Annotated in this window: 51 protein-coding genes (2 of these 51 cut by a window edge); 33 read left to right on the top strand and 18 right to left on the bottom strand. The window is 66.9% G+C overall.

Going from position 1 to position 57,048, the window contains the following annotated elements:
- The 6 genes in view from QUS11_06340 to QUS11_06315 are tightly spaced (at most 30 nt apart) and all read left to right on the top strand, a layout consistent with a single transcriptional unit that may run on beyond the window.
- On the top strand, positions 1-481 hold the 3' portion of the coding sequence (locus QUS11_06340; protein MDM7992917.1) for an MlaD family protein. The gene continues 389 nt to the left of window position 1, outside the view; 481 of the gene's 870 nt are visible here — the last part of the coding sequence; its start codon lies beyond the left edge, outside the window; its stop codon occupies positions 479-481.
- A complete protein-coding gene (locus tag QUS11_06335) occupies positions 472-1,080 on the top strand; it encodes an ABC-type transport auxiliary lipoprotein family protein (protein ID MDM7992916.1) in 609 nt (202 codons plus the stop codon). Before QUS11_06340 ends, QUS11_06335 begins: the two co-directional genes overlap by 10 nt.
- A complete protein-coding gene (locus QUS11_06330) occupies positions 1,077-1,937 on the top strand; it encodes a hypothetical protein (GenBank protein ID MDM7992915.1) in 861 nt (286 codons plus the stop codon). Before QUS11_06335 ends, QUS11_06330 begins: the two co-directional genes overlap by 4 nt.
- Before the next feature lie 11 nt (positions 1,938-1,948).
- Entirely contained in the window at positions 1,949-3,799 is a 1,851-nt protein-coding gene (gene htpG, locus QUS11_06325) for a molecular chaperone HtpG (GenBank protein MDM7992914.1), read from the top strand.
- 30 nt (positions 3,800-3,829) lie between these two features.
- Positions 3,830-5,314, top strand: a complete 1,485-nt coding sequence (locus tag QUS11_06320; protein MDM7992913.1) for a TldD/PmbA family protein — start codon at positions 3,830-3,832, stop codon at positions 5,312-5,314.
- A 2-nt stretch (positions 5,315-5,316) separates the two neighbouring features.
- Positions 5,317-6,690 (top strand): metallopeptidase TldD-related protein, encoded by a 1,374-nt coding sequence (locus tag QUS11_06315; protein MDM7992912.1) that lies wholly within the window; start codon positions 5,317-5,319, stop codon positions 6,688-6,690.
- An 80-nt stretch (positions 6,691-6,770) separates the two neighbouring features.
- On the opposite strand, the gene QUS11_06310 is transcribed toward QUS11_06315, so the two are convergent.
- The 3 genes from QUS11_06310 to QUS11_06300 are packed head-to-tail and all read right to left on the bottom strand — an operon-like array spanning position 6,771 to position 10,509.
- A complete protein-coding gene (locus QUS11_06310; protein ID MDM7992911.1) occupies positions 6,771-8,003 on the bottom strand; it encodes an ABC transporter permease in 1,233 nt (410 codons plus the stop codon).
- Positions 7,996-9,252, bottom strand: coding sequence for an ABC transporter permease (locus QUS11_06305; GenBank protein ID MDM7992910.1), 1,257 nt, complete (start codon positions 9,250-9,252; stop codon positions 7,996-7,998). Before QUS11_06305 ends, QUS11_06310 begins: the two co-directional genes overlap by 8 nt.
- 24 nt (positions 9,253-9,276) lie before the next feature.
- Entirely contained in the window at positions 9,277-10,509 is a 1,233-nt protein-coding gene (locus tag QUS11_06300; GenBank protein MDM7992909.1) for an efflux RND transporter periplasmic adaptor subunit, read from the bottom strand.
- A gap of 216 nt (positions 10,510-10,725) precedes the next feature.
- On the opposite strand from QUS11_06300, the gene QUS11_06295 reads away from it, so the two are divergent.
- The gene (locus QUS11_06295; GenBank protein ID MDM7992908.1) at positions 10,726-11,451 is read left to right on the top strand and encodes a DUF2141 domain-containing protein; all 726 of its coding nucleotides are present in this window, start codon (positions 10,726-10,728) and stop codon (positions 11,449-11,451) included.
- On the opposite strand, the gene QUS11_06290 is transcribed toward QUS11_06295, so the two are convergent.
- Positions 11,343-11,960, bottom strand: a complete 618-nt coding sequence (locus tag QUS11_06290; GenBank protein MDM7992907.1) for a hypothetical protein — start codon at positions 11,958-11,960, stop codon at positions 11,343-11,345. The genes QUS11_06295 and QUS11_06290 overlap by 109 nt on opposite strands.
- A gap of 56 nt (positions 11,961-12,016) precedes the next feature.
- The gene (locus tag QUS11_06285; GenBank protein ID MDM7992906.1) at positions 12,017-13,444 is read right to left on the bottom strand and encodes a B12-binding domain-containing radical SAM protein; all 1,428 of its coding nucleotides are present in this window, start codon (positions 13,442-13,444) and stop codon (positions 12,017-12,019) included.
- Between the two features lie 105 nt (positions 13,445-13,549).
- On the opposite strand from QUS11_06285, the gene QUS11_06280 reads away from it, so the two are divergent.
- Positions 13,550-14,671 carry a geranylgeranyl reductase family protein gene (locus QUS11_06280; protein MDM7992905.1) on the top strand — a complete coding sequence of 374 codons (1,122 nt, stop codon included), beginning with the start codon at positions 13,550-13,552 and terminating at the stop codon, positions 14,669-14,671.
- Here the strand turns inward: QUS11_06280 and QUS11_06275 are convergent.
- Together QUS11_06275 and ftcD are read right to left on the bottom strand one after the other, a co-directional pair.
- Positions 14,661-16,580: a transketolase gene (locus QUS11_06275; GenBank protein MDM7992904.1), complete on the bottom strand. Its 1,920-nt coding sequence runs from the start codon at positions 16,578-16,580 to the stop codon at positions 14,661-14,663. The genes QUS11_06280 and QUS11_06275 overlap by 11 nt on opposite strands.
- Positions 16,577-18,286 carry a glutamate formimidoyltransferase gene (gene ftcD, locus QUS11_06270; protein ID MDM7992903.1) on the bottom strand — a complete coding sequence of 570 codons (1,710 nt, stop codon included), beginning with the start codon at positions 18,284-18,286 and terminating at the stop codon, positions 16,577-16,579. The genes QUS11_06275 and ftcD overlap by 4 nt, the downstream gene beginning before the upstream one ends.
- A 101-nt stretch (positions 18,287-18,387) precedes the next feature.
- On the opposite strand from ftcD, the gene QUS11_06265 reads away from it, so the two are divergent.
- Together QUS11_06265 and QUS11_06260 are read left to right on the top strand one after the other, a co-directional pair.
- Complete coding sequence (locus QUS11_06265; GenBank protein ID MDM7992902.1) at positions 18,388-19,533, top strand: beta-N-acetylglucosaminidase domain-containing protein; 1,146 nt, start codon at positions 18,388-18,390, stop codon at positions 19,531-19,533.
- Positions 19,534-19,535: 2 nt separating this feature from the next.
- Positions 19,536-20,840 (top strand): FAD-dependent thymidylate synthase, encoded by a 1,305-nt coding sequence (locus tag QUS11_06260; GenBank protein ID MDM7992901.1) that lies wholly within the window; start codon positions 19,536-19,538, stop codon positions 20,838-20,840.
- Here QUS11_06260 and QUS11_06255 read toward each other — a convergent pair.
- The gene (locus QUS11_06255; GenBank protein ID MDM7992900.1) at positions 20,837-23,623 is read right to left on the bottom strand and encodes a hypothetical protein; all 2,787 of its coding nucleotides are present in this window, start codon (positions 23,621-23,623) and stop codon (positions 20,837-20,839) included. The two genes, QUS11_06260 and QUS11_06255, sit on opposite strands and share 4 nt — an antisense overlap.
- 214 nt (positions 23,624-23,837) lie before the next feature.
- Between QUS11_06255 and QUS11_06250 the strand changes: the two genes are divergently transcribed.
- From QUS11_06250 to hutH, 11 genes are all read left to right on the top strand, one after another.
- Positions 23,838-24,767, top strand: a complete 930-nt coding sequence (locus QUS11_06250; GenBank protein ID MDM7992899.1) for a hypothetical protein — start codon at positions 23,838-23,840, stop codon at positions 24,765-24,767.
- 16 nt (positions 24,768-24,783) lie between these two features.
- Positions 24,784-29,202, top strand: coding sequence for a tetratricopeptide repeat protein (locus QUS11_06245; GenBank protein MDM7992898.1), 4,419 nt, complete (start codon positions 24,784-24,786; stop codon positions 29,200-29,202).
- Entirely contained in the window at positions 29,181-29,648 is a 468-nt protein-coding gene (locus QUS11_06240; GenBank protein MDM7992897.1) for a hypothetical protein, read from the top strand. The genes QUS11_06245 and QUS11_06240 overlap by 22 nt, the downstream gene beginning before the upstream one ends.
- A gap of 54 nt (positions 29,649-29,702) precedes the next feature.
- Positions 29,703-30,560: a MotA/TolQ/ExbB proton channel family protein gene (locus tag QUS11_06235; protein MDM7992896.1), complete on the top strand. Its 858-nt coding sequence runs from the start codon at positions 29,703-29,705 to the stop codon at positions 30,558-30,560.
- Positions 30,560-31,123 carry a hypothetical protein gene (locus tag QUS11_06230; protein MDM7992895.1) on the top strand — a complete coding sequence of 188 codons (564 nt, stop codon included), beginning with the start codon at positions 30,560-30,562 and terminating at the stop codon, positions 31,121-31,123. Before QUS11_06235 ends, QUS11_06230 begins: the two co-directional genes overlap by 1 nt.
- A gap of 7 nt (positions 31,124-31,130) precedes the next feature.
- Entirely contained in the window at positions 31,131-31,673 is a 543-nt protein-coding gene (locus QUS11_06225; protein MDM7992894.1) for a biopolymer transporter ExbD, read from the top strand.
- Positions 31,666-33,543: a hypothetical protein gene (locus QUS11_06220; protein ID MDM7992893.1), complete on the top strand. Its 1,878-nt coding sequence runs from the start codon at positions 31,666-31,668 to the stop codon at positions 33,541-33,543. The genes QUS11_06225 and QUS11_06220 overlap by 8 nt, the downstream gene beginning before the upstream one ends.
- Positions 33,544-33,556: 13 nt before the next feature.
- On the top strand, positions 33,557-33,910 hold the full coding sequence (locus QUS11_06215; GenBank protein ID MDM7992892.1) for a TonB family protein: 354 nt from the start codon (positions 33,557-33,559) through the stop codon (positions 33,908-33,910).
- Between the two features lie 269 nt (positions 33,911-34,179).
- Positions 34,180-34,482 carry a co-chaperone GroES gene (locus QUS11_06210; protein ID MDM7992891.1) on the top strand — a complete coding sequence of 101 codons (303 nt, stop codon included), beginning with the start codon at positions 34,180-34,182 and terminating at the stop codon, positions 34,480-34,482.
- A gap of 11 nt (positions 34,483-34,493) precedes the next feature.
- The gene (gene groL / locus QUS11_06205; GenBank protein ID MDM7992890.1) at positions 34,494-36,119 is read left to right on the top strand and encodes a chaperonin GroEL; all 1,626 of its coding nucleotides are present in this window, start codon (positions 34,494-34,496) and stop codon (positions 36,117-36,119) included.
- A 245-nt stretch (positions 36,120-36,364) separates the two neighbouring features.
- Positions 36,365-37,909, top strand: a complete 1,545-nt coding sequence (hutH, locus tag QUS11_06200; protein MDM7992889.1) for a histidine ammonia-lyase — start codon at positions 36,365-36,367, stop codon at positions 37,907-37,909.
- 134 nt (positions 37,910-38,043) lie between these two features.
- Here the strand turns inward: hutH and QUS11_06195 are convergent, their stop codons facing one another.
- Positions 38,044-38,442 carry a hypothetical protein gene (locus QUS11_06195; protein ID MDM7992888.1) on the bottom strand — a complete coding sequence of 133 codons (399 nt, stop codon included), beginning with the start codon at positions 38,440-38,442 and terminating at the stop codon, positions 38,044-38,046.
- A gap of 76 nt (positions 38,443-38,518) precedes the next feature.
- On the opposite strand from QUS11_06195, the gene QUS11_06190 reads away from it, so the two are divergent.
- Genes QUS11_06190 through QUS11_06170 form a run of 5 tightly spaced genes read left to right on the top strand, consistent with a single transcriptional unit; the run spans position 38,519 to position 41,740 of the window.
- Positions 38,519-38,968 carry a hypothetical protein gene (locus QUS11_06190; GenBank protein MDM7992887.1) on the top strand — a complete coding sequence of 150 codons (450 nt, stop codon included), beginning with the start codon at positions 38,519-38,521 and terminating at the stop codon, positions 38,966-38,968.
- Positions 38,965-39,852 carry a pyridoxal 5'-phosphate synthase lyase subunit PdxS gene (gene pdxS, locus QUS11_06185; GenBank protein ID MDM7992886.1) on the top strand — a complete coding sequence of 296 codons (888 nt, stop codon included), beginning with the start codon at positions 38,965-38,967 and terminating at the stop codon, positions 39,850-39,852. Before QUS11_06190 ends, pdxS begins: the two co-directional genes overlap by 4 nt.
- Position 39,853: 1 nt before the next feature.
- Positions 39,854-40,435, top strand: a complete 582-nt coding sequence (gene pdxT, locus QUS11_06180) for a pyridoxal 5'-phosphate synthase glutaminase subunit PdxT (protein MDM7992885.1) — start codon at positions 39,854-39,856, stop codon at positions 40,433-40,435.
- Positions 40,428-41,351: an ARMT1-like domain-containing protein gene (locus QUS11_06175; protein MDM7992884.1), complete on the top strand. Its 924-nt coding sequence runs from the start codon at positions 40,428-40,430 to the stop codon at positions 41,349-41,351. Before pdxT ends, QUS11_06175 begins: the two co-directional genes overlap by 8 nt.
- Positions 41,312-41,740, top strand: a complete 429-nt coding sequence (locus QUS11_06170; protein MDM7992883.1) for a zinc ribbon domain-containing protein — start codon at positions 41,312-41,314, stop codon at positions 41,738-41,740. Before QUS11_06175 ends, QUS11_06170 begins: the two co-directional genes overlap by 40 nt.
- A 38-nt stretch (positions 41,741-41,778) precedes the next feature.
- Here QUS11_06170 and QUS11_06165 read toward each other — a convergent pair whose 3' ends face one another.
- Genes QUS11_06165 through QUS11_06150 form a run of 4 tightly spaced genes read right to left on the bottom strand, consistent with a single transcriptional unit; the run spans position 41,779 to position 44,498 of the window.
- Positions 41,779-41,904, bottom strand: coding sequence for a hypothetical protein (locus QUS11_06165; protein ID MDM7992882.1), 126 nt, complete (start codon positions 41,902-41,904; stop codon positions 41,779-41,781).
- A gap of 44 nt (positions 41,905-41,948) precedes the next feature.
- Positions 41,949-43,091 carry a DegT/DnrJ/EryC1/StrS family aminotransferase gene (locus QUS11_06160; GenBank protein ID MDM7992881.1) on the bottom strand — a complete coding sequence of 381 codons (1,143 nt, stop codon included), beginning with the start codon at positions 43,089-43,091 and terminating at the stop codon, positions 41,949-41,951.
- Between the two features lie 14 nt (positions 43,092-43,105).
- The gene (locus QUS11_06155) at positions 43,106-43,579 is read right to left on the bottom strand and encodes a hypothetical protein (protein MDM7992880.1); all 474 of its coding nucleotides are present in this window, start codon (positions 43,577-43,579) and stop codon (positions 43,106-43,108) included.
- A gap of 19 nt (positions 43,580-43,598) precedes the next feature.
- Positions 43,599-44,498 carry a hypothetical protein gene (locus tag QUS11_06150; GenBank protein MDM7992879.1) on the bottom strand — a complete coding sequence of 300 codons (900 nt, stop codon included), beginning with the start codon at positions 44,496-44,498 and terminating at the stop codon, positions 43,599-43,601.
- 70 nt (positions 44,499-44,568) lie between these two features.
- Between QUS11_06150 and QUS11_06145 the strand changes: the two genes are divergently transcribed.
- Genes QUS11_06145 through QUS11_06135 form a run of 3 tightly spaced genes read left to right on the top strand, consistent with a single transcriptional unit; the run spans position 44,569 to position 47,146 of the window.
- The gene (locus QUS11_06145; protein ID MDM7992878.1) at positions 44,569-45,348 is read left to right on the top strand and encodes a glycosyltransferase family 2 protein; all 780 of its coding nucleotides are present in this window, start codon (positions 44,569-44,571) and stop codon (positions 45,346-45,348) included.
- A gap of 9 nt (positions 45,349-45,357) precedes the next feature.
- Complete coding sequence (locus tag QUS11_06140; GenBank protein MDM7992877.1) at positions 45,358-46,224, top strand: hypothetical protein; 867 nt, start codon at positions 45,358-45,360, stop codon at positions 46,222-46,224.
- A gap of 7 nt (positions 46,225-46,231) precedes the next feature.
- On the top strand, positions 46,232-47,146 hold the full coding sequence (locus tag QUS11_06135) for a hypothetical protein (protein MDM7992876.1): 915 nt from the start codon (positions 46,232-46,234) through the stop codon (positions 47,144-47,146).
- Here the strand turns inward: QUS11_06135 and QUS11_06130 are convergent.
- A complete protein-coding gene (locus tag QUS11_06130) occupies positions 47,135-49,645 on the bottom strand; it encodes a CRTAC1 family protein (protein MDM7992875.1) in 2,511 nt (836 codons plus the stop codon). The two genes, QUS11_06135 and QUS11_06130, sit on opposite strands and share 12 nt — an antisense overlap.
- Positions 49,646-49,714: 69 nt before the next feature.
- Between QUS11_06130 and QUS11_06125 the strand changes: the two genes are divergently transcribed.
- Genes QUS11_06125 through QUS11_06115 form a run of 3 tightly spaced genes read left to right on the top strand, consistent with a single transcriptional unit; the run spans position 49,715 to position 52,888 of the window.
- Entirely contained in the window at positions 49,715-50,152 is a 438-nt protein-coding gene (locus tag QUS11_06125) for a SoxR reducing system RseC family protein (protein ID MDM7992874.1), read from the top strand.
- Positions 50,153-50,186: 34 nt separating this feature from the next.
- Positions 50,187-51,629 (top strand): TldD/PmbA family protein, encoded by a 1,443-nt coding sequence (locus QUS11_06120; GenBank protein ID MDM7992873.1) that lies wholly within the window; start codon positions 50,187-50,189, stop codon positions 51,627-51,629.
- Positions 51,626-52,888, top strand: coding sequence for a metallopeptidase TldD-related protein (locus QUS11_06115; GenBank protein ID MDM7992872.1), 1,263 nt, complete (start codon positions 51,626-51,628; stop codon positions 52,886-52,888). The genes QUS11_06120 and QUS11_06115 overlap by 4 nt, the downstream gene beginning before the upstream one ends.
- A 34-nt stretch (positions 52,889-52,922) precedes the next feature.
- Here QUS11_06115 and QUS11_06110 read toward each other — a convergent pair whose 3' ends face one another.
- Genes QUS11_06110 through QUS11_06095 form a run of 4 tightly spaced genes read right to left on the bottom strand, consistent with a single transcriptional unit; the run spans position 52,923 to position 55,706 of the window.
- Positions 52,923-53,702 (bottom strand): hypothetical protein, encoded by a 780-nt coding sequence (locus QUS11_06110; GenBank protein MDM7992871.1) that lies wholly within the window; start codon positions 53,700-53,702, stop codon positions 52,923-52,925.
- Entirely contained in the window at positions 53,699-54,400 is a 702-nt protein-coding gene (locus QUS11_06105) for a thioredoxin family protein (protein MDM7992870.1), read from the bottom strand. Before QUS11_06105 ends, QUS11_06110 begins: the two co-directional genes overlap by 4 nt.
- Positions 54,401-54,402: 2 nt before the next feature.
- Positions 54,403-55,371 carry an FAD-dependent oxidoreductase gene (locus QUS11_06100; GenBank protein MDM7992869.1) on the bottom strand — a complete coding sequence of 323 codons (969 nt, stop codon included), beginning with the start codon at positions 55,369-55,371 and terminating at the stop codon, positions 54,403-54,405.
- A 5-nt stretch (positions 55,372-55,376) separates the two neighbouring features.
- Entirely contained in the window at positions 55,377-55,706 is a 330-nt protein-coding gene (locus QUS11_06095; GenBank protein MDM7992868.1) for a thioredoxin domain-containing protein, read from the bottom strand.
- Positions 55,707-55,858: 152 nt separating this feature from the next.
- Here QUS11_06095 and QUS11_06090 point away from each other — a divergent pair, with 152 nt between their 5' ends.
- Positions 55,859-57,048, top strand: partial view of a hypothetical protein gene (locus QUS11_06090; protein ID MDM7992867.1) — the 5' portion only. It continues 451 nt past the right edge of the window; 1,190 of the gene's 1,641 nt are visible here — the first part of the coding sequence; it begins with the start codon at positions 55,859-55,861; the stop codon falls past the right edge of the window.

Genomic DNA, 57,048 nt, shown 5'->3' with positions numbered 1-57,048 from the left:
ATACAGGACCATCCCCGTGGTGAAGTCCTCGATGGAGACGCTCGAGCTCGCCCTTTCCAGGGTCATGGAGATCATGTCCGAGGTCGACGCCAAGCAGATCTCCGACCTCACCATCGAGCTGTGGTCCAACGCCAATGCCCTTCTCGAGAACGACAGCCTCGACCTTCTGATGGCCCGGCTGAGCATCGCGGTCGCCAGGATCGACACGCTGGCGATGGTTTACACCGATCTCGGGAGGGATCTGGACAGGATCGTGGAGGCCTCCGGGGACGACGTCGCCACTCTGACTGGTGACGTGCACTCCATGGCCGTGGAGCTGACCGCCCTCATGGCCGCGATCACCCCGATGCTCGACGGGCTGGACGAGGTCCTCTCCGAGAGCAACCAGCTCACCGGGCAGTTGAGGCAGCTCGTGGAGAGGATGCGGGACGACCCCGGAGACCTGCTCCTGTCCGAACCGGGAGGTGACACGTGGCCCTGAGGAGGATCCTGGCCGCCGCGGCCCTGCTGCCGCTCTGTTCGTGCATCACCATAAAACTCGCCGGCGGCTCGTCGGATCACACCGTCTACCGGCTCTCGTGCCCAGTGCCCGCCGAGGCCCCCTCGACCGGCTGCGACATACGGGTGAGGGATTTCTCGTGCGCGTCGGAGTACGACCGCACCGGGATGGTCCTGGTCGACAGCAGCGGCGTCGTGACGAGGACCTCCGGGAACCGCTGGGCATCCTCGCCGTCGGTCGCCCTTTCGGACCTGATCACAAGGGATCTGGTGGCCGAGGGATCCTTCACCGCGGTCCTCCGCAGGAGCGTGATGGATGGCACCGGCGTGATACTCGAGGGCGGCGTGAGGGAGTTCGGGGCGCGGCAGTCGGGCGGTGTCTGGCTCGCGGTCATCGACACCGACCTGACCCTCTTCGACGCGGTGAGCGGAAGTGTCATCGACCAGATACGGATCGAGCTGTCCTCGCCCATGTCCTCCACCGGTTTCCCCGAACTGGCCCGGGCCATGTCTGCACTGGCCGCGCAGTGGTCGGCCGAGGCCAGGGGATTCGTGCATTCGGCGATCGGTGGAGCGCGATGAAGACAGGCAGGCCTTCCCCCGTCGGGAGCTTCGTGCTCGTGGTGCTGGACAGCTGCAGGTGGGACACCTTCGCCGAGGCAGCTCCGGAGTCGATGATGAGCCTCGGCCCTCTGGAGAAGCGCTACAGCTACGCATCCTGGACCGCGCCGTCGCACTACAACATGCTGATGGGCCTCCTGCCCCACACGAACCCTCGGGGGGTCTTCGCCTCCGACTACTACAGGAAGGACTTCTTCAAGTACCGGGAGAGGCTCGGAGGGCGAGACCTGTCCTTCGCGAACCTCGTTCCCGGGCTCTACCTGCCCCCGTTCCTGCACGACACGCTGGGATACGCCACCACGGCGCTCGTGTCCCTCCCCGTCCTCAACAGCTTCACGCCCCTGAACAGGGGATTCGACAGGTTCGTGCTGATGGAGAGGCACAACGACATGGAGGCGATGCTCGACCTGATCCACTTCCCTCCCGGGAAGCCCTGCTTCTACATGCTCAACGTAGGGGAGACGCACTACCCGTACGCCCTGCCCGGGGAGCCCGAGGACATGTGGCCCAGGATCAGCGGCGTACACGGCGTCTTCAAGCACCTCGACGACCACATCGCTGGAGGGGAGCTGGACGGTGGCGAACCCGGGCGCTTCTTCGACGCACCCACGATGGAGATCCTCCGGAAGCGGCAGGTCGAAGCCGTGAGGCATGTCGACAGGGTCTTCTCCAGGCTCAGGGCGATGCTCCCTGAAGGCACCTGGGTGACGGTCACATCCGACCATGGAGAGCTCTTCGGCGAGGACGGCCTCTTCGGGCACGGGCCCGTGTGCCACGAGAAGGTGTTCGAGGTACCCTTCGTCGAAGGCAGGATCTGACGGAGGGTCCCATGCCCGCTGGAAGCCACAGGTTCAGGACCGAGACCCGCAGGCTGCTCGACATCGTCGTGAACAGCCTCTATTCGCATCCCGACGTGTTCCTGCGCGAACTCGTTTCCAACGCCTCCGACGCCCTGGACCGCCTCAGGTTCGAGGCGCTCACCGATCCCGGCCTGGCTGCCGGGGGATCGGAACCGGAGATACTCGTCAGGCCCGATGCCGCGTCGGGCACCCTCACGGTGTCGGACAACGGTATCGGGATGACGGCCGACGAGCTGTCGCGCAACCTGGGAACCATCGCCGGGTCCGGTACGGGCCGGTTCCTCGAAGGCGCCGATCCGGCGAGCGCCCCGGAACTCATCGGCAGGTTCGGCGTGGGCTTCTACTCCGCCTTCATGGTGGCCGGGAGGGTGGAAGTCGTCTCCAGGAGAGCCGGATCGGACGAGCCTGCCGCCAGGTGGGAGTCCGACGGCAGGGAATCGTTCACAGTCGAGGAGGCGGAACGCACGGGCAGCGGAACCGATGTGATCCTCCACCTGAAGGATGGGATGGAGGAGTATCTCGACCCGGATCGGCTGGGCGGGATCGTGAGGGCCTACTCCGACTACCTCCCCCATCCCGTCAGGCTTGCGATGCCGGACGGTCCGGGAGGGGGGGCGCTCAATTCGGGAACCCCGCTCTGGCTGACACCCGAGAAGGACGTCCGGGACGGCGGCTACGAGGATTTCTACAGGCATCTCTCCGGCAGTCCCGACGAGCCGTTCAGCCACCTGTCATGCCATGCCGAGGGGGCCGTCGAGTTCCATGCCCTGCTCTTCATTCCGTCGAAACGCCCCTTCGAGGCCCTCATGCCCGACTGGCATCCCGGGATAGACCTCTATTCCCGCAGGATCAGGATTCTCCAGGCCTGTCCCGACCTGCTCCCGAACTGGCTCAGGTTCGTCGGGGGAGTGGTGGAGTCGCCCGACCTGCCCCTCAACATCTCCCGCGAGATGCTCCAGCAGAGCCAGGCATCGAGGACCATCGGAAGGGCGCTGACCCGGAAGGTGCTGGACTGGCTGGCCCGCCTCTCGGGCGGCGACGGCGACGGATACGCCTCCTTCTTCACCGAATTCGGCGACTTCCTGAAGGAGGGCCTTCTCTCCGACGCGGAGAATCGCGACGAGATCGCGACGCTCCTCATGACCTGGACCGCCTCCGATCCCGACAGGCCGGTTCTCGTGAAGGACCTGCCCTCGGACGGCCCGGGCGGCGGGAGCCTCTACTACGTAACCGGCCCCGACCGGAAGTCTCTCGCGGCATCCCCGCACCTCGAAGCCGCGAGGCGGGCGGGGGCGGAAGTGCTGCTTCTCGACGGCCCCCTGGACGGGCTCATCGCCCCTGTCCTCTCCTCGGTGCTCGGACGCAGGCTGATCGCGCTCGACCGCGAGGAGGCCGACGCCGATCTCTCCGACGAGGAGAAGAGGAAGCGCGACGAGGCGTCCGCCAGGCTGTCGGGGCTCCTGGAGTTCATGAAGGACTCGCTCGGAGGGATCGTCGGCGATGTGCGCGTCTCGACCAGGCTCGACAGGAGCCCGTGCGTGGTCGTGCCCGGCAGGAACGACCCCGGCGACGCCTTCAGGGGAATGATGAAGGCCATGAGGCGCGAGATCGACGAGGTGCCCGGCATCCTGGAGATAAACCCCGATCACGGGCTCACACGATACATGATGGAGCTCTTCGAGACGTCGAGATCCGACGGGCGGCTCGCGAGGTGCGTCAGGCTGGTCCACCAGACCGGGCTGATCCTCGCGGGGTCCCCGCCCACTGATCCCGCCTCGTTCGCGGAGGATGTCTCCGCGGCTGTCCTCGAAGGGCACTGACGGTCCGGACCGATCAAGAAGGGAGCGGCCATGGAGCTGCTTGAGCGGATGAAGGCCGGGATCTCCGGGAACATCGCGAGGATGGCCGCCGCCGGGGCGGAGTATTCCGACGCCAGATTCTTCGCCGACGACAGGTCGGAGACCCTGGTGCTCTACGACGGCAACCTCGAGGGCAACGACACGACCTTCCAGACCGGGACGGGCGTGAGGGTCCTGTGGGGAGGGGCGTGGGGGTTCTCGGCTTCGAGCGACCCCGAAATGCTGGATGCCTGCTTCGACCAGGCCCTGGCGAACGCGAGGACGGCCGCGCGCCTCGTGAGCGTCCCCCTCCGGATGGGCAGGGTGTCCGCGGTCAGGGGTTCCTACAGGTCGCCCGTGGCGACCGACCCGTTCGGGGTCCCGCTGGACGAGAAACTGGCATTCCTCGTGGACATCGACGCCAGGCTCGGGGAGGACTGGATCGCCCGCCGCATGGTGTCGGCCGGGTTCACGAAAAGGCACGTGCTGTTCCTCAACAGCGACGGCTCGGAGATCACGAAGCACACCGCCAACGTGTTCGCGAACATGGTCATAATGGCCCTGGACGTGGAAGGGCGCATGCAGAGGCGCTCCATGACGCTGTTCACGACCGGGCGCGGCACGCGGGGCTGGGAGATGCTCAGGGACCCCGGGCTGTTCGGCGGGCATGCCGACAGGATCAAGTCGGAGCTCTCTGCCCTGCTGGGGGCCGACAGCCTCGAGTTCGGGAAGCGCTCCGTGATACTCCTGCCGGGGCAGGGGCACCTGCAGGTGCACGAGACCATCGGCCATCCCCTGGAGCTGGACAGGATCCTGGGGTACGAACTCTCGTTCGCCGGGGGCTCCTTCGTGACGCTCGACTCCATAGGAACGCTCAGGTACGGCAGCGAGAAGCTCTCGGTCAGCTCCTTCGGGGGCATCGAGAACTCGCCGGGCACCTTCGGGTACGACGACGACGGCACGCCCGAGAAGGACTACCTCCTCATAGACAGGGGGCTCCTCGTCAACGTGCTGTCCTCGCGCGCGATGGTCAACGAGGCCAACGACAGGGCCGGGCGGCGGATCCTCGACGGGAGCGGGGGGGCCGCAAGGGCGACGGCCTTCTACAGGGCTCCCATCGACAGGATGACCAACGTGAACATCCTGCCGGGAACCGACGGCACGCTGGAGGACATCATCGCCTCCACGCGCGACGGGATCGTGCTCGACAATCCCACATCCTGGTCCATCGGCTCCAACCGGGAGCACTTCCACTTCGGGTGCGAGATCGCGTGGGAGGTCAAGGACGGCAGGCGGACCCGGATACTCCGCAACCCCACCTACCAGGGCCACACCCTGGAGTTCTACAATTCGCTCTCGGCAGTCGGCGACGAGTCGACCTGGGTGGTCTGCCAGGTCGACAACTGCGGGAAGGGCGAGCCCAACCAGGTGATGCAGCTCGGGCACGGCGTGCCGGTGGTCAGGTTCGACGGTGTCGTCACCGGCGAGAGGAGCTAGCCATGATTTCGCAGAACACAAGGGAACTCCTCCTCGAGGTGCGCGACCGCGCGGCGGCGGCCGGCATCAGGGCCTCGCTGGTCCTCCACCGTGAGAAGAGCCATCTCATGAGGATCGGGAACAACAGCGTATCTCTCAACACGAGCGAGACGCTGACCCGGCTCGACGTCAGGGTGCTCGACGGCAGGCGCGAGGGGACACACACCAGCCTGGGACACATCGCCGGCAGGGCATTCGTGGACGAGGCCCTTTCCATCGCCGTCGAGAAGGCCAGGGTGGCCGTCCCCAAGGACTACGAGCCCATCCTCGAATGCGTCGAGGAATCCGTGGACGAGGCTCCCCAGGACGACGCCGGCCTCGCGGACATCGATCCGGCCGTGAAGGCCGGGGTCTACGCCGAGATAATCGAAACGCTGGGGAAGGGCTACAACTTCTCCGGTTCGTGGTCCAGCGGGCGCACCGAGATCTATCTCGTGTCCACCGCAGGTCCGAACGAGGCCTGCCACAGCGGCACCGACCAGGCCTTCACCGTGGTCCTCAAGCATCCCGGGGCGAAGTGGGAGCTGCAGAACGAGCAGTCGGGATGGATGGCCGGGTCGGTGACGGCCGCGACCGCCACGGCGGCGCTCGGTTCGCTGCTCCCGCTCTACGAGAGGCAGCCCGGAGCAAGGAACGAGCCGGGCGACTACACCCTGCTGCTGGGACCGGCCGCGATCGCCGAGCTGATGCTTTACGCGCTCTACACCGGCGCCCAGGGCCGCATGTACGAGGAGGAGATGGGCTGGACCACCGGGATGAAGATCGGTGACCAGGTCTTCTCCGAAAGGATATCGGTCGTCGACGACCCGGGCAGCGATCTCACGTTCCGGTTCGGGTTCGACATGTCGGGCATGAGGCGCAGGCCCTTCCCCGTGATAGACCGCGGACGCCTGGCGGGGCTGATGTACGACCTCGGGACGGCTGCGAAGTACGGCCGGGCCCAGACCGGGCATTCGCTGGAATCGACGAGCATATCGATCGCCACCGGCGACGGGCCGGCGGATCCCATGAGGGCCGTTGCCGGAATGGGCAGGGTGCTCGTGATCCCCGCGCTCCACTACATGAACCTGCCCAACATGAGCAAGGGCATAGTCACGGGGAGTTCGAGGTTCTGCGCCACGACCGCCGTGGACGGCGTCGTGACCGCTCCGATCTTCTCCACGAGGCTCACGGACTCGTTCCGGAACATCTTCGGGAACGTGGCCGCGATCTCGCCCTACGCTGTGTCGGTGAACCTCTCGAGCACCTACGGCAGGCGGGCGCCCGTCGCCATGTCTGTGCCCTCCTACATGGTGGTCGAGAAGGTGCGGATGACGGACTGCGCCGACAGCTTCTGACGGGATCCCCGAAGCGCCGGCGGGAATCAGCGGTGGAGTGCCCCTCCCGCAGCCCGATGGGGCACGGGAGGGGCTTCGCGTCATGCGTCGCTGTTGAGGGCGACGGCAGGATCCAGACCAGCCGCCCGCCTCGCCGGGATCACTCCCGCTGCCAGGCTCGCGAGCATGCTCGCGGCTACGGCCGTCAACGCGCTCCATGCCTGCAGTCCAGCCTTCACCGGAGTCAGCGCGGACAACGCCGCCGCAGCCGTGGCTCCGGCGACCACGCCGACCAGTCCTCCGGCTAGGCCGAGCAGGGCCGACTCCGACAGGAACTGGACGAGCACCTGGCCGCGGGTGGCCCCGAGAGCCATGCGCAGGCCTATCTCGCGGGTCCTCTCCGTGACGCTCACGAGCATGATGTTGGCGATCCCGACGGACCCTACGATCAGGGCGATGGCCGAGATCGCGAGCATGCCCGTGTAGACCCAGCGGGATGTCTCCGCATAGGTTTCGAGCAGCTCCTCCGAATCCGTTATCGAGAAATCGGCCTCCCCGTCGGGCGGGATCCCCCGCATGCACTTCATGGCGGTTTCGACCGAGGTTTCGACGGTATTCACGTCGCAGGCCGGATCGACCTCGACCATTATGGACAGGTGGCTCCGCGCGTCGGCCCAGCGCGAGAACACCCTGGCGGGCACGATTATCGAATTGTCCCTGGTCTGGCCCATCATCTCGCCGAAGCTCTCCAGCCCGCCCAGAACGATCAGGTCCGTGCCCCTTACAGCCACAGTCCTCCCGGCTGGATCGGAATCCCCGAAGAGCCTCTCCGAGACGTCCGCCCCGATGACGCACACCTCGCTGCCGGAACGGGCTTCGAAGTCGGAGAAGAACCTCCCGGAGGCCATCTCCATGTGGCTGGCGACAGGCCAGTCCTCCGTCGTGCCTGTGAGCATGGCGCTGAACTCCTCCCCGTCGGCCGCCTTGATGGTGACGAAGGTTTCGCTCACGGGCACCGCGGCGACTACCCCCGGGAGTCCGGCCAGGATGTCGGCGTCCCCGGCCTCGATGTCGGGCCTCCCTTCGATGCTCCTGCTCTCTGATGTCGAGGAGGAGGGAGGTGCCCGGTGGACGTAGAGGGTCTGGGTGCCCATCGAGTTCAGCGATTCCGTTATCTGGGCATTCAGCCCCTGGATCATGCTGGCCACGCAGGTGACCGTCATGACTCCGATTATTGTCCCGACTGCCGTGAGTCCGCTCCTCAACCTGTTCGCCAGGAGGGAGGAGGCGGATGACGCGAGGTGCTCGACTGCCAGTTCGAGCCGGTCACTCATGTCTGAGCGCCTCCACGGGATCGATCCTCGCGGCCCGCAGGGCTGGCACCAGGCCCGATACTACTCCCACCGCGGTCGAGAATCCCACGGCGGCAAGCGCAGTGAAGCCCGTGAGGGATGCCGGGACTGGAGTCGCGGCCCGTGCGGCGAGGATGAGCATCGATCCCGCGGCCAGGCCGGCCATGCCTCCGAAGAGAGAGATGATGACCGCTTCGACGAGGAACTGGCGGACGATGTCGGTGCGGGTCGCACCCAGCGCCCTCCTGGTGCCGATCTCCCTGGTCCGTTCGACGACCGTGACGAACATGATGTTCATGATCCCGATGCCTCCCACCAGGAGGGAGATGGCCGCGATGCCGACCGTGATGCAGGCGATGACGGTCAGGGTTTCGTCCATGCTCTCCCGGACCCCGGTCTGGCTCGTGATCGAGAAATCGTCGTCATCGCCGTCGGAAAGCCCCCTGATCACCCTGAAGACCCCGGCCGCCTCGGCGGAAGCCGCCTCGACGGAGGTCCCGGAAGCGGGGAGGATGGCTATCTCGACATCGGGCCCGAGGTTGGTGAAGAGCCCTTCATATGTCGAGAAGGGAACTATTACGAACGAGTCCCTGGACCTCCCGAAGACGCTCCCCCTCGCGGCCGTAGAGCCCACGACCATGAAGCGGTTTCCCGACACCGATATCGCGGACCCCTCGACCAAGCCTTCCGGGAAGATCTCGGCCACTATGTCCGCTCCTATGACGCAGACCCTTGCCCTGACGGAATCCTCGGCCTCCGTAAAGACCCTGCCGTTCTCGATATCGAGGCTCGACAGACCGAGCCAGGAGGGAGAGACTCCGTTCAGGGTGACTTCCTCGACGGACATCCCCCTGCTGGACACAGTCGCAGTCGTACCTGCACTCCATGAGACGACCGAGTCGGTCACCATCATGCCGGCAAGAGCCATCGCCTGGGCTTCGGTCACGTCCGGGCGGCGCGCCGACTCGGCCATGGCCCCGGCATCCCGGAGACCCCCGCCTGTTCTGCCGATCCTGAAGACGCTCGCGTCCAGGGCGCTCTCGAATCTCTCCTCGACGTAATCTCCCATGCCGGTGGCGAGCCCGACCAGGGAGACCACCGCAGCTACCCCGATGGTCACTCCCAGGGATGTCAGCATGCTCCTCGACCGGTTGGACCTCACGGCCGAGAATGCGGTCCCGGCCATCTCGATCGAGTTCATGGCCGCATCCACCCGGCAGGCGGGCGGCATCTTCGGTTCATCCCGCCCATTCCGTCACATCCCTCCGGGACTTGCCCCGGGAGGAGGCCCCTGGGCGCCCGGCGGGGGTCCGCCCATCCCGGGGAGAGGAATTCCGCCCTCGTCGTCCCCGTCGCCCGAATCGCCGCTCCCGCAGGCCTCCGATCCGGCGGCGAGCGTCCTGAGCGTCTCCATCGGGCCGGTGACGATCACGTCTCCTTCACGTACCCCGGAAACCTCGACGGTCAGGATGTCAGTCACGCCGGTGACCACCGGCACGGCCTCCACGGTTCCATCCGAGAGCCTGAGGACGCAGTCGGTCATCCGCGCCGGATCGGCCGGATCGGGCCTGGACACGATGCTCTGGATCGGGAGCACGATGCACGAGTCCACACTGGTTATCACGATGTCCACCGATGCGGACATGCCGGATCGCATGCGCGGATCACGCTCGTCCATGGCCACCATCACGGCGTACTCCGCCACCTCCTCGCCGCCCGCGTCGTTGGACGAAGCGAGGGCGATGTTTGTGACGTGGCCCCTGAACACGGAGTCCGGAAGTGCGTCGAGTACTATCTCGGCCTCCATCCCTTCGAGTACGTCGATCACCTCGCTCTCGACCATCGTCACTTCGAGGATGAAGCCCGACATGTCCTCGACCGTCAGGAGCACCGTGCCGGCGTTGTTCATGGTCCCCATGACAGCCATCTCGCCCTGCTCGACGTTCAGGGCGGTCACCACTCCGTCGATGGGCGACCTGTATACCGTCTCGTCCAGTCCGTTGACCGCGATGACTTCAACAGCAGAGACTCTCGACAGCTCAGCCTGAGCAGCATCGAGATCCTCCCGTGCGCAGGCGAGTTCCTCTCCGCACGAAAGCCCCGACTCCGAGAGTGCCGACATCCGTCGGTACTCGCGCTCCGCCCTGTCCAGCGCGATCCCGGCACCCGTGCTCGATGCCCGTGCCTGCCGGAGCTCAGCGAGAGCCTCCGTGTCATCGAGCGTGAGAAGCGTCTGTCCGGCATGGACGGTGTCTCCCTCCTCCACGTAGATGGAATCGATGAGGCCCTGCCGCGCGGCGCTGATCTCGACGCACGCCACGCCCTCCAGGGCCCCGCTGCCGGATGCGATTGTACGGATCGAACCGATGGCCGCGACCTGGGTCTGGAGTTCGACTTCCTCCCCGCCCCGACCCAGGGCCCAAAAGGCTCCCATGGCCACGACCGCTGTCGCCGATGCGACGACGATGTTCCTCTTGGCCTTCTTCATGCTTCTCCGCGTCTGCTGGGCGCGGGCCGCTCCCGCGCACTTCATCAGCAATGATCGCGAGCGCGGAATACCGGAGGATTGTCGGATCGTAAGGAAATGTTTCGGGCCCGGAATCCCGGAGCGGCTGATACGAACCGCAACGGTCCGGGAATCATCGTATCACGCAGGGAACACATCTTGCGGGAAGTGTCCGAAGGCTCGCACCGGGAGGTCGGAATGCTGTCCGTCATGGCTGTGTCGTGCGCCCTGTCTCTCGCGACCGGGGAAGGAGATCCGGCAGCAGGTCAGGGGATCGTGAGGATCGAGGTGGAGGGCCTGGACACGGGCCAAGTCATCGCCCTGCTGTTCGACGGGGATGCGGGGTCGATCACCGATCCCTCGCTCGCCCGCGCCGGCACCTATGCGGACTGTCGGACGGGCGGGACCGGCATCTCACTCATGGGCATCCCCTGGGGAGAGTACGCAGTGCTAGTCTTCCAGGACCTCGACGGAGACGGGGAGCTGGACATGGAGGATGGAGAGGCCCAGGAACCCTTCGGCGTCAGCAGTGGGATGCCGTCACCCCCGGACCCGCTCCCGTCGGATTCCACAGCGGCCGCTCCGGCTTCCGGCCTCCCTGATCCGCCAGCCACTCCCGCCGATGGCGAATTGTCCGAGGCTCCGGAGCTGACGTTCGAGGCATGCAGCTTCGTTCATTCGTCGGAGGAGACGGTCGTGGAGGTGCGGATGCTGGTTCCGGCCGGTACCCGCGGTCCTGGCGGCCCCGGAGGGCCGGGAGGCCCCGGTGGGCCGGGCGGCCCTCCCCGCAGCCAGGCCGTCACGGCTCGCCGGGGTCAGCCGAGCATCGAGACCTGCTTCTCGATCATGGCCTTGAGCTCGACGAAGGAGAACACGTCGGCGTCGACGCCGCAGTGTGGTCTGAGGACCCTGTTGATGAAGTAGACGAGTTCCTGGTGCCATGCAGTCTCGTCCAGGACGCCGTAGGCGTTGGCGGTTATCAGCTCGGCCCTCTTCTGGGCGAGCGTGCCGATGTGCTGCGAGATGAAGCCCCTGATCTCGGAGGACTTCTCCTCCTTCCACTCGGACGTCATGCTGTTCAACAGCAGCATCCTGCGCCTGCGGTCGACCGATCCTGCGACAGCCAGGACCACCGAGGCCGCCAGGAAGGCGCTCCCGGCAGCGAGGGCCGCCGTACGCGCCCTGCGGTCCCGGGTGATCCCGGAATCCCCGGCGATGGCGTTCGAGATGGCGGGCCCGTTCCGCCGGCCCGCCGCGGTGTAGGTCGATTCGACCGCTCCGACGGCGTCGTCGACCCTGTCGGAGAAGTACAGGAAGAACGAAAACGAGGCAAGTGCCAGCAGGATGCACGCCCCCGCCGAAACCCGGAGCCAGAAGGGCGTCCGGGGGACGATCCGTCCCTCCCTGTCGCCGCTGCCCCCTGCGGCCGCCATTCAGGGCGCCCCGGCAGGCCGGCCGGCCGGAGATCCGGGATCGCCCGCGGGTCGCATCAGTCCTGAGTGGCTTTTCCGCTGGCGAGGCCGCGCACGACCATCGCGGCCTTGTGCACGGCGAGCCCCGGGTTCGCGACGAGATCCTGGGCCCAGTTCTGGATGTTGCGGAAGCTCGTCATCTTCCGCCAGCTCCTGTAGCGCTCGATCCGGTGCTTCCAGCCCACCACCCCGTCCATGGTCAGGTAGGGCAGCCTCATGTTCATGATCTCGTTGGCCCTGTTCCTGGCCGGGTCGAGGAGTTCCGGGTTGGTGTCGTTCGCCAGGTAGCCGTTCTCCTTCGCCCAGGTATGTATGTGGCGGCCGGGGATGGCGGTGGAGAAGTAGACGATGATGTCGTCGGGCTTGAGCCTTTTCAGGAGGCGGTAGGTCATCGCGATGTCCTCGTCGGTCTCCATCGGGAAGCCGATCATCAGGTTGGCCGTGGCCTCGACCCGGAACTCGTGGCACCAGCGGAACGCCTTCACGGCCTGCTCCGGGGTCGTCCCCTTGTCATAGAACTCGAGGATCTTCGGGCTCCCGCTCTCGATGCCGAAGCTGATGCAGTGGCACCCGCTCTCGGACATCACCCTCACCTTGTCCCTCGTCACCGTGTCGACCCTGCTGTTGCAGTGCCACTTCAGAGTCACGCCCGCATCCCTGAGCCCGTCGCGGAACTGCTCGAACCACGCCGCGGGGTGCATGGTGATCGTGTCGTCCTTGAAGAAGATCCGCAGGTGCTTCTGGCCGCGGAGCTCCGACAGCCCGACGATCTCGGCCACTACGTCGCCCGCGCTGCGGCGCCTTATGCCGCCTCCGAAGATCAGGTCGGTGCTGGGCTTGCAGTAGGTGCAGCGGAACGGGCAGCCCCTGGTGGTGACCATCCCGTACTCGGCCAGGCCGTTCGCGAAGTAGGCGTCGTAGTCGACAAGGTCGCGGGCGGGGAAGGGGATCGAATCGAGATCGTGTATGACCGGCCGCCTGGGGTTCTGTACGAACACACCGTCAGGCGGGATGAACGAGACGTTGCGCAGGCACCTGACGTCGCCGCCGGCCGCCAGCGTGTCCACAACCTCGAGCAGGGCCTCCTCCGCCTCGCCCTCTATGACGATGTCCGCACCGGTTTCGCGCAGGGTGTTCTCCGGGAAGATGCTGGGATACGCCCCTCCCTCGATGTAGAGCGCTCGGGGGTTGACGGAGCGGATGTGCTTCGTCACCATCGCGGCCCTGCCGAGCTTCGCCGCAGCCGATACGGCCACTCCCACCACGTCGGCGTCCCTCACCATATGGTCGAGCTCGTCGATTTCGCGGCAGAAGGAGTAGTCGACATACCGGACATCGTGCCCGGCATCCCGGAGCACGGACGCGAGGATGAGCTGGCCTACGGGCTCTGCAAGCCCGTTGTACTCGGTCCACTGGAACCTTGGGTAGACAAGGGCGACTCTCATGTCCTCAGACACCTTCCGTGAAGCCTCGGTTGCTGTAATATAGCCCCTGCGGGCCCCGGTGCGAGCTTCGGGCACATACCTGGCGGAGGACGGAGGCATGCGCGGATGGCCGGATACGACGCGATAGTCTGCGGCGGGGGGCCCGCCGGGGCGTGCGCCGCGTGGAAGCTGGCATCCGGGGGCGCCTCCTGCATCCTGCTGGAGGCTTCCTCCGTTCCGCGCAGGAAGGTCTGCGGAGGAGCCCTGGGCTTCAGGGCAAGGAAGCGCCTGATCGAGGCAGGCATGCTCACCGATGAAGGACTGACGGCCATCTCGCTCCGGGAGCAGAGGGCGATGTCCTTCTTCTGCGGCTTCGAGCATCTGTCGCGCTACGAGTCCGCAGGGCCGGCCATCACGATGGTGGACAGGATGGACCTGGATGCCCTGCTGCTCGCGCGGGCCGAAGCAGCCGGCGCGATCGTGGTCAGGGGAGGGCGGGCCCTCTCCGTGGCCGGTGGAGCATCGATCGAGACCTCCGGTGCCGGGAAGCTGTCGGGTGACTTCGTCATCGCGGCGGACGGAGCTTCCGGGAGGATCGGGCGCGAGGTCCGGGGCTGCCGCGGGGGACCGGCGGGTCTCGGAATAGAGGCCTTCGCGCCCATGCCTCCGGGCTTTCCCTCCGAGATCCAGATACACTTCGGCCTGGCCGACTTCGGCTACGCCTGGGTGTTCCCACGCAGGGACGACCTGTGCATCGGCATCGGGATGGTCGGAGGGAGGAACCGCCCGCGCGGACTGCTCGAGAATCTCATGCGGCTCTTCGACAGCCTCGGCCTCGAACGGCCCGTACCGGGCATGCTGAAGGCCGCTCCGATCCCGGCTGGACACCCCTCGTGCCCGATGGGCTCGGGCAGGGTGCTCCTGGCCGGCGATGCGGCCGGGCTGGCCGACCGCCTCACCGGGGAGGGCCTGAGCCATGCCGTGGAGAGCGGGATGCTCGCCGCCGAATCCGTGCTGAACGGCCGCGGCCTGCCGTGGTACCGCAGGGCTGTCGCCTCCGGCTGCGCCGGCATGGTGAGGCAGTCCGCCATCGCAAGGCACCTGGTCTACGGCAGGCGGTTCCGGCGCCTTGCCATGCGCGGCCTCGCCCGTGACAGGAGATTCTTCGACGGATACTGGGGACTGGTTTCGGGAGCGTCGGGCTACGCGGGGATGATCGCGGGCTTCCTGCGCGGCCCTAGGCCCTGAGGGCGGAGGCGATCCCGGAGGCGATACGCCCGGGCGTCATCCCCTGATGCCGGTAGAGGTCGTCGGGCTCTCCCGAGAGCCCGTAGCCGTCGACCCCGAACCTGAGCAGGGGAGGTCCGCCGCCCGTGTCCGAAAGGGCCAGCGCGATCCTGTTCCCGAGGCCGGTGTCCCTGTCGTGGTCCTCGCAGGAGGCGGCGACCCTGAAACCGCGCACCCGCTCGATCAGCGAGGGAGACAGGCACAGCGGGCAGCTCACTCCGAGCACCGCGGTCGAGACTCCGATGCCCTCGAGGATCCCGGCCGCCGCGAGAGCCCTTCCGCACATCGCACCCATCGCGAGGACCACCGCATCGGTGCCCTCGCGCAGCACGTCGTGCCTGCCGTAGACGAACCTGTATGCTCCGCCGAAGGCGGGCGATCCGTCCGGGTTCGTCAAGACCGGCGCCTTCGACCTGCCCATCGCTATGAAGAAGTTGCCGGGATGGGTGGCCGCGAACCTGACTGCCCTGTCGGTCTGGTTGGGGTCCGCCGGGACTATCACCGAGCAGTTCCGGAGGCTTCCCGTCAGGGCGAGGTACTTGATGCAGTGGTGGGTCTTGCCGTCCGGCCCCACGTCGAGGCCGCAGTGCGTGGCGACCACCTTCAGGTTGGTCATGTTGATGTCGTTCAGCCTGTGCTGGTTGAAGGTCTCGTCCATGGCGAACACGCCGAAGTCCGCCCAGAAGACCACCCTGTCGGCCAGCGATGCGGCTCCGGCAGCCGACGCGGTATGGTGCTCCATTATGCCGGACTGCACGAAGAAATCGGGGTATGCCTTCGCGAAGGCCTCAGTCTTGACCGAGCCGGCGAGGTCGCAGTCGAACACCAGCGGCACCGTGTCACGGTTCAGGGATGCCAGGTCGAGGAGTGCCAAGCCGAAGGCCGACCTGTTGTCCCCCCTGTGGTCCGCTCCATAAGTCCTGGGGATCCCGGCATGGCCCAGCACCGCCCCGGAGCAGGGTATCCGTGAAGGCGTCGGGATGGCTGCGGACGACTTCCTGGCTTCGGCCAGGGAGTCGATGTCGTCGGGGATGCCCAGTTCGGAGAGGGCTTTCGCCGCGCTCTCCCTGTCGAGCGCCTTGCCGTGGTACTGCTCGTCGTTCTCCATGAACGAGACGCCCCTGCCCATGACGGTCCGGGCCAGGAGCACGCTCGGCCCGGGAAGCCCCCTCGCCCGCGCCAGGGCGGCATAGAGGGCGTCGAGATCGTGGCCGTCGACCGACGCCACGTCCCAGCCGTCCGAGGCGTACTCCGCCGCGAGGTCGACGGGCATGACGTCCGCGGTCCTGCCTGAGATCTGCAGGCCGTTGAGGTCCACCACCACAGTGACCGGCAGCCTCCTTGCCGCCGCGAATCGCCTGGCCTCGACGATCTGACCCTTCTGCTGCTCGCCGTCGCCCATGACCACGAAGACATGGTTCCGGAAGCCCGCCAGCCCGTCGGCCAGAGCGAGACCGCACGCCCCCGAGAGGCCCTGCCCCAGGTTGCCCGTGGTCAGTTCCACTCCGGGTACCGATCTCTCGATGTGGCCCTCGAAGGGGCTGCCGGCCAGGCGGAAGGATCTCACGGCGGCCTCGGCATCGAAGAAGCCCAGCCTGCCGAGGACAGAGTAGACTCCGGGGGACGTGTGGCCGTGGCTGACCACTATCCTGTCCCGTCCCCTCCTCCATGGATCGCAGGGATCGACGTCGGCCTGGCTCCAGAGCATCGCGTAGATCTCGGCGGAGGACATGGAGCCGCCGGGGTGGCCGCTGCCGGCCAGGGTGGTCATGCGGATGATGTCGCCTCTCACGAGGCGGCAGATCTCCGCCAGTCCCTCCCTGGCATCCGGAGGAAGAACGGGAGAACGGAAGAGCGTTCTCCGGATCACTCCTTCCGCTCCCCGCCCGCTGCGGGCGATTCGAGGGAGGAACGCACCGCGGCCAGCACGCCTTCGGACAGAGCCGCCGTCTCGTCGAGCAGGGCCTTCGCCCTCGCGGCGGTGGAGGCCGCCTTCGCGGAGTCCTCCAGCTGCGCGATGTTGATCATGACGTTGAAGTAGGCGCCCTCCGAAGCCGCCCTGGCACAAGAGGCCGCCACGCCGGCATCGGAGAGCGAGGCCCCGAGGCCCCTGCCCGCCGCGATTCCGGCCATCCTCGCGATCTCCGGACAGCGTTCGAGCACCGACATGGGCACTGCGGCCGCGCCGGCGATGGCCTCCTGCACGCCCTCCCCGCTCCTGAAGGCTTCCATGAGCACGTTGAAGGCCGCCGTATCCTCGTCGATGGCCCTCAGGAGATCCTCCTTCAGGTCCTGTGCCGAAGGCGCCATCCCGGCCATCTCGTCCCAGGCCGACGCGCAGTCGCGGCTCCTTGCAGTGAGGTTGGCCACCATCGCCGAGAGCGCGGCACCGAGCGAGGCCACAAGGGCTGCCACGGAGCCGCCGCCCGGGGCGGGTGAGTCGGAGGAGAGCTCGTCGGCGAAGTCGCGGCACGTCATGCCCGAGAGGGTCTGCCCGTCAGCCAGCAGGTACTCGATGACCTTCGACCGGGGGTCGAAGGGTGCAACGTCGCGAAGACCCATGGAGCGTATGGCGGTCTCGACCAGGCGCTTCTCGGGGAGGCCGGGGGACACCGCCATCTTGCCTATGCCCCTGAGGCCCGAATCCTGCATGGCCACGTAGTAGCGGCCGGCCTCGACCATCGAGGAGAGCGGGACGAGCCCGACTATCTCCGATCCGGTGACCCTGTATCCGAGCTTCTCCGCCTCCCGCCTGGTGGTCTCGAAAGCCACGTGGAGGGGAGTCACAGAGGTGTCGGTCAGGTTCATCGTCACCTGGGCGCAGTTGTATTCGGCTATGAACCATCCCGTCGCCTTGCAGGCCTGGAGCAGCCCGGGGGCCTGCACCTTGTTGCCCTGGCCGTCGCGCACGAACTTCCAGGACGAGTCGCGCAGCGTCCTGCCCGAATCGCGGATGGTGAGCGCTATCTCCTTTGCGACCGAATCGTCCGTCGTGTTGAGGTTCACGTTGTAGGCCACGAGGAAGTTCCGGGCGCCTATGACGGTCACGCCCGTCCTCGCGACCCTGTCGTTCCATCCGTCCGGGCCGAAGTCGGGCTCCCAGCCCGGCGTTCCCAGCTTGCCGGGGAGCGCCTCGTATTCGCCTTCCCTGATGTCCGGGAGCTTCTCGCGCGAGGGCCTCGTCGCAGCCTTCTCATAGAGGTAGACGGGGATGCCCAGCTCCCCGCCGACCCTGGCACCGAGCCGCCTGGCGAGTTCGACGCACTCGTCCATCGAGACGCCGGAGACGGGGACGAACGGGCACACGTCCGTAGCCCCCTGACGGGGATGGGCGCCGGTGTGCACGGACATGTCGATGACCGAGGCGGCCTTCTCTATCAGTCTGAACGCGGCCTCGAGGACTGCCTCGGGTTCGCCCGCGATCGTCACGACGGTGCGGTTCGTCGCCGCACCCGGGTCGACGTCGAGGACCCTGGCGCCCGCTACGGACGAGGCGGCCTTGACAACCGCGTCTATGGCGTCTCTGTTTCTTCCCTCTGAGATGTTGGGAACGCACTCCACTATCCTGCGGGACATCCGACCCTCCCATCGGGCTCAGGGACACGATCCGCGAAGCTAGTCAACGGGCGAGGGAGCGTCAACGAAAAGTGAGCTTTTTCAACGATCTAAGAGGTGTGGTGGAGGGGTTTTACGGCCCGCCGTACCCTTCCCCGCACAGGCTCGCGATGCTCGACATCGTCTCGGTCCTGCCGGGCGTCCCGGCATGGCTCCATGCGCCCAAGGACGATCCCTTCCACCGGATCCGCTGGAGGGAGAGGCGCCCCGATGCTTCGATGACTGATCTCGAATCCTCGGTGTCCGGTGCGAAGCGCCTGGGGGTGTCATGGATCGAGGGATGCAGCCCGTGGAAGTTCCGCGAAGGCGATGCGCCGCTGCTCCGCGAGAAGGCCGCCGAGGCCCGCGGGATAGGCGCCGCCGGTTTCGCAGTGCTCTTCGACGACGTCGAGGAGCCGGCCACGAGGGATCTCGCCGCCGGGCAGGCCGCACTCCTCGCCGAAGCCGCGGCCGGAGGCGGGCTTCCCGTGGTCGCCTGCCCCACGGTCTACTGCGGGGAGCAGCTCGAGGAAGGGGAGGGTGAGGCCTATCTGGCCGAGTTCATCAGGCTCCTCCCCGAGGGATGCGCCATCCTCTGGACCGGCTCGGGCGTGATCCCGCGGAGGATGGACCTGTGCCCCGCCGTCGAAGGGATCGCCGCAGAGGGCCGCGTCGTGATCTGGGACAACCTCCTGGCCGACGACTACACTCTGAGGAGGCTATTCCTCGGCGAACCCCGAGACAGGGTCGTCGAGGGATGCGGGTACCTGCTGAATCCCTCGTTCAGGGCCGTCCCTTCGCTCTACACGCTCTGGAGGATGGCCTCGCTCCTCTCCGGGGGCGGCGCGCCGGAGATCCCGCCGGGGCTCACGGGCCTGACCGAAGGGCTCGCGCTTCTCTCCGAGTTCCACGACATCCCCTGGGGGGTGCGTCCGAAGATAATCGACCTTCTGGACAGCCTCGGCGATGCCCTCGAGAGGGGCACCGGCTTTCCGGCCGCGGCGGAGCGTGCCAGCCGCGACCTCGAAGCGTTCCGCGACCGCCTGAAGGAGAGCCCGGGAGGATTCGAGATCCTTCCCTATCTGAACGACATCACGAGGCTCCTCTCGATCTGGCGGAAGGCGCTCGCGTCACCCCACCCCGCCAGGGAACTCGAGAGGCTGATGGTCGACAGGCTCCCCTGGGACCATCCTCTCGCGATCGGGACGGCCAGGAGGATGAAGAGTTGAGGGTGGTGCTGGCCGGCTTCAACACCGACAGGCAGTTCTCGTCGGAGACGCCTGAGACGATCTCCGCGGCCTATGCCAGGATCAGCCGGGATCCGCGGCCGGTGTGGGACCTGAGGGAGGAGGCCGCCAGGGAGACCGCGAACGCCAGGAAATCCAACTCCAGGATCGTGTTCGGGTTCGGTCACTCATCGGTTGCAGAGCACGCGGTCTTCAACCTCGACATAGGAGGCATCTCCAGGTTCGCTGCCGAGGCCCTGCAGTCCTTCAGGCTCGCGAGCTTCATGGAGAAGTCCCAGCGCTACATAAGGATGGAAGGCGACTGGATCGTTCCGGAAGGGCTCCCGGAGGGCATGTCGGGAGTCTTCGAGAGCACCTGCCGCGAACTGTTCGGATTGTACGGCGGTATCCTCGAAGCCCTCGAGGCCGCCGGCGTCCCCGCCGCATCGGCCAAGGAGGACGCCAGGTACGTGCTCCCTCTCGCCACGGCCTGCCAGATGGGCATGACGGCCAACGCAAGGGAGCTCGAGCACATCATGCGCAGGCTCAGAGCATGGCCGGTGCCCGAAGTGGCCGCGCTGGCCGGGGCCATATCGGACGCGGTCGAGCCGGCCGCCCCTTCGCTCTTCAGACACACCACGCCCGTGGAGATGGATTCGTTCGCAGCGCGCTCCGCCCTGTCGCCCCGCGGGGTGCCCCGGCGCGCAGTGTCCCTCGTTGATGGCGACGGCGACGCCGCAGTGGGCATCCGTCTCATCGCCGAGAGGGACGGGCTGACCCACGGCAGGGCCCGGTCCGCCTGGAGGGCGATGGAGGGCCCGGAGAGGGAGCTGCTGTTCGAGGATTTCAGGGACAGGCTCGGGGTCCACGACGCGCTGCCGAGGATATGGGAGATGGCCCGTTTCACCTTCGAGCTGTCGGCGTCCTCCACCGCATTCGCCCAGATCAAGAGGCACAGGATGGCTACGATATCGGCCTCCGCACCCTATCCGGGTTCGGGCATCGTGGTTCCTCCGTCATTCACGGGCACCCGGGCGGGCCGGCTCCTTTCCCGCGGCAGGGCCGCAGCGGAGAGCCTGGCGGCCTCCCTGCCCGTTCCGCTCAGGCCGTACGCCCTGCTGAACGCGCACAGGAGAGCAGTCATCGTGTCGATGAACGCGCGTGAGCTGGTGCATTTCTCGCGGCTGCGCGAAGACTCCCACGCCCAGTGGGACATCCGGGGGATCGCGGGGAGGATGCTGGAACTGGCCGGGAGGCGTGCCCCGCTGACTCTGTCCATGTCCGGAGGGAAGTCGGCCTTCGGGGTCTAGCGCTCCAGCAGGACTTCGACCGTCCGGGGAGTGCCGGTGCGGTTCCGCGTAGACGGCGTGATCCGGAGCAGCACCCTCGCCGGCACTTCCGAAACGTCGCGCCTGCTCAGCCAGGTTACCATCCCGGGCCCGCCGGCGCCGGCCGCACCCGATCCCTCCGTCGTGGCGGGCCTCCATGTGACACCGCCGTCGAGGCTGAGGGAGACCGCAGCATCCAGCGCCATCCCCTCCGGATCGGTCATCTCGTACTGCACCGACACTCTCCCCGTCTCCGGATCGACGTTCGCGACCGCCTGGATCACCGCAGGCAGGGATGTGTTCACGATGGCGACGGGCGACACGACGGCCGAGAATGTCGTGTCCATGTCCGCCGCGAAGGCCCTGAACTCGATCTCCTCCTCCTCCGCTCCGGGCAGGTCGGCGGAGGAGTTCCACCCGAGCGTCCGGCGGTACCCTTCGGGTCCGAAAGGCCCGCTGTCCATGACTCCGGTGGCGGTGATCCAGGCATCGGAGCCCAGGGCCCTGTACTGTATGCCGACCGAAAGCCCGTCTCCTTCTTCATCCGTCATGGCCAGCGCTACGGGAACGAGCCCCCTGTGAACGCTCCTGGCGCCCGGGGACGTCAGGTCGATCACGGGAGGGGAGTTGTTGTCGAGGTGGAACGCGGATGACGGTACCGGCAGGGTCCGGCCTCCGGACGGAGAGGCCCTGAACCTCGCCCTGCCGGTGTCCACGCCCGGCGCGTCGATCCGGGACTCCCAGACTATCTCCCGTTCGTAGAATCTCGGATCGAACTCGCCGGGAGCGGAGATGGTGGCCCTGCTCCATGTGATCCCGTCGTCGAGCGAGTACTCGTAGTCCACCCCTCCGATGATGTCCTCGATCCCGGGCAGTCTGACACCGAGCCTCACCCTGCCCGAGACCTCGTAGTCCGGGGCGAGGACCTGCCCGGCATGGGCACTCGAGCTGTCGCTGCCGAAACCCTCTATGACGGACCAATCCCCCTCGTCCGCGTCGAGCGCCCTCATCCTGAACGTCAGGCCGCCCTCTCCGGCCACCCGCGCCAGATCCTGCCCTGCGTCCCATTCCAGCGGTTCGCCGTACAGCCAGGGGTCGATCTCGAGGGTACTGCCCCGGAGAACGGCCGGAGTCCATGTCAGGCCGCCGTCGACCGAGTACTGCCCCTGGAGGCTCAGGACGTCGCTCTCTGCATCCTCGACGGCGTAATCGATCCGGTACGTCCCTTCGGACAAGAGCTCCGGAGCGGTGAGATAGAGCCCGGGAGGGGAGTTGTTGTCTATGCGGAATATAGAGGAAACCCCGGCTATGCCGGGTCCGGAAGCACATCTCGGCGTGATCCTGAGTCTGACGTCCCTGGCCTCGACGCTCCCGAGATCGTCCCTGCTCCTCCACACGATCCCGCTTCCCGTCTCGCTGAAGCTGCGCGTCTGGGTCCACGACAGGCCGGCGTCGGTCGACCAGGACACGTCCAGGCCGGTGAGAAGCCCTCCGCTCGAGCAGAACTGCACGTTCACATCACCCGTGTACTCGCCCGAAAGCCCCGAGATCGTGAGCATCGGCAGGGTTCCGAGGCCGTAGCTGCCCGAATTGGATGCATCGGCGTAGGACATGGGCCAGGGTCCCGGCGAGGCTGATCCTACGGGATACGCTGCCAGAAGCCCGTTCACCCCCGGTACGACGATGTCGGTGATGCCGTTCCCGTCCACGTCACCGGCGGCGGGTGCATACAGGACGCCTTCGGGATGGACGAAGCTGCGCTCGTCGAGGATCTCCCCGTCCGAATCCCATGTCAGCACCGAACCGTCGTCGGTGCACACCAGGACCGTGTTGCGGTCCCAGGTCGAGAGGAGGAGGGGGCAGGTGGGCTTGCCTCCCACGGCTACCGGCCAGCGCCAGGTCCCGGCCAGTGAACCGTCGCTGTCGATGAGGTAGAGCAGCGATGCCTCGGTGGCGAGGGACACCTGGAGCCTCCCGGCCGCACAGTCGATCACGCCGATGGCGAGAGTGCCCTTCACAGGCCTGGAGTCCAGGGTGTACGGCCATCCCGGAAGCCGGGCCCCGTGGAGGTCGAGGGCGTGGACCTTCCTGTCGCCCGTGGCGAAGATGATGTCCGAGAGGCCGTCGGCATCGAGGTCTGCCGACACCGGAGCAGCGGATACCGAGAAGCCCGTGCCTGCCGGCCACCCGGGGAGCAGCATGCCGCTGATGTCGTATACGGCTATCGAGGCGTTCGACAGCGCACAGACGACGCCGGCACCCAGACCGCTCCCGATCGTCACCTGCGATGGGGTCCACTCGAGCCTGCCCCCCGGTTCCAGCGGCCAGCCCTGCAGGGCTCTGCCGTACTCGTCGAGCAGGTGTATCCTTCCGTCTGTCGTGCCGAGAGCGAGTTCCCTCGCGCCGTCGGAATCGAGATCGAGCGCCGATACCCCCGTCACTGGGCGGGAGCCGAGATCGACGGGCCAGCCCGGGAACTCGTCGCCCCCGAGGTCGGTCAGGTGCAGGCGGCCTTCGTCGTCGACATGGCACAGGGCCATGTCGCCGTGGATGCGGGAATCGAAGGAACAGGGCCTGAAGCTGACCCCGGCCGACGTCGAGAGAGGGAAACCGGGGATCGGCGACCCGGATGCGTCCCATCCCCCGAGCCCCCTGTCGCCCAGGGGGATGAAGGTGCACAGGCCGGCTCCTCCGTCGTCCGCCAGGATGGGGGAATCCCTGGGTATCGCTCCGGCTGGAACCTGCCACAGCGGTACGGGGTTCATTGCATGGAGAGCGACGGCTGCCAGAACCGCTGTCGGGAACAGATGCGACCTCCAGGAAAGGGAATAAACCCTGATAAAGCTAGCGAATCCGCAGCATTCCAGTCAACGACGGAGGGCCTCCCGTGCGTCGTTGACCTGCAATTCACAACGGACAATACTAATCGCGCCGAAGACACCGGCTAACATCCCAGGGAGATCCCGGAGGCCTCTGCCGATGAGAAATACCGCATTAGCGCTCATTTTCGCAGCCGCCGCGGCATACGGCGGGTCACTTCCCTACAGCCGCGCCGGGGTCCTCGACTCGCCGGACGCCTACATACTGAGACATACCGAAATCGAGGCCGGAGTTTCCGGTTCGGCCTACTCCGTGACGGATTCGGCAGGCTCGTCGGACAGCGAGTTCAAGATCACCGGCCATGTCGACGTAGGCCTGTTCCGGTACGGCCAGGTGGGTGTCTCCTGGCTGGCCGACGGCGGCATCGCCGGGTCGGTGAAGGTGGGCATCCTCAGCGAGGGCATAAGCGTTCCCGCCTTCGCGATAGGGCTCGAGAACATCTCCGGCGAGAAGAACATCGACTGCTTCGAGGGTCTCGACGGCGAGCTCTACGGGTACGAGCACTCCCAGAACATGTCCGCATACGGTGTTCTCTCGAAGGATATCGAGAACCTCACGGGCGTCCCCGCCACCGTCAGCATCGGCATCGGCACCGGGCGCTTCGTCGGCGTGATCGACAACGGCGCCGCAGGCATAGGCAGCGACGTGGCGAGCGGTTTCTTCGGGTCGATCGTGTTCCGCCCCTCCAACAGCTTCTCGATCGCATTCGAGCAGGACGGGAGGGACTTCAATCTCGGCGGTTCCTACAGTCTCAGCCGCACCTTCACGTTGAACGCCACGTGGGCCGAGATGGAGATGAGCGTTCTCCCGCCGGAGAACGTCGATCGCATGGATGTCATGCAGAATTCCAAGTTCAGCCTCTCCCTCGAGGCCCGGATCGGACCCCTCCTGGGCGCCCAGAGGCTCGAGCTCGAGCGCGAGCAGATGCGCATCGAGAGGGCGAGGCAGAGACTGCAGGAGCTCGAGGACAGGCGCAGCGCCGCCGAGGAAGAGCTCCGCAGGCTTCGCGAACAGCTCGAAGGCGACTGAGAAGCCGGACGGACGGATGACTCACAAACTCCTGACAGCGGTCCTCCTGCTGGTGACCGGACTGGGCGCCGCCCAGCCCGCCGAGGAGGACGATCTAGAGGTCCTCCTGCAGCGCGCCCGCGCCGAGCTGGCATCCCTCGAGGAGCTGATCGGGCGCGAGGAGTCCAGGCTCGGCCGCATCGAGTCCGAACTGGTCGACCTAAGGCGTCAGGCCGCCATCATGAGCACGGCCGAGAGCGCATTCCGGCTCGGCGAGGAGCTCTACCTCGCGGGATCCATAGTCTGGGCGCGCGACGCATTCCAGTCAGTGATCCAGAACTTCCCCGGGAGCGAGTACCATTCCGAATCGCTCTTCAGGCTCGAACTCATCAACTTCGAACTGCAGGAGTTCGAAACCGCCATCGCATATTTCGATTCGCTGCGCACCCGATCGCCGGGATTCCCGCACATGGATCTGGCCGTGATCGCAGCTGCGCTGTCCTATCACAACAGGGGGATGTTCGAGGAATCCCGGGGCCTCCTGTCGCAGATCGGCCCGCAGAGCGAGTACGCGGCCCTGTCCCAGTACCTCACCGCCGTGGCATACGTCGAGCAGGGGATGCTCTCCGAGGCCAGGACGGAGCTGGAGGCGGTGCTCGACCGCCCGAGGTCGACGAGTTCCGAAGCCGCGCTGGCCGACAGGGCGGTCATCGCCCTGGCCCAGATCCACGTCGAGGAGGGGAACCTCGACCAGGCCCACGACATGTACGACAGGGTATCGCCCTACAGCCCGTATTACGACGTGGGCATGCTCGGCAAGGTCTGGGTCTACATGAGGCAGCAGGAGTACCAGGAGGCCTACAATCTGGCCCAGAGGGTGATCACCGAGGTTCCCGCCAGCGATCTGAGGTCCGAGTTCGAGCTGGCCATGGCCAACTGCGCGCTGGGTGCCGAGGATCTCGACGTAGCCATTGCCCGCTACGAGCAGCTCCTGGACACGCACAGGCAGACCGACACCTCCGGGATCCTCGGCGACGGTTCGACGGGCGACAGCCAGTACCAGAGCGAACGCGAGCGCCTCGAGAGGATCAGGGCGGGTCTCGCCGAGCTCAAGCAGGAGGCCTACTCCAACGGGGCCTTCGACGTCGTCGCGAGGATAGAGGAGGAGGAGGCCGCCCTGCGCGCCATGTTCGTCAACATCAGCGCCATGGAGGCATCCCAGTCGCTCCCCGCCGGAGAGATGGACCCCCGTGCGATGAGTGCCGAGCTCAACCGGATGATATCCGACAGCCGCGCCGCGACGGACGCCCTAGCGCTGTCGATCGAGGAGACCACCCGCGTGGCCGAGGAGACCGGGACGGAGGCCGAGAGGCAGCAGCTCCAGTCGCTGGAGGGCGAGGTCCAGAGGATCAGGCTGTCCCTTCTCGACCTCGCGTCGAAGTTCGACGAAGGCATCTCCCAGGAGCACAACTGGGTGCAGGAGACGCAGTACGGCATCGCCATCGCGTATTTCATGGAACGGGAGCTCAAGAGGGATTCCCTGTCATATCTGGGCTCGTACTACCAGGAGCAGATCCAGGAGGCGTACGCCCGGGGCGACTCGGCTTCGGCGTCTTCGCTCATCTCCCAGCGTCAGAGGGAGACCACCGCCCTCCAGTCCCGCATCGATGCCTCTGCAGCCCATTGCGCTTCCCTGTTCGAGGAGTACATCGGCAACTTCCCCGAGAGCCGCTTCTCCGCCGACGTGCTCGTGAGGCTCGCCCAGCTCCAGTACGATCTGGACAACGCAGCCTACCTCGACAGGATCGCCCGGGCCACCCCCGAGACCGGATACGTGCTCGAGGACTATTCCCGCTCGGTCGATCTCTACGAGCGCGTTCTCACGATGTACCCCGGAAGCGACGTGGAGGACGTAGCCCTCTACTCTCTGGGCTACTGCCTGGACAAGATGGGCGATCCCAGGGGGGCGGTGTCGAGCTACAGAAGGCTCCTCGAAGAGCACCCCCAGAGCCAGCTCGCTCCCGAGACATGCGTCCGCACCGGCGACTTCTATTTCGATTCGTTCGACTTCGACAGCGCGCAGATCTACTACGAGAGGCTGCTCGAGTACCCGGCCGCCGATCCCGACATGTTCCAGCTCGGCATCTACAAGCTCGGATGGAACCACTATCTGCAGAGCCAGTACTTCCGCTCCGCAGCCGTGTTCGCATATCTGATCGAGGACAGCCAGCTCATGGACTCCCTCGGCATCTCGCGCAGGGGCGGCGCCATGATCGACGAGGCGATGGAGTACATGGCCCACGACTTCATGGAGCAGACGTCGCGTGCGCCGGTGCCCCTGGCGACCCGCTTCCTGGACTATTTCGGAAGGGATTCCGTGTCTTTCACGGTTCTCGGCTTCATGGGCGACCAGTACAGGGCGAGCGGGTACTGGAACGAGGCCATCGACTGCTATCAGGCCCTGCTGCAGAGGTTCCCCGGCTACAGGGAGGCCCCCTACTTCCAGGCGGGCATAGCAGCCTGCTACGAAGGGCTGGGCGATGCAGCCCTGGCCAACCAGGCCAGGGAGCAGCTGGTGGAGGACTACAGTCCCGGCGGCACGTGGGCGCTCGGGCTGGGCGACTCGCAGGCCGTGGCGGCCATCGACACCCTCAGGGAGATCTCGCTCGAACAGGCGATAGCCTACTATCACGGCCAGGCCGTCTCGGCCGCCGGCGATCCCGCGCTCCAGCGCGACAACTACCAGGCCCTGGCGGAGAGGGTGGAGTCGTACCTCGCGGGATACCCCGACAGCAGGCAGAACTACGACTTCAGATTCCTCCTGGGCGACTCCTACTATGCTCTCGGGAGGTTCGTAGAGGCGGGCGACACGTATCTCGCGCTCGCCAGGGACAGCTCCTCCGCGCAGAGGCGCGAGGACGCGACCATCAACGCATGCGGGTCCTACTTCTCGGCCTACACCGACGAGGCCGGGATGGACAGCGCATCGGTGAGGCAGAAGCAGATAGAGGCAACGAACTACTACATGACTCAGTTCCCGGCCGGCCAGTATGTGGACCAGTTCCTGTACGCGGCCGCGGCCAACTGCTACAACGCACGCGACTACGAAAACGCCAGGAGCGTCTATCTCTCGCTCTACAACAACTATCCGAACTCGCAGTACCTGGCCAGGTCGGCCAGGTTCATAGCGGCAGCCTACGAGGCCGAGCAGATGTACGCCCAGGCGGAGGAGTGGTACGGCCGCGCCTCCGACACCGCCGCCAGGACCGGCGAGGATCTGGGCGAGGACGTCGACCTGCTGGCCGCCACCGCGGCCTACAAGGACGCCGCGGCGCTGGCCGAGTCCGAGGACGTGCAGAGCCTGATACAGGCCGCACAGCGCTTCGAGGAGTCTGCCCAGGAGCACCCCGGTTCGGCCGTCGCGCCGACCGCCATGTACGACGCGGGCGAGACTTACGCCAGGGCCGGAGCCATCCAGGACGCGATAAGGGTCTTCGACGGGATCTCCACCCAGTATCCGCAGAGCGAACTGGCTCCGCAGGGCCTCCTGAGATCGGCATTCCTCGCCAGGGAGGCCGGCATGCTGATCGAGGCGGGCGACATCTACCGGAGGGCCGCCCAGCTGTATCCCGGCGCCCCCGACATGGAGAGCGCGATGTACAGCGCGGCCGTTTCCTACGAGGAGGCCGGCAGGATGGACCTGGCGACCATGGTCTACGACGACATGATCGTAGCCGGCGGAGCCGGCCCAGATGTGATGACCCAGGTCTACGGCAAGTACGGCGAATACGAGTACGAGTCGGGCGATTACGCAACGGCCAGGCAGATGTTCAGCAGCTCGATCCAGGTCTACGACCAGTACAGGGAGGGCGACGCCTACTATCCCGCCATGTCGGCCTTCTACCTCGGCGAGATGGCCTACCTCGACTACGACGCGGTCATGACCACCGTCGAGACCGCCCAGACCAAGACCCAGCTCATGCAGGCCACGGAGTCCTGGTATGCCAAGGCGCTCAACTACTTCACTGACGTCTGGTTCATGGCCTCCTGCGTCAGGGCCGGCGAACTCTACGAGGACTATGCCAACGAGATCGGGTACATGCAGCCTCCCGCCGGGCTCGACGACACCGGGATACAGGCCTTCTACGACCAGCTCATGCCCGTGATGGAGAGCTACATCCAGAAGGCCCTGCAGGTGTACCAGACCGCAGTGGAGAAGGCCGTGAGCTCGAGCATCGACAACGAATGGGTGACGAAGGCGGCAGATCATCTCGAACTGCTCGCACCAGGCACCGCAGCCGCCCTCGGCCTGCCGGGATACGCGCCCCTTCCTCCTCCTCCAGACACCACGGCGCCCCAGGATTCCACGGCGGCTCCGGATTCGACGGGTGCAGGGGAGCCCCAGCCGCTCTCCTGCCTGCCGGCGCAGCCCGGATGCCTCGCGGGGGTCTCCTGATGCCGGCCATGCGCGCCGGTCTCGCCATGCTGGCCCTGCTGGCCATCCCGTCGGTGCGCCCGGCGTCTGCGCAGGATGCCCATCTCGAAGAGGGCAGGCTCATCCTCGAGGAGATCACCATCCAGGGCGAACTGCGGACTCCGCAGGCGATGTTCCTCATCCTGAAGAGCACTCCGAGCCTCAGCAACGTGCTCCTGGACAGGAGCTTCATCTCTGATGTGATCAGGCCGGTGTATCCCGGTGCCTTCGCGGACGAGCCCACGTTCGGCGCCAGCCAGAGGATCGCCAACCTGCCATGGTATCTCAGATACGGAGCCGTCGCCGCATTCGGCGGGCTCTCCGCCCTTCAGTATTCGGAAGGTGATGACGAGGAGGGCCTCGTGTTCGGCGTGATCGCCGGGCTGGGTCTGGCCGGAAATCTAGTCCTAGATCTGGTCGGCATGTAGTGTAGACCAGGTCGCCCAGAGAGGAGACCGTTGATGCCTCGTTCCCTCTTGACTGTGCTCATGACAGTGCTCTGCCTCTCGAGCGGCACGGTGCTCGCGCAGACCGCGACCGTTCCGGACAGCGCTGCCGTAGACTCCACCGCAGTATCGGACTCGACGGCGGCAGACTCCGCGGCGGTCGAACCCATAGCCGATCCTGATACGGCCGGCATCGCTATAGCCGATACCACGGCCGCGGCCGACTCCACTGCGTCAGAGGCCGAGGCCGCCTCACCCGGACTCATCTCCGAGATAGCGAAGTTCTTCCGCGAAGGCGGCTTCGCAATGTGGCCGATCCTGCTGTTCCTCGCGGCGGGGCTGGCGATCATGGTCGAGAGGGCGGTCTTCCTCTTCTTCAAGGCCAACATCAAGCCCGAGGAGTTCATGGCCCGCATAGCCGACCTCATCCGCAAGGGCAGCATCGAGGGTGCCATAGCTGCATCCGCCGAGGAGGACGCACCCCTGGCCAGGATAATCGAGTCGGCCCTGCGCAACTACAGGGGCACCGAGCGGGACATCCAGAACGCCGTCGACGAGATGGCCCTCGCCGAACTGCCCAGGATCAGCGCCCGTACGGGCTACCTCGCGATGCTCGCCAACGTTTCCACGATGGTGGGTCTGCTCGGCACGATCTTCGGACTGATCCAGGCGTTCGCCGCCGTCTCGGCGGCGGACCCGGAGGCCAAGGGCCGCATCCTCGCCAGCGGCATCGCCATGGCCATGAACACGACGGCGTTCGGCCTCATCGTGGCCATTCCGCAGCTCATCGTGCACTCCTTCCTCACCTCCAAGGCGGACGGCCTGGTGGATGACATCGACCGCTACTCGGTCATGGTCATCAACATGCTCGCACAGGCCCGGAAGGAAGGCTGATGGCAAAGGCGGCTAGCGGCAGGAGCAGAAAGGTCCATCATTCGGAGGCGCTCGACCTGCTCCCTGTCATGAACCTCTTCTGCTGCATCATCCCGTTCCTGCTCCTGAGCGCGTCCTTCCTCGAGGTCACCATCATCCAGATGGCCCAGACCGAGGGGATCGGGGCGGCCGGGGCAGGCGCAGTGGCCAACCTGGCCAGGTCCGAGGAGGACAGGCTCCAGCCGAAGGTCATCCTCACAGACGAGGAGATGTTCATCGGCACCGTGGCCGGCACCGCCCACGTATGCTACTCCTTCACCCAGAACGTCGACGGAGTGGACATGCTCACGTACGACTTCGACTCCCTGACCACGAAGGCCACGGAGGTGCACCGCCTGCTCTCCGAGGCCTACCCGCAGATAGAGTTCCACAAGGTGACGATCCTCACCGTAGAGGAGACCAGGTACGACAACATCGTGGCCTCGATAGACGCCTGTGCCGAAGCCGGCTTCGACCAGCCCGGCCTCCAGGTGGCCCCGACCGCCTCGGTCGAGCAGGCCACCGACGCCGCGATGGGGAGGTGAGGAGGAAATGAGCACTCCCACCAAGAGGCACGTTCCGCTCCTGATCGGCTACAACAAGACCAAGGCCAACGTCAGGGGCAAGAAGAAGGTCGAGGTGCAGCTCACCTCGATGATCGACATGTTCACGATCCTGGTCGTCTTCCTGCTGGAAGCCTACAGCGCCGACGGACAGATCGTGACCCTCAGCGACGCCCTGACCCTTCCGAAATCCACCATCGAGACTCCCGTCAAGCTGAGGCTGGAGATCCAGGTGACGAACAGCGTCATAGTGGTGGACGGCGATCCCATCGTGTCCGTCGACGAGAACCTCCTGTCCACCGGCAACTCGATCCCGGCCGTGGTCACCAGGCTCCGCGACCACCTGGAATACAGCCGGCAGCTCAGGGGTACTGTCACCGAGGAGGACACGCAGATAAACATCCAGGGCGACGTCGCGGTCCCGGCCATCCTCCTCCAGCGGGTGATGTCCAGCTGTTCGGAAGCGGGATACGCGACGCAGAACCTGGAGGTCATCAAGATGCAGGAGGGAGGCGGTACTGAGAATGGCTGAGGGTACGGCCCCCGAGAAGAAGGTCCTGGCGATAGCCGTCCTCAGGGACGGGAAGGTCGTCAACAAGCTCATCCCCGAGAGGGTGCAGATCAGGCTCGGCTCCGGGTTCAACAACAACATCGCGATCGAGCACCCGGGCATCCCCGAGAGCTTCGTGTTCATCATGCCTGGGCCCGACAGGGACACCTGGGTGCTGAGGCTCTCGGAGACCATGACCGCGCTGATCACGTCCTCCGACGGCACCAGGCTGGACTTCGCCGACCTCAAGGACCTCGGGATCTTCCCCAGGGACGACCAGGGCTTCTATCTCCTGAACGTGAAGCACGGTGACCAGGGACAGGTCAACATCGGCCCGTATGCCGTCCATTTCGGGTTCATCGCCCCTCCGGAGCGCAGGGAGCCCGAGAAGCCCGCGCCGAAGGCCGAGAGGGCGGCGGCCGAGCAGGCCCCCGTCAAGGACGATCCCAGGGTCCTCAAGATCTCGGTCGAGGCTCACGGAGCCCCCCGGAGGGACGTCTACCCCAATGCGGGCATAATGACCGTGGGCGAGGCCGACTACAACACCGTGTCCGTGCGCAATGCCGGGCTGCCCAGGATCCACACCCTGATGGAGCCGCAGGGCGGCAGGTACGTCCTGCGCCTGATCCCGCAGATCAAGGGCGGGGTCGAGGTGAAGGGCAGCATCATCCCCTTCTCCACTCTCATCGAGCGCAACCTCATGCGCCAGGAGAAGCCGGGCGACCCCTGGATCTGGGTGATGGACAAGAACGTGTCCGGCGTGATAAGCATCGCCGGCACGGAGGTCTTCTTCGGCTTCGCCGAACCTCCGAAGGAGGTCGTCCCCAAGGCCCCTCCGAAGCCCGCGGCGATCGAGAAGAAGCCTGCTGCTCCCTCGAAGTACTCGTGGGAGGTGTTCGGCGCCCGCCCCCATGACGCCATAGCCTTCAAGGGCCAGGGGGCCGAGAAGAACCGTCTCCAACTCGTCATGGGATTCGTCCTGTTCTTCTCCCTCATCGGCGGTGCGGTGTTCGACCGCCTCGTGGTCGTCACACAGGAGAGCAAGCAGGACATCCTGCGCAGGGCGCCGACCGCGAGGGTGGCCAGCCTGGCCAACCCGCCCCAGACCCAGATCGAGGGCATCGGCGAGGAGATCATCTCCGAGTCCGACATCGGCGAGCAGGTCGGAACCGTGGGCGGACCCGGCGGGGGTGCGCCCGGCGGGGGAGGCCCCGGCCCGGCCGGAGTGGCTGCCGGAGCGGCAGCGGGGCAGAGCGTCCTGCAGAACATCGGCTTCGCGGCATACGGCACCCAGGGGGCCGGCGGCGGGTCCGGATTCATAGGCGACCTGCAGTCGGCCGCATCGTCGGGCCTCGGCCTGGCCTCAGGCCAGTCCGGGCAGGCCCTGATAGCCGGAGCGGGCGGAGGCGGATCGGGCGGCCTCACCGGGCTGGTCCCCGCCGGCGGCGGAGTCGTCCAGACCGCCGAAACGGTCTCCCAGAGCGATATCGAAGCGGTCCACAGGGCCGCCCAGGTGAGCTTCTCGGCCACGGGAAGCGGCGAGGCTCTCGATCTCGGACAGAGGAACATGACCGACATCAGGGGCCGCATCAACGTCATCAAGATGAGGATACAGACCGCCTACGAGAGCCTGCTCCGCACGAATCCCATGGCAGGCGGCAACATCTACATCAACTTCTCGATCACACCGTCGGGATCCGTGACCGGCGTCAGCGTCAGCGCCCCGGGAGACCTGGCCTCCCTCCAGCCGACCATCCAGTCCGCCGTGGCCGGCCTGAACTTCGGACCCGCCGAAGGGCAGACCTCGAATCTCGACATATCGGTGCCCTTCAACCTGGTGCCTCCGGAATAGAAAGGGTGGAGCCGTGAAGTACTCCGTCATCCTTCTCGTGATCGCCGCCCTGGCTGCCGCGCAGCAGGCTCCGATAGCGATGTGCGAGCTGCGCCCGGCGCTCGAGGAGATCAGGAATGCCATCGCAGTCTCCTACGAGGACCTGCTGACCATCGAACCCGGCGCCACCGGCACCGTGACGGTATCGTTCACGATCGCCCCGGGTGGTGCCCTGACCGAGGTTTCCATCACCAGCGACCCCGGCCTGGAATCCGTGGCCCGGGCGGCCGATGAAGCCATGCAGGGCCTCGACTACGGCCCGGGTCTCCTCGAGGAACCCATCAGCATCACGGTGCCGTACAACTGCATCCCGCCCTCTGAGAACTGACGGCCTGCAAGGGCAGCTGGACGGCCCGGCCCCGTGCCGGGCCGTCCGTTCTTCGATCCGGTCCGGCAGTGCCAATCTGACCACGGAGGGCGCCGCTTGCCGGTCGATGGAGTCGACCTCGGGCGTGCCGCCATCTGCAGCATAAAGCGGCGCAACATGATGCCTTTGCCCTGCCGGCATGCCGGAATCTGGCATGCCGTTTGCTTATTAGCGGTACGAAGTCCCCGGATAGTTGGTCAGGAACACTCTGGCGAAAGGAGCCGAGAAGCATGTCGAGCACCAAGGTGCGTCCCATGTTCGACAGGGTCCTCGTGAAGCGCGAGGAGCCGCAGGAAATCCTCAAGGGCGGGATCGTCCTCCCCGATACGGCCAAGGAGAAGCCTCTCGAGGGCACCGTGATCGCAGTGGGAGCGGGCAGGCGCAACGAGGACGGGGACGCCTTCCTGGCCCCGGTGGTCAAGGCTGGCGACCGCGTCCTCATCGGCAAGTATTCCGGCACGGAAGTGAAGATCGACGGCGAGGAGTACGTGATCGTCCGCGAGGATGACATCCTGGCCGTAATCGAAGCATAGGAGGACAGAAGATGGCAGCCAAGCAGCTCAAGTACGACCAGGAAGCCAGGCAGGCCATCCTCGCCGGCGTGGAGAAGCTGTCCCGCGCGGTGAAGGTCACGCTGGGCCCCAAGGGCAGGAACGTAGTCCTGGAGAAGAAGTGGGGATCCCCCTCGATCACGAAGGACGGCGTCACGGTCGCCAAGGAGATCGAGCTCCCCGACAAGTTCGAGAACATCGGCGCGCAGCTCATCCGTGAAGTCGCGAGCAAGACCAGCGACAACGCCGGTGACGGCACCACCACCGCCACCCTCCTTGCCGAATGCGTCTACCGCGAAGGCCTCAAGAACGTGACGGCCGGCGCGAACCCGATGGCTCTCAAGAGGGGCGTCGACAAGGCCGTGGAAACCGTCATCGCCGAGCTCAAGACGCTCTCGAAGGAGGTCAAGGGCCGCGAGGAGATCCGCCAGGTGGCCTCCATCTCCGCGAACAACGACGAAGAGATCGGCAACATAATCGCCGACGCGATGGAGAAGGTCGGCAAGGACGGCACCATCTCGGTCGAGGAGGCCAAGTCGATGGTGACCACTCTCGACGTCGTCGAGGGCATGCAGTTCGACCGCGGATACCTCAGCCCCTACTTCGTCACCGACGCCGAGGCCATGGAGTGCGTCCTCGAAGACGTCTTCATCCTCATCCACGAGAAGAAGATATCCAACATCAAGGACATCCTCCCGATCCTCGAGAAGATCGCCCAGCTCGGCAAGCCCCTCCTGATCATCGCCGAGGACGTCGAGGGCGAGGCCCTCGCCACCCTCGTCGTGAACAAGGTCCGCGGCATGCTGCACGTAGCCGCCGTGAAGGCCCCGGGCTACGGCGACCGTCGCAAGGCCATGCTCGAGGACATCGCCGTCCTGACCGGCGGCCGCGCCATCACCGAAGACCTGGGCATCAAGCTCGAGAACATCACCCTCCAGGACCTCGGCAAGGCCAAGCGCATTACGATCGACAAGGACAACACCACGATAGTCGAGGGCGCCGGCGCCACCGACTCCATCAAGGGCCGCGTCAACCAGATCCGCAAGCAGATCGAGGACACCACGTCCGACTACGATCGCGAGAAGCTCCAGGAGAGGCTTGCGAAGCTGGCGGGCGGCGTGGCCAGGGTGAACGTGGGCGCAGCCACCGAGACCGAGATGAAGGAGAAGAAGGCTCGCGTGGAGGATGCCCTCCACGCCACGCGTGCCGCAGTCGAGGAAGGCATCGTCCCCGGCGGCGGAGTCGCCCTCATCAGGTGCGAGGCCGCTCTCGACAAGATGAACCTCGAAGGCGACGAGAAGACGGGGGCGGACATCATCCGCCGCTGCCTGAACGAGCCCCTGCGCCAGCTCGTGGTGAACGCAGGGCTCGAGGGCGCCATAGTCGTCGAGAAGGTGAGGTCCCTCGGCGGCAGCATGGGCCTCAACGTCCAGACGAACGAGTACGTGGACATGTTCGAAGCCGGCATCGTCGATCCCACGATGGTCACCAGGACCGCCCTGCAGAACGCCTCGAGCATCGCAGGCCTCCTGATCACCACCGAGTGCCTCGTCACCGAGATCCCCGAGCCCGAGAAGGCTCCCGCCCCCGGCGGCGGCGGCATGGGGGACATGTACTAGAGATGACGGCATCCGGCTTCCGGCGTCAGGCGTCCGGCAGGACAGATCCGGACTGACGGGACGCGGGAGAAACCGGCAGGTTCGTCGAGTGGAGGCCCGGGGCGCGAGTCCCGGGCCTCCCGTCTTTCTTGACCGCTTTCGGATTCCGGTCCCGGCCCGGATCCGGGGTGTCGACGGGGACGGACCCGGGACCCACACTCCGTGCCGGCGGCTATATTAGCGGACACATCATCCGGAAGGTCGGAATGTCCACGATCACCATGGAATGCAGCGGAATCGGGTTCGCACAGGTAGAGTCGGCCAGGGCCGGCGTCATGGCCGCGCTGGGTCCCCGGGCCCGCGAAGCGGTAGCGGCGTCGAGAGCCGCCATAGAGTCGGCGCTATCGGATGTGCGCCCAACCTACGGGGTCAACACCGGCTTCGGCAGGATGGCCTCCACCGTGATAGACGGCGATTCGCTCGCGGAGCTCCAGCGCAACCTCCTCCTGAGCCATGCTTGCGGTACGGGCCCGTTCGTGCCTCCCGACATCGTGCGGGTGGCCATGATCCTGCGGGCGGCATCGCTGGCCCGGGGAAGGTCCGGCATACGGCAGGAGACCCTCGACTGCCTGCTGTCGGTCTACAATGCCGGGATCATCCCCGCCGTCCCCTCCAGGGGTTCGCTGGGAGCCTCGGGAGACCTGGCCCCGCTCGCCCACATGTGCCTGCCGCTGATCGGAGAGGGAGAGGTGCTCGGCGAGGGGGAGGGCACCATTCCGGGCGCATCCGCCCTGGCCGGCGCCGGTATCGCCCCGGTGGTCCTCCAGGCCAAGGAGGGCCTTGCCCTCATCAATGGCACCCCCTTCCTGACCGCATACGCCGCCTGCGCTCTCCTCGACCTGGCCTCGCTGGCCGACGCCGCGGACATGGCGGCGGCGATGACGGCGGAGGTCCTTCTCGCGACCACATCGGCATTCGACGAGGAGCTGGTCGCCCTGAGGCCCCACCCGGGAGCGGCTGCATCGGCCGCGAATCTCCGGGCCGCCCTGGCCGGCAGTTCCATCGTCGAGTCCCACAGGGACTGCCCCCGGGTGCAGGATGCCTATTCCATCCGCTGCACCCCGCAGATCCACGGAGCCTCCCGCGACGCCGCCGCCTTCGCGGCGGGCACGGTGGCGGTCGAGATGGCGTCGGTGACGGACAATCCTCTGATGATGCCGGACGGATCCTTCAGGAGCTGCGGCAACTTCCACGGCCAGCCGGTCGCCCTTGCGGCCGACCTGCTGTGCATGGCCGCCTCCGAGCTGGGCTCGGTGTCGGAGAGGCGCATCGAGAGGCTCCTGAATCCCGACCTGAGCGGGCTGCCGGCCTTCCTGGCCGCGCGTCCGGGCCTCGATTCTGGCCTGATGATCGCCCAGTACACGGCGGCTGCCCTCGCCAGCGAGAACAAGATCCTGAGCCATCCCGCCTGCGTCGACAGCATCCCCGTCAGCGGAGCGCAGGAGGATCACGTCTCGATGGGCTCGATCTCGTCCCGGAAGGCCATGGAGGTCGTGACGAACGTCCGCTACATCGTCGCCACCGAGCTGTACTGCGCCTTCAGGGCCTACTCCATGCTGGGCAGGACCGGGCCCGGCCGCGGCACGGCCGCGGCATTCGACGCACTGTCGGCCGTCATCGACGGAGACGTGAGGGACAGGCGGTTCGACCCGGAGATCAGGGCCGTCGACAGGCTCGTCGCGTCGGGCGCCTTCGGCCGGATCCTCTCGGACTGCGGCGGCATCCCCTTCAGGAGCCTGCTGGAGGGGTAGAGGCGGGAGGTCGGAGGCAAGGGAGAGCCGGCGGCCGGTTGCGAGGGGTCTGCGGACGGGGCGATCCTGCCGCGCGGAGGCCGCGTCCCGTGGAGATGGTTAAAGGGGTTAAAAGCGTTCTGTGAAGTGCCGGGTCATTCCACGAAGTGGAACACCCTCGTGTGATCCAGGATCCAGGAGGCGAGGCGGTCGTCGGCCCAGCCCTCGCCCATCATCGACAGGGCGGAGGCCAGGTCGGCCCCGGTCAGCCTGAGCCTGCTGCCCGGGATGTCCACGCAGATGCCCATGACGGGCCATCCCGCCAGGATGCTGTCGACCACCGTGAACACGACTCCGCCATACCTCTTCAGCAGGGTGTCGCCCTCGGCCAGCGATCCCTCCATGCCTATCACGATGGCCGTATCCAGGATCGCCGCCGAGTCGGCCGGCACGCCCACGAGCCTCAGGTCGTCTATGATGTCGCCGTGCGCCGTCCCCGCAAGGCAGGGGACCAGCGCCACGAGCAGGCATGCGGGCGCACAGCGGCAGTTCATCGTGAGGAACAGATAACACCTGCGGAACGTCCTGAAAAGCCTTGACCGCGGGCCTCCGCACCGACACCTTCCCGGCATGGATATGCTCATCGCGGTACTGGCTCTGCTCCAGCAGACGGGCGACCGCATCCCCGGTGATCTGCTGCTGCTCGACTCCGGCATGGCCGGGCTCTTCGACGCATACCTCGAGGCCGTGCCCGAGTGCCCGGCGCGCGGGGACACCCCCGTCAGGTTCTGGCTGCTCGACCTCGCGGGATCCCGCGCATCGGCCGGCCTCCGCAACGCCGTACGCCTCGTCAGGAGAACCCGCGACAGCGATTTACGATCCGCTCTCAAGAGTTATCTTTGGACCTGTTCGGCCTACCTCGACTCGTTCTCGGACGTGAGGGAGATGTACCGCGCCCCCGCACCACCGGATTCCGCGGGAGCCACGGAGGCCGAGGACGGGCTCTTCGAAAGAGACGAAGCCTGGCTCGAAGCCGGGTCCGCACTTTTCGCGCTTCTCGCGGAAGAGGGATGGAGATGAACAGAGACGAGTCGACCGAGAGGGTGAAGCTGGGCCACGCCGAGATGCTGAAGGGCGGCGTGATAATGGACGTCGTCACCCCCGAGCACGCCCGGATCGCCCAGGAGGCGGGGGCGGTGGCCGTCATGGCGCTCGAGAGGGTCCCCGCGGACATCAGGGCGGCCGGGGGCGTCGCGAGGATGTCCGATCCCGACGTCATCAGGCGCATCCAGGAGACGGTGACGATCCCGGTCATGGCCAAGTGCAGGATCGGCCACTTCGTGGAGGCCCAGGTGCTGGAGGCGCTGGAGATCGACTTCATAGACGAATCCGAGGTCCTGACCCCCGCCGACGAGAAGAACCACATCGAGAAGCGGGCCTTCAGGGTCCCCTTCGTCTGCGGCGCCACCGACCTCGGAGAGGCGCTCCGGCGCATCGGCGAGGGCGCCGCGATGATACGGACCAAGGGCGAGGCCGGCACGGGCAACATCGTCGAGGCCGTCCGGCATGCGAGGGCCGTCACTTCCGAGATCAGGCGCATCACCACCCTGGGCGCAGAGGAGCTCATGAGCACGGCCAAGGTGATGGGGGCGCCCTATGACCTGGTCTGCTGGGTGAAGGAGAACGGAAGGCTCCCGGTGGTCAACTTCGCCGCCGGAGGAGTGGCCACTCCGGCCGATGCCGCACTGATGATGCAGCTCGGGATGGACGGCGTCTTCGTGGGCAGCGGCATCTTCAAGAGCTCCGACCCCGCTCGCAGGGCTTCCGCCATCGTCAAGGCAGTCAGCCAGTACGGGAATGCGGCGCTCATAGCCGAGGTCTCCGCGGGCCTCGGCGAGGCGATGCCGGGGATTTCCGTGTCCGACATGCCCGAGGCCGACAGGATGGCCCGCAGGGGCTGGTGAAATGGGTCCCGTCGGCGTCCTGGCACTCCAGGGCGGCGTCCGCGAACACATCGAGATGCTGCGGCGGATCGGAGCGGATGTCCGGGAAGTCAGGCTGCCCGGCGACCTCCGCGGTCTCTCGCGGCTCGTGCTGCCCGGCGGCGAGTCGACCGCCCTCATCCGTCTCCTGGACATCTGGGGCATGATCGGACCCCTGAAGGACCTCGTCGGTGACGGCGTCCCCGTCTGGGGGACCTGCGCGGGGGCGGTGCTGCTCTCCGCGGAGGTCGCCGAACGCGATCACGAGGTCGACCAGCCTTCTCTCGGGCTCGCCAGGGTCCGCGCCGTGAGGAACGCCTTCGGGAGGCAGGTCCACTCCTTCCAGCAGGATCTCGATATCGCCGGGCTGGGAAGGCCCTTCCCGGGCGTGTTCATAAGGGCGCCCCTGCTCGAACCCCTTTCCTCCGGGGTCGAGGTGCTCTGCTCGCTGAAGGAGGGCCCCGTCCTCCTCAGGGACGGCCGGGTCTGGCTCTCCTCCTTCCATCCCGAGCTGACTGCCGACGATGCGGTCCACCGCCTGTTCCTGGAATCCCGGGATGAGTAGCTGGACAGGCGACGAATCCTGCATCGACTGCTTCCGGAGGGGGCTCTCCTCCTTCATGGCCGCAGGCGGGCTGGGCGGGGACGAGCATGCGGCCCTTCTCGAAGGCTACATGGAAGACATCGAATGGCGCATCAGGGCCCATGAGCCGCCACCCCTTGCAGGCGCCGGGGCGTACCGCGACCTGAGGGCAAGGCTGGCCGGGGCCGACATCTTCTCGGGCCTCAAGACGGCCGTAACGGACGCGCTCGTGGAGATGCTCCCCCGGCTGCGGGAGAGGGCCTCGCGAGGGGGGGACCCCCTGATGGAGGCGCTCGCCATGTCGACCTGGGGCAACCTCCTGGACGTGGCACAGGGAACCCCCCTCCCGGGATCGGCCGAGATACTGGGTCTGATGGATGGCCCTCTCGCGCTGGACGGGCGCAGGCCCTTCCTCGATGCCCTGGGCGGCAGCGGAAGGCTGCTCGTTCTGGGCGACAACGCCGGCGAAACTGTGCTGGACCGCCTCTTCCTCGAGTATCTGCCACCCGGTGTTGGCGTCACATATGCCGTGAGGCCCGGCCCGGTGATGAACGACGCGATCCTGTCGGACGCAGAGAGGGCGGGCATCGGCAGATTCGCGGTACTGATCGACACCGGCCTCGACGCGCCCACCGTAGACCCGTCCCGCATGGGCACGGCGCTCGGAAAGGCCTGGGCGGCGGCCGACGCGATCCTCGCCAAGGGGCAGGGGAACCTCGAGGGCATGGCGGGCTGCGGAGACGGAAGGGTGTACCATTCCTTCGTGGTGAAGTGCGGAGTCATTTCCAGGCTCACCGGGCTCGCGGCGGGCAGCGCCGTGTTCGCGGCCCGCGGGAGCCTGATCGGGGGTGAGGATCCTTGCCCATCTACGAGTATCTCTGTCGCAGCTGCAACCTGATCTTCCAGTTCTTCGTGAGGTCGCCGGGCGGAGCCGGTCCGGCCTGCCCGAAGTGCGGCGCGAAGGGGCTCGAGCGCGTGATGAGCTCGTTTGCGACCGTGAGGGGCACCTCTTCGAGATCCTCCGGGGATGACGGTATACCGGCCGATCTCGCCGGCCTCGACGAGAGCGATCCGCGCGCGATGGCGAGGGCGATCCGCCGCATGGCGGACGAGATGGGCGAGAGCCTCGGCCCGGAGCTGGACGAGGCCATCACCAGGCTCGAAGCCGGCGAGGACCCCGGACAGGTGGAGAGGGAGCTGGAGGACGCGGGCCTCTCCGAGGACGATGACTCCGGGCCGCAGCACCCCGTGCCTCCCGCGAGGGATCCCGGGCTCTACGACGCCTGACCGTCGCAGACGACACCGGGAGGGAACATGCCCAGGCTCTACAGGGCCGACACGCCTTCCGGGGCCGTTCTGAGGATCTGCGTGACCGACGTCAGGACCGATGCCGATCTGACCGTCTTCTTCACCGATGTCCCGTCGGACGGCGAGTGGCTGGACAGGAGCAATGAGGGGCTGCTCCCGCAGCCCCCCCGGTGCATTTCCCGGTCATCTAGCCGAAGAACCCGGCGACAGCCGAGGCGACCTCCTCCTGCTGCCCCGGCGTGATCTCCGGGAACATGGGAAGGGTGATGTTCCGCGAGCTGTTGAACTCCGACACCGGGAAGTCGCCCTCCCCGTATCCCAGATCGGCGTAGGCCTCCTGCAGGTGCAGCGGGTACGGGTAGTGGAGCCCGGATCCGATCCCCTTCGATGCGAGGTGCTCGCCCAGCTCCTTCCTGGCTTCCGTGTGGATGGCGTAGAGGTGCCAGGAATGGACGACACCCTCCTCGGCCGGCGGCAGTTCCACGGGGCATCCCGCAAGCAGTTCTCCGTACCTGGCGGCTGCCTCCGCGCGCCTTCGGTTCCAGTCCGGCAGGTACCGGAGCTTCACGCCCAGCACAGCCCCCTGGATGGCCTCCATCCTGTAGTTGTGGCCGATCTGGGAGTAGAAGTACTTGCGGCTCGATCCGTGGTCGCGGAAGGAGCGGAGCCTCTCCGCCATCTCTCCGGATCGGGTCGTCACGGCGCCGCCTTCGCCCCAGGCACCGAGGTTCTTGCCGGGATAGAAGCTGAATGCCGCGGCAGAGCCGAACGAACCCGTCATCCTGCCGCCCCTCGAGGCCCCGTGCGACTGGCAGGCGTCCTCGAAGAGCAGGAGGCCGAACCTGTCAGCGATGCTCTCGAACTCGGCAAGTTCTGCCGGGCGCCCGTACAGGTCCACCGGGAGGATGGCCGACACGGCCGCGCCGGAACGCGGATCGACCGACCTCCCGCCTCGCGAGTTCTCCTCCAGGAAGGCCTCGACCGCTCGCGGCGAGAGGTTCCACGTACCCCTGTCCACGTCGGCGAAGACCGGTACGAGGCCGGCCATGACCACGCCCTCGGCGGTTGCCGTGAACGTGTTGGGCGGCAGGATCACCCCGCTGCCGCGGGGGAGGCCGGAAACGGCGAGCATCGCATGCACGGCGTCCGTCCCGCTGGACATGCCGACGCAGTGATCGATCCCGCAGAAGGCGGCGAAGTCCTCCTCGAAGGCCCTGACCTTCGGCCCGAGGATGTAGGCCGTGTTCTCGAAGACCTCTGTCAGTCCCGCCGTTATCTCGGCGCCGATCGCCGCGTACTGCTGCTTGAGGTCGAGGAAGGGTACCGGCATCTCTTCTCCCGTGCCTAGAGCCCGCGCATCGGTCTCCGCGTCTCCCAGGCGGTCATGAGCCTCCTCCTGGCCAGGCACCTCCAGGCCAGGGAGAAGAACATGGGGCTCTCGGGGTAGTTCCCGAGGTCCATGGCGACATGCAGCAGGAAGCCCGCCGCAATCCCGAGCAGCGCATGGTCGGACAGCCAGAGGCCGAGACCTGCGCACAGCATGATGAGTTCCACGGAATGCAGGACGGGGAACGTCCAGTAGTCGGGGATGCGCCTCCTGAAGCCGTACCTGTTGCCCAGATCCTCCTCGTTGTGCAGGAGCCCGCGCAGAAGAGCCCGTGGGTCTGAGGGCATGCCGGATTTCAGATAGAGCTCGGCGTGGTCGATGTCCATGAGGCTGCCGGACAGGAAGATGGACATCCCCATGACCGGCGATCCCGCCAGGGCGGCTGCCGCTCCCGCGGCGCCGGAGGCGACGATGTGCACCGCCGCTCTCATCCTGCGGCCGGTCTTCCCGTCATTTCACGAGGATGTAGTTGCGGTACTCGCCGAGCTTCACGCCGAGAATCCGCTCGATGGCGCTCAGGAACCTAGTCGACGGCCTGAGGTGCCTGTGGCCGGGGGGCGCGGAGGGATCGCGGTAATCCTCGGCCCTCCAGTTCTTGGAGGCGATCCTCCCGGCCATCACCGAAGGGTGCGTGCCTCTGAACGGCGCGACCTTGTCGAGCGGGCCGTAGTCCCAGGGTCTGGAAGGCTCGGGATGCCTCCTGTCCACCCAGTCCCTGCCGTGGTGGAGGCTGTCGAGGGCGATGGTCTTGCGCCTCATCACATCGGGATGGCGCACCCAGCCGTAGTGGTAGACGAAGGCCCCGGTGTCGGCCACCCGCATCTTGAGGCCGTCCCTGCGGAAGCTCTGGGCGCTCTTCCAGCTCCTGATGGACGGCAGGTTGCGGATCATCCTTATCTCGCGGCTGTACCAGTTGTGCGCCCTCTGGACCCTCGTGTAGTCACCCCAGAAGTGGTTGTAGTGGAACAGGAGGCCATCCACGTCACCCCGCCCGTCGTATCTGGCCAGGGTGTCGAGTATCCGGGGATAGTCCCGCTCGTGGAGGACCTCGTCCGCCTGGAGGTAGAGGCACCAGGGCGACCTGCACTCGTCGAGCGCGATGTTGGTCTGATCGGCGTTGGTGGCGCCGTGCACGTAGCGGGAGGGATCCCACACCGACCGGACGATCCTTATCCTGGGATCCCCGATCCCTTCGATGAGGGCCTCGGTTTCGTCGCTGCAGTCGCCGAGGTTGACGATGAACTCGCTCACGAGCGGGAGGGCGGACCTGATGGCCTCCCCGAGAGGATAATCCAGCCTGACGGCATCCCTGGCGAAGGTGAAACCGGATATCTCCGGCGTGGCGGCCATGCCCTGCTCCCGTCGCTTCGTTGCGGCCCGGCCCCCGCCCGGGTATTGTCCGGGCTGGAACGGAGGTTTCTTGGGACTTTCAGTCGCGATTATAGCACTGGACGAGGAGAACGACCTTCCGGGGTGCCTGGCCTCCGTGGGCTTCGCCGACGAGGTGGTCCTGGTCGATTCCGGAAGCGCCGACGCCACTCCCGAGATCGCCCGCGAGGCCGGCGCCAGGGTGCTGCGGCACCCGTTCACCGGCTTCTCGGAGCAGAAGCAGTACGCCTGCGACTCGACCACGGGTGACTGGATACTCGTCCTCGATGCCGACGAGAGGGCCGGCTCAGGCCTCCGCGAGGCGGTCTCCCTTGCGATGGCCTCGGGGTCGGCGGACGCATACAGGATAGCCCGCAGAACGGTATACATGGGCCGGGTGCTCAGGTTCGGCCCCTGGGGCGGCGACCGCCCGCTGAGGCTCTTCAGGCGCGGGTGCGCCAGGTTCGGCTCCGAATCCGTCCACGAGAGCCTGAGGGCGGACTCACCCGCCCCCGTCCTTCGCGGATGCCATCTCGAGCACCGGCCCTACCGCGACTTCCGCGAGCACATGGAGAAGATGGCCCGCTACGCCTCGCTCTGGGCCGCACAGGAGGTTGCCGCGGGCAGGCGGGCCTCCGGGCTCGACGTGCTGCTGCGCCCCCAGTGGAGGCTTTTCAGGGGGGTCTTCCTGCAGCTCGGTCTGCTCGACGGCGTTCCCGGCCTGGCGGCCTCGTTCAGCTCGGCCGTCTATGCCTACTGGAAGTACATGGCCCTTTTCGAGATCACCAGGATGGGCGGCAGGTCCGCCGGACCCGGCGGCAGCCGGGGATAGGAGGTCGACGTGCATCGTCCCGCTGCTCTACCAGCCACACTCGTCCAGTTGTCCCTCGGTCTGCTCCTCCTGCCCTCCTGCGGCGGTTCGGACCCCACCGGCCCCGGGCCCGACCCGCAGCCCGGCGGCGGGTTCGTCGTCGATCACCTCTGCACCGACATCTCGGAGATACCGGGAGCATGGGTCGACTCGGCGCAGGCCGGCCTGTTCGTCCATTACGCACACACGTCCCACGGTTCGCAGCTCGTCACCGGGCTCGAACTCATCGAGGAGGAGCAGCCCGCCTTCGACGTCGAGACCGGATACTGCGAGCTGCCCGCGGCTCCGGGCGCACTCTGCATCTTCGACGGGCAGCTCGGCGAGACCTACATCACCCCCGACCTGTACTGGCAGGGGGAGGCCGCCCTCGACATGACCCGCGAGGTGCTGGATGCGGAGCCCTCCCTGAACGTGTCGATGTGGTCCTGGTGCACGCAGTGCGACTACTACTCCGAGGGCGAGGTGCAGGACTACCTGGATGCAATGGCCCTGCTGGAGTCCGAGTATCCCGGGGTGACCTTCGTCTACATGACCGGGAACGCTCAGGCGGAAGGAGCCGAGGGCTACAACCGCAGCCTCCGGAACCAGCAGATAAGGGATTTCTGCGAGGCGAACGACTGCGTCCTCTTCGACTTCGAGGACCTGGACAGCTGGTGGTTCGATCCCTCCGACCAGCAGTGGGAGCAGGCCACCGCCACCTTCGAAGGCCACACCTTCCCCGTCGAGCACCCCGAGTTCGAGGGCGACGAGGCTGGCCACACCACTTTCGAGAGCTGCGTCCAGAAGGGCTGCGCAGTCTGGTGGCTCGCGGCGAGGCTTGCGGGATGGGAGGGCTGATCAGGCCATGGAGCGCGGCTGGAACCGGCGCATGAATCCCCGTGGCATCGGCATCCCCCTCGTGCTGGCCGCCGTTCTCGTGCCCGCGTGCACTCCCGAGGCCTGCACCAGCTTCGTCGAGTACGCCTCTGGCGGGGCGTGGTACGGGATGAACTTCGACTGGTACCCCGACCAGGAGATCCTTTTCAGGATAGAGACGGACATGGAGGGCGGCAGGGTCTTCACGATGGCCTTCATCGACGCGGGGGACACCCTCTCGACCGCGGGCATGACCGCGGACGGCAGGTTCTCGACCCTCCAGGTGACCGACGCGGAATGGACGGGCCCCGATCCCGACGAGGGAACACCGATGATCTACTGGCCCTTCTACGCGCTGATCTACCGAGGCGCCTCGATGGACGACGTCGCGGACATGGTCGCGATCGACACGTACTCGCAGTACGACGACCCGCCCCTGCACGTGATCACTGCCGACGCATCCGGGCGCGCGATGATCATCGAGGTCGGCGCGGACGGCAACGACATCCTTGAGCGCGGCGGCAGGCCGTTCATGGCCATGACCAACTTCCACTCCTGCTCCTGGGCCGGCAGGGACCCCGCCCTCATCGAGGGCTGCGGGGCGGACAGGTACAGAAGCGCGCTCCGCGCGCTGAAGGACCGCCTCGGCGCCATGTCGCCGGAGGCCGGGATGGCCGTTCTCGAGGCCGCGGAGAACCTCAGCCCGGACTTCCCCACGAGGGCGTCGATGGTGTTCGACGCGACCCGGGCCAGGGTCTACATCGCGGTTTCAGGCGAGTTCGAGGACGTGCGCGTCCTCGACATCGCCACCGGGCTGCTCGAGTCCTGGCCGGACGGCGGAGGGGACCCGCTCCTGATCGGCGAACAGGGCATCACCGCCTCGGAGATCCTCTCAGGGGACTGACGTCTCCCTGTCCACCCCGTCGAGACTGCCGACGGCGAAGGGTTCCCCGGAACCCGGGACGAACAGGCTCCATTCCACTCCCGCCGCTTTCGGCAGGCCGAAGTGGAGGAGCGCACCGTCCTGGCACGTGGTGCCGCTTCCGCCGCTGACCTGCCTGATCCTGGCAACGCCTTCCTGCGTGATCTCGACGGTGCATCCGATGCCGGACGCGTTCACGCCCGCGGGTGGATCGACCCTCACCAGGAGCCAGTGGCCCCCCCGGGTGACGTTCCTGAAGAGCCTCATGCCGCTGCCCGACCCCACGGCCAGGTCGAGCCTGCCGTCCCTGTCGAAATCCGCGGACGCAGCCCCCCAGCCGTTCATGACCCTCGTGCCGGAGAGCAGGGTCACGTCGCGGAACGATCCGTCCTGCTCCTGGACGTAGAGGAAGCTCCTGCGGCCCTCGTACACGGAGGTGATGTAGAGGTCGAGCAGCCCGTCGTCGTTCCAGTCGCCCCAGACCGGCACCGAGTGCGTCTCCTCGTAGACTATCCCCCTGGCGGCCCTCTCGTCCCCGAACGCTTCGCCGTCGTTCACCAGCAGCTCGCTCCTGTCCGACAGGTCGATGTACCTGGGATGGGCCAGGTTGGCGCTGAAGAGATCCCAGTCGCCGTCGTTGTCGAAGTCGGCCCAGGCGCTGCCGATGGTGTGCCCCCACCAGCCGTCCTTGTCGTGCCCTGCCACCCCGGCCTCGAGGGCAGCCGGGGAGGCGAGACCCTCCGTGTTCTCCCAGAGCAGGTTCTCCTGGAGGCGGTAGTCCGACACGAAGACATCCACGTCACCGTCGCGGTCGTAGTCGCAGGGGCTGACTCCCCTGCCGCACAGGTCTGCGTCACCGAAGGGGATCATCCCGGTTTCGTCCGTGGCCTCCGAAAAGCCGTCGGGGCCGCCGAGGAGGAACCTGTCCGGCGAGCCCTCCCCGAGAGTGCCGGGCTTCTCGTAGCAGGCGAAATACACGTCCAGAAAGCCATCGGCGTTCCAGTCGAGCAGGCCGACGCCCTCCACCGGGTACGGATATGGGATCACGCCCATCGCGCAGCCGGGATCGCGGAAGACTCCCGAATCGTTGACGAACACCCGCGGAGCAGATCCGGAACAGGCCAGGTCGGCGTCTCCGTCGGAGTCGAGATCCCCTGCGACCCAATCCGACCCGGGCAGCGAGTCGAGCCCCAGGAGGGTGGTGACGTCGCTGAAGCCTTCTCCTCCGTCGTTGCGGTACAGCCTGCCGCCGGCCATCAGGTCCTCCCAGCCGTCGCCGTCGATGTCCGCCCAGGCCATGCGCCCGGCCGGGACGGGGAGGGAGTCGGAGAGCATCCATGTCACATCCTCGAAGACCGGTCCTCCGTAGGCCTCCATGGTCCGCGCCGAATCGAGCCAGGCAGGGCCCCACGACTCCTCGAGCTCGCGGATCGAACGCGAAGCCCAGCGGTCGATGGTGTCCCCCAGTTCTGCGGAGCGGAGGAAGGCCGCGGGGGCGTCGAAGAGGTTTAGGCGCTCCCTCAGCCTGCCCTCCAGCCACCACACCGCCGCGAGGGTATGGTGGTCGTCGGGGCCGAAGAAGCCCGGGTCGTCGAGATAGGGCAGGATCGCTGCCGAAGCCTCCGCCGGTCGACCCAGCTCCATCAGGGCCCAGGCCCTCCGGAACGAGAGGTCCGCCCCGACGGCGGGCATCGTCAGCGCCCTCTCCCTCTCCCGCAGACCGGCCATGGTCCAGCTCCCGGAACCGAGCGCCGCGAAGCCCCGGTCGGCATATGCCAGCGCCTCCTGCCACGACGAGTCGCGGTCGATCGAAAGAGAAGCACCTGTGAGGAAGGGCAGGGGATCGTCGGGACAGTCGGCGATCCAGAAGTCCACCTCGCCGCGCCATCCCGCCGAATCGGCCGTGCCGAGAAGAGCGGAAACCCGGTATTGCCAGGCCCGGGAGCGCCAGGTCGCGTCGGCCCAGCCCCACTCGTCGATGAAGGCGGCAAGCACGGCGGCTCTTGCGGAGTCGTCCTCCCACACCGGGGCCTGGGCATCCCAGAACAGCCCGCAGAGGATATCGGCGACCTCCGGCGATCCGGGCCACCTCCGGCAGGCCTCGGCGGCCGTTCTGTCGGAGAGATCCGGGTCGCCCAGCATGGAGGTCAGGCTGAAGAGCGCGGCGGCTTCGGAGGCTGTCGAGGGAGGTCCGGCCGACTCCAGTTCGCGCATGGCCGACTCCGCCGGCATCGTCGGGGGATCCTCGCTCCACTCGCTGGCTACGGCCGTCCAGAGGCGGAACAGGGAGCCCGGGGAGCCCGAAGCCTCGTGCACCAGGGTGAAGAGGTGGGCGGCCATCGCGTACTCGCCTGCAGCCAGATAAACCTCGGCCGCGAGCGAGTCGTCCGGGGCGAGCTCCATCGCCTCATCGAAATGCCTCAGGGCCAGTTCCTCTTCGAAACCGGCCGCCAGGAACGCCAGAACCAGGGGGATGGTCATGTCACCTCCGCCGGCCGGGCTGGTTCGCCCGGGCCCGTGGTACGATACTCTGCCGGAGGAGGACGTGGCATGAGGCAGAACGGGATCGTGAAGGAAACGCGGGACAGTGACGGGACGGCGCTCGTGGCCCTGATGGGGGCCGACGGATGCGCATCGTGCTCGTCGAAGGGCGGATGCGGGATCTTCTGCTCCGCCGCCGGGGGGTCGAAGGAGGCCTGGGTGGCGAATCCAGTGCAGGCCGCCCGGGGTGACCGCGTGGAGGTCGAGCTGGCCCCTGCCGCCTCGCTCGCCCTCTCGGGGGCGCTGTTCATCGTGCCGGTGGTCGTGCTGGTGGTTTCACTCGCCCTGCTGCCGTCCGGAGCCTCGTCCTCGCGCACCGCGGTGCATGCCCTGGCCGGGCTGGTGCTCGGCGTGGCCTCCGGCGTCCTCGCGTCCAGGCTCGTCTCGAGGCGGAGGGGCTTCGATCTGAAGATAGTTTCGGTGATCGGCAGCGGACCCGCGGCCTGAGCCGCGGCACACGTCCGGAAGGAGAGTCGTCGGGATGAAGAAGCTCGCCGAATTCGCCGTCGCGGAACTCGCGGCATCAGGAGCCGACTACGGCGACGTCCGCGTCGAGGACCGCGCCCTTGAGCGGATCGCCTTCAGGAACAGGCGCCTGGAGGAGGCCGCGACATCCTCGGGCGAAGGCGTCGGCGTCAGGGCGATAATCGGCGGCTGCTGGGGCTTCGCCTCGGCCACCGGCCTCGGCAGGGATTCGGTCGCCATGGCCGTCGAGAGGGCGGTCAGGATAGCCCGCAGCGGGGCGGGGCGCACCGGCTCCCCCGTGAGGCTCGCGCCCCAGGCGCCGGTACAGGGCTCGTATTCGTCGCCGTGCGTCGAGGATCCCTTCGGGATCGACACGTCCGAGAAGATCGGCCTCCTCGAGCAGTGCTCGTGCATCCTGAACGCCGACCCGGCGATCAGCACGACGTACGCCGAGCTGTACTCCGAGCGGATCGACAGGGTCTTCGCGAACACCGACGGCACGCTCGTGGACTCGCACCTCGTCCACACCCAGCCGTTCCTCCTCGCCTACGCGGTGAAGGACGGCGACGCCCAGAACAGATCGCTCCAGACCGGTGCCAGGGCTGCCGGCTGGGAGTGGATCAGGGAGAACGACCTCCCCGCGGCATCGGAGCGCATCAGGGACCAGGCCGTGGAGAAGGTGATGGCGTCCGAAGGCCCGTCCGGCGTGATGGACCTCGTGCTCGACGGCATCAACCTGAGCCTCACGATGCACGAGTCGGTCGGCCATGCCACCGAGAGCGACAGGGCTCTGGGCTGGGAGGCCAACATGGCCGGGCGCACATTCGTCGGCCTGGGCGACCAGGGCAGCCTGAAGTACGGGTCCGAGATCGTCAACTTCACGGCCGACAACACTATGCCGATCGGGCTCGCCTCCTGGGGCTGGGACGACGACGGCACCCCGTGCCAGAAGTGGCACACCATCAGGGACGGCGTCTTCCAGGAATTCGGCACGGTGCGCGAGACGGCGCTGCTCGTGGGCAGGAGCGCCAGCCGCGGCTGCTGCCGCGCGCAGGACTTCGGCTATTTCCCGATCAACAGGCAGCCCAACTTCTACCTCGAGCCCTCCGAGACGCCGATGACCCCGGAGGAGCTGATCGCGGGCGTCAGGCACGGCATCCTGATCGAGGGCAGGGGCTCCTTCAGCATCGACCAGAACAGGGTGAACTTCCAGTTCGGGGGCGACTTCTTCCGCGAGATCCGCGACGGGAAGCCCGGAAGGCCTCTCAAGAAGGTGCTGTACGGCTCCCGCACCACCGAGTTCTGGGGCTCCTGCGACGGCATCGCCGATGCCAGGTTCTTTCAGCCCATGGGGCTCCTGACCTGCGGGAAGGGCGAGCCCATGCAGGGGGCGAGGATGACGCACGGGGCCAGTCCGGCCAGGTTCCGCGGAGTGACCGTCGGGGGAGGGGTGAGATGACTCGCGAGGAGATGCTCGACTTCGTGCAGCAGGTCCTGGGGGCGGTCTCCGTCGGGCATTCGGTGGCCGAGCTCGACGAGGAGAGGGTCGCCCTGGTCAGGTTCGGCCGCAATTCCGTGACGCAGAACATGGACACCTTCAGGCGGGAGCTGAGGCTCTGGGTCGGCGACGGCTCGAGGAAGGCCGAGTACCGCACCCACAGGATAGATGCAGGAGCCATACCGGAAGTCGTGCGCACGGCCGAGCAGAAGCTCCGGATGTCCTCGCCGGACCCGGAGTACGTGCCCCCGGCCGACGAAGGTCAGATCTATCCCCTCGTCGACGCATGGGACGAGGAGACAGGCAGGGTCGAACCGGGTCCCAGGATGGACGCGGCCTCGGCCGCCGTCGAGGCGTCCGGTGCAGCCGGGACCGAGGCTGCCGGTACGTCGCGGATGGAGTCGAGCAGGATCGCGCTGGCCACCAGCACCGGCAACCTCTGCTTCCACGAGGCCACCGAAGGGGCCTTCCAGATCACCGTGCAGGCCGGCAGCGGATCGAGCTACAGGTCGGTCTCGTCGAAGGCCTGGCGCGACATCCCGGTTCGCAGCACGATCGACGAGGTCATCGCCGAGGCGAAGGCCTCCCGCGATCCTTCACCATCGGAGCCGGGCTCGATCGACGTCGTCCTCGAGCCGCAGGCGGTGGCCGACCTGGTGCCCTACATGCTGATGTCCCTCGACGCCCGCACCACCGACGAGGGGATCACCGTCTTCGGCGACATGGAGGGGAAGCGGGTGGCTTCCGAGGAGTTCACTCTCGAGAGCGACCTCCACGGGGAGGTTCCAGGCAGGCCCTTCGACGGAGACGGACTGGCCACGGAGGACCAGGTCTGGATCGATTCCGGGATACTCAGGACGATGATGTGCGACAGGTTCTGGGCGGAGAAGTCGGGCAGGCCGGCAGTGGTCAACCCCGGCTGCTTCGGGGTCAGGGGCGCGCACGGCACCGCTTCCGAGCTGGCCGCGCAGAGCGGCAGGTGCCTCCGGATCAGGCGCCTGTGGTACATCCGCTACGTCGACCAGAAGTCGCTGATCCTCACGGGTATGACTCGAGACGGCGTGTTCCTGTGCGAGAACGGTTCCGCCAGGCCGGTGGAGGACTTCAGGTGGAACTGGAGGCCGCTCGACCTGCTGTCACGCATCGAGGCGCTCGGCACCCCGGAGAGGAAGGGCTTCATGGTCGTCCCGCCGATGCTCTTGCGCGGCGTCCCCGTCTGACGGCGCTCTGGGGGGCGGTCCGGATGGGCGGGGGCTACCAGAGGAAGCGGAGGCCGGCGAATGTCTCGCCCTCGAGGCTCCTGAAGGGCTGCGTGTCCCTCGGGTAGTGCGTGAGGTGCAGCTCGAAGGCCTCGTCTCCATCGCCCGGGGCGAACCGTGCGTAAGTCTCCAGCCTGTGCCTCGAAGACGCGGCCCCGTCCTCGTGGAAGAAGAACTCCGGCCTGTACCTGACGCCTCCGGTCCACGAGCGCCAGGCCCCCAGGGGCATCTCGGCCTCTCCCTGGATCGACCAGTCGAAGTCGTGCCCCTTCTGGAATCCGTCGCCCCGCGGGCGGTAGACCCCTGCGGAGAGCCAGCCCGAGGGCATCCCGCCCGAGGGCAGGAAGACGGGATCCCCGAACCTCGGAAGCGGGAGGGCGTCGAGCACGACACCCGCCTTCACGTTGTTCATGTACTCGGAGAGCGTGTCGGACATGTCGATGTTGTGGAAGCACTCGTGGTCCGTGTAGAGCCTTGCCTCGCCCCATCCCGTGTCCCAGGCGAACTCGATCTTGATGTTCCAGTGCCCGCCGTAGATGTTGAACTTCATGTCGGGGTTGTTCCAGCTCTCGCCCATGTATGTGTCGACCTCGAGGCCCAGACGGGTCGAGAACCTGCCAGCCGTGAGGGGAGTGACGGACGCCGCGATCTCTGAGAAGACGTAGTGGGCTATGTCGGATTCGAAGAACTTGAAGACCCCGAGCCTGCCGTCGGAGGACATGGGGAACTCCACGGAGGACTGGAGAGAGAGCAGGACGAGGGGGAGGGCTGTCATTCCCCGGCTGCGTCCAGGAACGAGAGGAGGTCGCGCGGGCCCTCGAGGGAGTCGAGGGACGGGAGCGCCCCGGAGAGCGCCCTGACGAACGCCGCCTCAGGGATTGCACCCTCCAGGTAAAGTTTCTCGTTCACCACAGTCCTGGGCACGCCCTGGACTCCGTACAGCCTCGAAAGATCGGGGAATTCGCCGGCCTCGACTATGTCGGCCCTGACCCCGGGGCATGCTGCAGCGAGCCTGGCGGCGGTCACGGCTGCGCGCGGGCAGTGCGGGCAGGTGGGCGTCACGAAGACGCGGATCACGAGGTCCCTGTCCAGCGCAGCCAGGAAGTCCGATGTCGCGGGCTCGATCACGGGCTTGTCCGAGCCGGCGTCGGTGATGATGGACAGCAGGGTCGAGAACTCGTATCCGGAGGGGGTTCCGTAGAGCCTGACGCGGTTGTGCGTGCCGTCGGAAACGATGATGGCAGGCACCCCCTCGATGGAGTCCGATTCCCGCTGCACGGTGTCGGTGAGGGCATTCAGCTTCTCGAGCGAGATCCTCGGCGACAGACCGGCCAGCTCGGCCAGGATCCGCTCGGTGTCGAGGCAGCCGCCGCAGTTGAGCCTCTGGGTGTAGAGTCTGACATGGACTTCCTTAGCCATGCCCGCGAGCAGGTCGCCCACCTGCCGCGCCTCGGAAGCCGAAAGAAGGCCCATCGCTATCCCTCCAGCCCCAGACGGTGCCATGCCGCAGCCGCGGCCCTGGCCCCGTCGGCGGCGGCCGTCACGACCTGCCTGAGCGGATTCGAGGTGACGTCGCCCGCGGCGAACACGTCGTCCCTCGTAGTGCAGACGATGTCCCTGGTCCATACCGTGCCGTCGTCGTTCAGGCGCACCAGGTTCCGGAACGGGTCGGTCGCCGGGGTCCTTCCCACGAAGATGAACACTCCGTCGACGGCGAGTTCGCTTCTTCCGCCGGGCGTATCGAGGACCACCGATTCGACCTCCCTTTCACCCCTGATCTCCAGGAGCCTGCTGCTCCACATGACCTCGACCGAGGAGGATGCCAGCAGGCGGTTCGCAAGGGCGGGCTCCGCCCTGAGGGCGTCCCTCCTGTGGACCAGGGTGATCCTGGATGCGAACGAAGTGAGGTGCAGGGCCTCCTTCACGGCGCTGTCGCCCCCGCCCACCACCAGGACGTGCCTGCCCCTGAACAGCGGGGCGTCGCACGTGGCGCAGTTGCTGACGCCGCGCCCGTAGAACCTGCTCTCGCCCGGGACTCCCAGCCTGGCTGGGGCGGCCCCGGTTGCGATGATCAGGGCCCTCGCGGTCACCGGTCCCGCGTCGGCCTCGATGCTCAGCCCGCCTTCGGGGCGCGCGGAGCACGAGACAACGCGTTCGGAAAGGAAGGTCGACCCGGAGGAGACCGCCTGGGCGCGCATCGCGTCCATCAGTTCCTGACCCGTCGTAGCGCCGGTACCCGGGTAGTTCTCGATATGATCCGTCATCACGGCCTGTCCGCCGGGCTGCCAGCCTTCGAGGACGACGTGCCCGAGTGCATACCTCGACAGGTAGAGCGCCGCGGAGATTCCGGCGGGGCCGCCCCCGGCCACTACTACGTCGAAGCTGCGGCCCTCCGCTCCCCGGGAGGGCGGCACGACCCCGATCGAGAATCCGGGTCCGGTCATCGCGGCTAGTTCGTCCCCGCGGCTATCGCCTGCAGCCCGGACAGGAGGGACGGCTTGTCGCGGAAGCCCACGAGCCGGTCTATCTCCTTGCCGGCCTTGAAAACGATCATGGTCGGCACCCCGCGGACGCCGAAGGAGGCGGCCTCGGCCTGGTTCTGGTCTATGTCCATCTCGTAGAAGTCCCACCCCGCAAGCTCTCCCGAGATCTGTTCGAGCACGGGGTGGAGCATGCGGCAGGGGCCGCACCAGGTGGCGCTGAAGTCGACGAGCACGAACCTGTCTGAAACCGCCGACACGACGGGGAGTTCCTTGCCGGATATCTTCCTGATGGCCATCTGCATCTCCCTTCGAGGCTGGCCCTGTTGAAATCTGGCATGCTCCACGATAAATGCCCCGGAAGCGCACGCGGTTCCCGTCCGGGTGGATCCGCGGGGTTTCGCATTCCTTGCGCCGGTGAGCATATTGATATCCCTGTGGGAGGTGCAAGATGAGCCTGGAATCCAGACTTGCGATAGAGGAGTTCGAGACGCTCGCCAAGGGGATCATACTGCGAGGCTACTACCGGCCCGGAGGCGAGTCGGGATCGAGCCTCAGGAAGTTCATGGCCATATCCAGGCCCGCTCTCTACCAGCTCGTGGACGATCCCGACAGGCTCGACGCCGATGCCCTGCTGTACGTCCTGATGAGGCTCCCCGACGGCATATGGTCGGTCAGGCAGATCACGGCGGTCAGGGAGACGGGAGGCGAGCTGGCCGGCGATTTCTCTCCGGTGGAGACGAGGGCCAGGCGCAGGCCGACCTTCCGCACGGGGCCGGATTCGTTCGTCACGTCGTTCCGGGGCGGGATGAGCGACATGATCGACTTCATCTCCGCCATAACATGCTTCCAGATCGAGGCCGACAAGATCAGGGCCAGGCATGCGGCCTACCTGGCCAAGCTCGCGGAGGATCCCGGTCACTTCTCCGTCTGGAACGCCATAGACGATCCCGCCGCCCCCGGCGCATCCGATTCCGACCCGGGGCACCTCTCCCTTCTCCACGAGATCTCCGTCGAATTCAGGTGCGGCTACGGTGCGGTGAAGGCCCTCGACGCCTCCCTGGGGGGGAGGCTGGTCGAAGTGGTCAGATCGATCGCCGCTTCGGGCACCAGGGATCTGAAGGTGGTCTTCTCGGACAGGTTCGGGCTGGTCGCGACCTACAGCAGAAAGGCCAAGAGCTGGACCTCGGAGCTGCTCTCGGCGATGCGGGAGGCCGGCCCGGAGGGCGGGAGCGTCCACATCGTGTCGAGCAACAGGCACAGCATAGTGAACTGCCTGTCCCCGTTCATCAGAAGGCACTGGGCCGACCTCGGCATGAGCGGCCCGGAGGACTATGCGGGGGCGAGGGAGGCGCTGGCCGATCCAGGGACCGCCTCGGCGAGGCTCGGGGAGGACGAGGCCTGCGGAATCCGCTCCATACCCGTGGCCCCCGACATGCCGTTCTGCCAGCTCGTCGACCTGGGCAGGCTGGATTACTCCGCTCTGGACGGCAGGCTCGCCGGCGCCGGCCGGGGGAGGGGCTTCCTCGTGAATGTCGACTACGCCTTCGGCGAGGAGGGCTTCTTCCTGTTCAACGAGATGCTCGAGATGATGGGCCGCAGCGTGCGCGGCGTGTACGTGATGGGCAAGGCGGGGACGCT

Origin of the sequence: Candidatus Fermentibacter sp. (assembly GCA_030373045.1) — a bacterium.
In the GTDB taxonomy this organism is placed as follows: Bacteria; Fermentibacterota; Fermentibacteria; order Fermentibacterales; family Fermentibacteraceae; genus Fermentibacter.
Note: the sequence above shows the minus strand (reverse complement) of the source record. Positions and strands in the feature narration are given on the sequence as shown.

Excerpts from the sequence above, each read along its gene's own strand:
- QUS11_06330 (MDM7992915.1), top strand. The coding sequence starts at position 1,077 with ATGAAGACAGGCAGGCCTTCCCCCGTCGGGAGCTTCGTGCTCGTGGTG.
- htpG (MDM7992914.1), top strand. The coding sequence starts at position 1,949 with ATGCCCGCTGGAAGCCACAGGTTCAGGACCGAGACCCGCAGGCTGCTC.
- QUS11_06320 (MDM7992913.1), top strand. The coding sequence starts at position 3,830 with ATGGAGCTGCTTGAGCGGATGAAGGCCGGGATCTCCGGGAACATCGCG.
- QUS11_06315 (MDM7992912.1), top strand. The coding sequence starts at position 5,317 with ATGATTTCGCAGAACACAAGGGAACTCCTCCTCGAGGTGCGCGACCGC.
- QUS11_06310 (MDM7992911.1), bottom strand. The coding sequence starts at position 8,003 with ATGAGTGACCGGCTCGAACTGGCAGTCGAGCACCTCGCGTCATCCGCC.
- QUS11_06305 (MDM7992910.1), bottom strand. The coding sequence starts at position 9,252 with ATGCCGCCCGCCTGCCGGGTGGATGCGGCCATGAACTCGATCGAGATG.
- QUS11_06300 (MDM7992909.1), bottom strand. The coding sequence starts at position 10,509 with ATGAAGAAGGCCAAGAGGAACATCGTCGTCGCATCGGCGACAGCGGTC.
- QUS11_06295 (MDM7992908.1), top strand. The coding sequence starts at position 10,726 with ATGCTGTCCGTCATGGCTGTGTCGTGCGCCCTGTCTCTCGCGACCGGG.
- QUS11_06290 (MDM7992907.1), bottom strand. The coding sequence starts at position 11,960 with ATGGCGGCCGCAGGGGGCAGCGGCGACAGGGAGGGACGGATCGTCCCC.
- QUS11_06285 (MDM7992906.1), bottom strand. The coding sequence starts at position 13,444 with ATGAGAGTCGCCCTTGTCTACCCAAGGTTCCAGTGGACCGAGTACAAC.
- QUS11_06280 (MDM7992905.1), top strand. The coding sequence starts at position 13,550 with ATGGCCGGATACGACGCGATAGTCTGCGGCGGGGGGCCCGCCGGGGCG.
- ftcD (MDM7992903.1), bottom strand. The coding sequence starts at position 18,286 with ATGTCCCGCAGGATAGTGGAGTGCGTTCCCAACATCTCAGAGGGAAGA.
- QUS11_06255 (MDM7992900.1), bottom strand. The coding sequence starts at position 23,623 with ATGAACCCCGTACCGCTGTGGCAGGTTCCAGCCGGAGCGATACCCAGG.
- QUS11_06250 (MDM7992899.1), top strand. The coding sequence starts at position 23,838 with ATGAGAAATACCGCATTAGCGCTCATTTTCGCAGCCGCCGCGGCATAC.
- QUS11_06245 (MDM7992898.1), top strand. The coding sequence starts at position 24,784 with ATGACTCACAAACTCCTGACAGCGGTCCTCCTGCTGGTGACCGGACTG.
- QUS11_06240 (MDM7992897.1), top strand. The coding sequence starts at position 29,181 with ATGCCTCGCGGGGGTCTCCTGATGCCGGCCATGCGCGCCGGTCTCGCC.
- QUS11_06230 (MDM7992895.1), top strand. The coding sequence starts at position 30,560 with ATGGCAAAGGCGGCTAGCGGCAGGAGCAGAAAGGTCCATCATTCGGAG.
- QUS11_06225 (MDM7992894.1), top strand. The coding sequence starts at position 31,131 with ATGAGCACTCCCACCAAGAGGCACGTTCCGCTCCTGATCGGCTACAAC.
- QUS11_06220 (MDM7992893.1), top strand. The coding sequence starts at position 31,666 with ATGGCTGAGGGTACGGCCCCCGAGAAGAAGGTCCTGGCGATAGCCGTC.
- QUS11_06210 (MDM7992891.1), top strand. The coding sequence starts at position 34,180 with ATGTCGAGCACCAAGGTGCGTCCCATGTTCGACAGGGTCCTCGTGAAG.
- groL (MDM7992890.1), top strand. The coding sequence starts at position 34,494 with ATGGCAGCCAAGCAGCTCAAGTACGACCAGGAAGCCAGGCAGGCCATC.
- hutH (MDM7992889.1), top strand. The coding sequence starts at position 36,365 with ATGTCCACGATCACCATGGAATGCAGCGGAATCGGGTTCGCACAGGTA.
- QUS11_06195 (MDM7992888.1), bottom strand. The coding sequence starts at position 38,442 with ATGAACTGCCGCTGTGCGCCCGCATGCCTGCTCGTGGCGCTGGTCCCC.
- QUS11_06190 (MDM7992887.1), top strand. The coding sequence starts at position 38,519 with ATGGATATGCTCATCGCGGTACTGGCTCTGCTCCAGCAGACGGGCGAC.
- pdxS (MDM7992886.1), top strand. The coding sequence starts at position 38,965 with ATGAACAGAGACGAGTCGACCGAGAGGGTGAAGCTGGGCCACGCCGAG.
- pdxT (MDM7992885.1), top strand. The coding sequence starts at position 39,854 with ATGGGTCCCGTCGGCGTCCTGGCACTCCAGGGCGGCGTCCGCGAACAC.
- QUS11_06175 (MDM7992884.1), top strand. The coding sequence starts at position 40,428 with ATGAGTAGCTGGACAGGCGACGAATCCTGCATCGACTGCTTCCGGAGG.
- QUS11_06160 (MDM7992881.1), bottom strand. The coding sequence starts at position 43,091 with ATGCCGGTACCCTTCCTCGACCTCAAGCAGCAGTACGCGGCGATCGGC.
- QUS11_06155 (MDM7992880.1), bottom strand. The coding sequence starts at position 43,579 with ATGAGAGCGGCGGTGCACATCGTCGCCTCCGGCGCCGCGGGAGCGGCA.
- QUS11_06150 (MDM7992879.1), bottom strand. The coding sequence starts at position 44,498 with ATGGCCGCCACGCCGGAGATATCCGGTTTCACCTTCGCCAGGGATGCC.
- QUS11_06135 (MDM7992876.1), top strand. The coding sequence starts at position 46,232 with ATGGAGCGCGGCTGGAACCGGCGCATGAATCCCCGTGGCATCGGCATC.
- QUS11_06130 (MDM7992875.1), bottom strand. The coding sequence starts at position 49,645 with ATGACCATCCCCCTGGTTCTGGCGTTCCTGGCGGCCGGTTTCGAAGAG.
- QUS11_06125 (MDM7992874.1), top strand. The coding sequence starts at position 49,715 with ATGAGGCAGAACGGGATCGTGAAGGAAACGCGGGACAGTGACGGGACG.
- QUS11_06120 (MDM7992873.1), top strand. The coding sequence starts at position 50,187 with ATGAAGAAGCTCGCCGAATTCGCCGTCGCGGAACTCGCGGCATCAGGA.
- QUS11_06115 (MDM7992872.1), top strand. The coding sequence starts at position 51,626 with ATGACTCGCGAGGAGATGCTCGACTTCGTGCAGCAGGTCCTGGGGGCG.
- QUS11_06110 (MDM7992871.1), bottom strand. The coding sequence starts at position 53,702 with ATGACAGCCCTCCCCCTCGTCCTGCTCTCTCTCCAGTCCTCCGTGGAG.
- QUS11_06105 (MDM7992870.1), bottom strand. The coding sequence starts at position 54,400 with ATGGGCCTTCTTTCGGCTTCCGAGGCGCGGCAGGTGGGCGACCTGCTC.
- QUS11_06100 (MDM7992869.1), bottom strand. The coding sequence starts at position 55,371 with ATGACCGGACCCGGATTCTCGATCGGGGTCGTGCCGCCCTCCCGGGGA.
- QUS11_06095 (MDM7992868.1), bottom strand. The coding sequence starts at position 55,706 with ATGGCCATCAGGAAGATATCCGGCAAGGAACTCCCCGTCGTGTCGGCG.